We start from the raw sequence: 56,887 nt of genomic DNA, 5'->3' as shown, positions 1-56,887 counted from the left end.
CGGAGCTCGTTGGGCTCGAACGGGACGAGGTCCGGCGTTGGTACAACGGTTACAACTGGACCGGCGAGGCGGTCTATAACCCCTTCGACCTGCTGTTACTTTTTCTGGAGCGCGAATTCAGAACCTGGTGGTTCGAGACCGGCACCCCGACCTTTCTGGTCGAGCTCCTCATGGCGCGCGGCTATTTCACGCCCGCGCTGGGCCAGTTGCACGCATCCGAGGCGCTGCTGTCGACCTTCGATGTGGAGAACATCTCGTCCGAGGCCCTGCTCTGGCAGACCGGCTATCTCACCTTTGCCGGCTCGCGACGGGTCGGCGCCCGGCTCGAATACCGTTTGGGCTATCCCAACCTTGAGGTGGAGAGCGCCCTGAACGATGCCCTGCTCAAAGCGCTAATGGGCGATCCCATGCAGGCGGAGCGCGCCGTCGCCCGGCTCTATGACGTGCTGGTAGCGGCGGATTTCGCGGGCTTGCGCGCCCATCTCGACAGCCTGTTCGCGGCGATCCCGTATCAGTGGCACACCGGCAATCCGATTGCCCGCTATGAGGGCTATTACGCCAGCGTCTTTTACAGCCATCTGGCCGCGTTGGGACTGGACCTGACGGCCGAGGAGGCCAGCCGCCACGGCCGCATCGACCTGACGCTGAAGTTCAACGGCGGCGTCTGGCTGTTCGAGTTCAAGGTGGTCGAACTGGAGCCGGACGGCCGCGCACTGCAACAGATCAAGGATCGCGGCTATGCCGACCCCTACCGCGCGCTTGAGCAGCCGATCCATCTGATCGGGATCGAATTCAGCCGCGAGCGGCGCGGCGTCGTCGGCTTCGAGGTCGAGACACTGTAGATCGCTGGTCCGCACAGCGGACCCTACGGGCTGTCTCACGACCGCCTGTTACCCCCTTCAGCCAAACGGACTCGACCATCATCCGGTCGTCGGCGCTCGCGGCGCAGGGCGCCTGACACACGCGTGGCACCGCTGAAGCGGGGTCGCGAGAGGGAGGGGGCGTCGTCGCGCCGGACCTCAGCCGTCGCGCGGTTGGCGGGCCAAAAGCAGGCGACACAAAGCCCTTGGGTGTTATACTGTCAACCAGTCTTGACACCCCAAGAGTATACCTAAGTTGACAGTCGCGCCCGGTAAAGCCTCCCCGTCCACCTCCCACGGTCGCCAGCCCCATGCGGTCATCATCGGCAGCGGCTTCGGCGGCCTGGCCGCCGCGGTGCGGCTCGGCGCGCGGGGCTACCGGGTGACGGTGCTGGAGCGGCTCGACGCCCCCGGCGGGCGGGCCTATGTCCACCACCAGGACGGCTTCAGCTTCGACGCCGGCCCCACCATCATCACGGCCCCCTTCCTGCTCGATGAGCTGTGGGCGCTGTGCGGCAAGCGCTTTGCCGACGAGGTCGAGCTGCGGGCGATGGAGCCCTTTTATCGCATCCGCTTCGATAATGGCGAGCACTTCGACTACAGCGGCGACCCCGAGCGCAATCGCGCGGAGATCCTGCGCTTCGCCCCCGGGGAGCTGGACGGCTACCAGCGCTTCCTGAAAAAAAGCGAGGCGATCTTCCGGGTCGGCTTCGAGCAACTCGCCCACAAGCCCTTCAACACCGTCATGGACATGGTGCGGATCGTCCCGGCCATGATGAAGCTTCAGAGCTACCGCTCCGTATACAGCCTGGTGTCGTCCTATATCAAGGACGAGCGGATGCGGACCATCATGTCCTTCCACCCCCTGCTGATCGGGGGCAATCCGTTTACGGTGACCTCGATCTACGCCCTGATCTCCTTCCTGGAGCGCGAATGGGGGGTGCATTCGACCATCGGCGGGACCGGCGCCATCGTGACTGGCCTGGTCGGCCTGATCGAGGGCCAGGGCAACCAGGTCCGCTGCGGGGCGCAGGTGGCCGAGATCCTGACCGCCAACCGCACGGCCCGCGGGGTCCGCCTGGCGAACGGGGAGGAGATCGCGGCCGACATCGTCGTCTCCGATGTCGACCCGGCCACCACCTACAAGAACCTGATCCCCTCGGTGAAGCGCCACCACTGGCCGGACTGGCGGATCAAGCGCTCGCAATATTCCAATGGGCTCTTCGTCTGGTACTTCGGCACCAAGTGTCAACACCAGGACGTGCTACACCACACCATCCTGATGGGGCCGCGTTACAAAGAGCTCGTGCAAGACATCTTCAAACGCAAGATTCTGGCCAAGGACTTCAGCCTGTACCTGCATCGGCCCACCGCCACCGACCCGTCGGTGGCGCCGCCCGGCTGCGACACCTTCTACGCCCTGGCCCCGGTTCCGCACTTGGATAGCGGCACCGACTGGACGACGCAGGCCGAGCCCTTCCGTCAGGCGGTCTGCGCCTATCTGGAGCAGAGCCTGTTACCGGGGCTATCGGAGAATATCGTCACCTCCAAGGTGACTACCCCGCTCGATTTCCAAAACCGGCTCCTGTCCTTCAAGGGTGCCGGCTTCAGCCTGGAGCCCGTGCTCTGGCAAAGTGCCTGGTTCCGTCCACACAACGCCAGTGAGGAGGTGCGTCACCTCTATCTGGTGGGGGCGGGGACCCATCCCGGCGCCGGGGTACCCGGTGTCATTTCATCCGCCCGTGTACTCGATACGGTGGTGCCCGATGCGTCAACCTTCGCTTAATCTGCGATTCTCGACCCCCGCCGATCAGGTCGCCTGCCGCGACCTGCTCTGCGGGGGTTCCCGCTCCTTCTATGCTGCCTCCCTGTTGCTGCCGCGACGGGTCTACGAACCGGCCACGGCCCTCTATGCCTTCTGCCGGATCGCCGATGACGAGATCGATCTCGCCACCCGCCCCCATGACGCCGTGATCGCACTGCGTCAGCGGCTCGATGCCGTGTATGCCGGCCGTCCCATGCAGATTCCCGCTGACCGCGCCTTGGCCGATGTGGTCCACCAGTTCGCTGTTCCCCGTACTCTATTGGATGCGTTGATTGAAGGCTTTGCGTGGGATGCGGAGGGCCGGATTTACGAGGATATCTCCTCGGTCTATGCCTATTCCGCCCGCGTGGCCGCCGCCGTGGGGGCCATGATGACCCTCCTGATGGGGGTGCGTGACCCCACTCTGCTGGCGCGCGCCTGTGACCTGGGCGTGGCGATGCAACTGTCGAATATCGCCCGGGACGTGGGTGAGGATGCCGCCAACGGGCGACTCTATCTGCCCCGGCAGTGGCTGCGCGAAGAGGGTCTTGACCCGGACGCCTGGCTGGCCAACCCGGTCTGGAATCCGGCCCTGGGACGGGTGGTCGCCCGCCTGCTGGCGGCAGCGGAAGAACTCTACGCCCGTTCGGATGAGGGGATTTCCCGTCTGCCCCTGCGCTGCCGCGCCGGCATCGGTGCCGCCCGTCATCTCTATGCCGAGATTGGGCATGAGGTCGGTCGCCGTGGCATGGATTCGATCTGTAGCCGCGCCGTGGTCTCGCCGAGTCGCAAGGCCCAACTGCTGCCGCGGGTGCTGGCCGCCACCCTGCCCCGCCGGCTCGGCTCACTGCCGCCGCTGCCGGAGACCAGCTTCCTGATCGAGGCGATCAAGGCCCAGCCGCTGGGTCAGTCGATCAACGCCACATCGATCAAGCCCACATCGATCAAGCCCATGTCGATCAACCCCCAAGGCGTGCTGACACCGACCAGCCCCATCCAGATCGATCGCCCGCCGGCGACAGTTGCGAGTCGTGTCCTGTTCGTCGCGGACCTGTTCCAGCGGCTGGAGGAGCGTGACCGCGAGCGTCGTCAGCAATACAGCGGCATGCGTTCCCCCCTGGGGAGCTCGCTGTCTGCCGTGTCCGTTGACTGAGGAGGTCACGCGATGGGAGGACTGATCGAACTGCTGTTCATCGTCGCTCTATTGGGCTGGTTCTGGTCCTCCCAACGCGCCGCCCTGCGTAAAGACCCCGGCACAGACCGGGGCGCGGGGTCGGAGGCGGCGCCTCAGCCCACCCGAGGGGAGCCGCCGGCACCCTAGCCCGAATATCTCACGCCAAGACGCCAAGCTCGCCAAGGTGTTTGAGTAGGCTCGCTAACCCCTACCCCCGAACGCCGCAATGGCGGCGCTCAGTTCCGGATGGGTTTGTGCGTATTCGTCGATACTGACCCCCTGCGCAATCGCCTCCCACGCCTGGCGCAGGCTCGCCGCCCCGCCCGTGGGCCCCATTGGATGGCCGAATACGCCCCGCCCCGGGATGAAGCCGAAATCGACACTGCCGACCCGGCGGTAAACGCCCTCCAGGGTGCCGGCCCAATCGCTCCCTCCGGGAATGGGCAGGCTGGGTGCGAGTCCACCCATGGGGTCGACACAGGCCGCAACACTCTCCAGAACCTCCGCCTCATCCATCCCCATCCGCCCCCCAAAACCGGGCATGACGATGGCGTCGAGCCCGGCGAGTCGCTGGAGCTTGGTGATGACGCGGGTATGGATCCCGTAACCCGGCAACCGACTCAGGGCGGCGATCATGGGAAAGTGCCCGACCAGCGGGACCCGGGTGTGCCGGCTCAACATCCGCACGGCACTCAGCCCCACCGGCAGGGCGTTGATCAACAACATGTTGGCGCCATTGGCAACGGCCAGGTCGTGGAGTTCGATCAACCGATCGACCTCATCGGTGACATTGGCCATATAGCATTTGGTCACCCCAGTGACGGTCTCGGCGCGTCGGCGCGCTGCCCCGAGCTGGGCCGAGCGCTGCGCCAACGGGCACCATGGCGCATCCGCCAGCATCTCGTCGTCCTTGGCCACGTCGAGTCCGCCGAGCCAACCCTCATACGCGAGTTCGGCAAAAGGCTCCGGCGGGAGTCCGATGTTGGGCTTGATGACGCCGAAGAAGATCGGGCGGTCGTGAACACCGAGCAGGTCGCGAATACCGGCAATGCCGAAGCGCGGCCCGGGGAATGCGCTCAAAAAGCCGTCCGGCATCCGCAGGTCCAAGAGCTTGATGAGCGGGATACCAGGGACGAAGAATACGCCCTCGCCGACCACCGCAGAGAGCAGGTTGGGAATGCGCGGGCCGAAGTTACCATGGGGGTGGGCGATGGTCACCCGACAGACCGAGACCTCACCGGCGCCGGCACCCGTGGTCGCCCCGGTCGCATAGCTCGGCGCGGGGCGTCGGCCCTCGACCTGTAGATCCAACACCTTAGCACCAAAGCGGGGCCGGTAATCCTCGTCGATCCCGACCCGGTGCCATTGCGCGGTGGATTGCTCGCTGCACAGGTGGGCGGCGGCCAGGCGTGGATCGCCGTAGCACTCGAAGGCGTAGTCGAGCTCAATGAAGTCCGCCGCGTTCAGGTCTTCACGGCGGGCGAAAAAGCCGGGCAGGTCAGCGGGGGTCATCGGCCGAGCAACTGCACGTGAACCTGGCGTTGCGCACGCGGCCCATCGAGTTCGACGAAGAAGACCGATTGCCAGCCTCCCAGGAGCAGACGGCCATCGGCAAAGGGAATGGTCTCGGTGGCATTCATCGCGAGCCCCATCAGGTGGGCATGGGCGTTATCCCGGCCGTCGATCGGTTCGCGGTTATGACGGTAATCGCCGTCGCGCGGCACCAGGCGGGCCAGATAGTCCAGCATATCGAGCTGCAACTGCGGCTCACGCTCATTGAGATTGATGTGAGCAGTGGTGTGCGGGGAGTGCAGACTGAGCAAGCCGTCGCGCAGCCCGGCAGCGTCAAACACGTCCACTACCAGCGCGGTGATATCGATCAACTCAATCGGTTGCGTGGTTTCGAGCGTGAGCGTTCGAGAAACGATTTGCATTTGGCTTGTTCCTGGCCCAATGGTCGGGCGTCAGTCGGCGGACGCGGCGTCCAAGACGCGCTCGGCAATCAATTGAAACCAGGGGGTGAACAGGTGTGGGGATTTGACGAGGGTACGCCTGACTGCGCCGACCGAACTCCAGCGCCAAGCCCCCACCTCCGCGGGATCGGGGCGTGGATCGTCGTCATAGCGCCCCAGAAACACATGCAGATATTCATGCTCAATGAGCCCTGAGCACGCGTCTTCGGCGCGATAGACCAATTGCATCTGCTCGGTGAGCGCGGTCTGAAACCCGAGTTCTTCCCCCAAGCGTCGCACCGCCGCGGGCGCGGTCTGCTCACGCGGGCGGGGGTGGCCGCAACAACTGTTCGACCAGTGACCGGCGAAGTGATATTTGACCGCCGCGCGGCGCTGCAGCAAGACCTCGCCCTTGGCATTGAAAATAAAGATAGAAAAGGCCCGGTGGAGTTGCCCAAGCCGATGTACCTCCAACTTGTCGCCATCCCCCAAGGGGCGGTCATCGCCATCCACCAGAATGACGCGCTCGTCGGCGTCCTGCTGCCCGGCCGGCACGGCGCCCTCCGGGGGCTGTGGGACGATCGCTGCCTTCACGTTTTCATCTCCAAGGCGACAGAGAACCTACGCACTAAGCCAGGCGGCATAACTCTTCTGCAAAAAAAAACCGGAGGTCCAATCAGACGCTCCGGACGCAAATGGTCTGCGCCGAGACCCGCCGTCAGAGCGGACCGGCCCGGTCGTCGCCGAGCCTGGCCGGACCGCTGCGCAGATCTGGTATCTACTTCTTCAGCGCGGCCGGGGCCGGGTGCGAGATCGGCGCCTTGGCATAGGCGGTATCGAGCCAGTTGAAGTTGGCGGTGCTGAGCAGGATCAGGTGGATCAGCACGGCCAGCACACCGAGGAAGCCGAACAGGGCGATCAGGCTACGACGGGGATCGAAGATCTTCCAGATCTGGTACATGTTTTCAGCCATTGGTTTAACTCCTAATCAGTTGATGGAACGGTCGTGAACGTCCGGCTACTAGAGCCAGGGACGCCAGCCCCACGCCAGGACATGGGCGACCACCGCGACCCCGACGAAACCGCCGAAGCTCGACATGAAAACGGCGTGAAACTCCTTCGCCTCGTCGTCCGTCAGACCCGTCATGCTAGTGCTCTTGTTCTCAGCCATGGAATTACCCTCTCGTATCAAGATGGCCGTGAAGGCCGACTTTGCGCACGTTGCGCGATCTAAATTGCCGTGACCTCAGCGGTCACGACCGCATGAATCCGATCTCCGCCGCAGCAGCGCCAGCGGTCCCCCCCATGCACGGACCCGATCGGCCGATCCGCGCTCCTAAGACCTTGGCCCATTATAGACGCGGGGCGGTGCCGGGAGTACCCCCGGCGCCCCGCGTTGGCGTCGGCCTCGCCGATCCTTACATGACCGCTGACGCGGTTCCCGCCACCCCAGTCACCTTGGGCTCCAACGCCGGTACGGCCTCGACCTGAGCCGGTGGCGGCGCGGCCGCAGCAGGCGCTGCCGCCGGAGCAGGCGACGGTGCAGGCGGCGTCAGCAGGGCCGGGTAGTCCTTGGCCATCTCGGCACCGAACAGCGGCTTGTTGACACCCTGGTGACAGGTCTCGCAGGCCACCCGCATGGGATCGCCCAAGGGGCCCTTACGGGACGCCGGGAGAATATCGGTCAGCGGCATAATAAAGTTCTTATTCGCCTCCCGCACCATCCGGATCGCGTACCAGCCCTTCACACGCGCCGGCGAGCTCTGCGCCCAGTCGGCGAACTGCCGGCTGTTGTGGCAATGATTACACCCGACGCCAAGCGACTTGGAGATGTAGTTCATCAGCGCATAAGTCCCTTCCGCGTTTTTGGTATTCACCGTCTTGGGATCGATCGGCGACACCGCGGTCTTCGGGGTCAGGGCGACAACTTTCTCCTGGTCGAAGTACGTGGTCAGCGGGTCATAAGGTAACGACGCGAAGGCCGGCACCGGGGACAGCCGGTTTTGGTCGCCCACATAGCCGCTGGCCCGCGGCTTTTCACCCGGGTTCGTCGTCCAGACATACTGCGGGATCGCGTTGCCGCGATGACAGGTGTAGCAGGTGACGCCGGAGGGCGCCACATGCGCCTTCCAATCCACATTGGCACGCTTGGTCATCTTGATCATGGAGCGCGCGACCACCTTCTGGTACTTGGTGTCGGCCGCCATGTTATTCAGGTCATGACAATAGACACAACCCTGACCATTGACCCACTGATCCTTCGGCACCACCCACTCGGCGATGGCGGACATCTGGCGGGTAAACTCGGTGATCGGCACATCACCCAGCACCTGCAGGTTCTGATAGACAGAACCGGCGTTTACCGGGATCGGCACCGCCGGAGCCAGCGACTCGGGCGCAATGTTCGCCTCATGCAGGGCGGCCAGGGTGCGGGGATTCACGAAGGCGATCTGACCGACCCCCCGATAGCCCAGCTGGGTGCTCTGCGGTGGCGGACGCTCGCACCCCCCGGCCATCAGCAAGGCCACGCCGACCGCTGCCAGCGGCAGCGCCTTATGCTTTGCAAACAACGTGGTTCTCATTACAGTGCCCCCGGGAGTGAAGCTGGATCGGGAACCGGCACGCCCGTGACTGGGTACGGAGGAACCAGCCCGTGCTTGATGCCCCACAGATACCAGTTGTCGACCACAGTGCCCGTCAACAGGATGCCGATACCGCCAGTGATCACGACCAACACCGAGAACCAATAGGCCCAGCGATGGATGGATTCCATGGAGGCGTTAAAGCCCATGGTCCAGCGCCAGAACAGTGCAGCACGCTCGGCGGCGGTGCCACGATCCACGATCTGATCGATTTCGCGGTCTCCACCATACCGGGTGACCGACAGGATCGTCCCTGCATGCATGGCAAACAGGAGGGCCGATCCATACAGGAAGGCGATCGAGAGCATGTGGAACGGGTTGTAGTACAGGTTACCGTAAGCAATGGAGAACGCGGAGGTCCAATCCAGGTGCGGGAAGATCCCGAACGGCGGCGCCTCGGACCAGGAACCCATCAGCAGCGGGCGGAAGAAGCCAATCACCAGATACAGCCAGATGGCCGCGGCGAAGGCCCACGCCATATGCGTACCGGTCCGCAGGGCGACCGCCCGACGGTAGGTGCGCACCCACCACAGAAGGATCGACACGGTGAGGAAGAAGCCGGTAATCAGCCACCACCCGCCCTTCGCCAAGGGTGGGATATGCAGCCCATACTCGGCGCTCGGCGGCTCCAGTGCCAACCAGAAGAACTGCTGGAAGAACTTCATCGGACTAAAGCCGACCGAGGCCCCCATGTTAAAGCCGATGATAAACAGGGCAATAAAGCCGCAGAGCACCGACAACACACCGGAAACGCCGAGGTAGATAGGCCCGATCTGCGAATCGCCAATCTTACCTACCCAATAGTTGAAAAACGGCTTGCCGATCCGATCGCGCTGCCCCTCTTCGTGGGGAACCCCAGGATAGGCCGGCCCACGGATTTGTACCGTGGTAAAGATGTTTTGGTATTCAGCCATAGTGGTACTCCTGGATCAGCCGAAGATCGGAAGGTTAGGCCACCACAACCACCATTCCGGCCAGCCGCGGGTCCAGAAGGGACCGCTGATGACGATACACACGGCGCTCCAGAAGACGGCGGACAAGGCCAGAAACAAGCCCAGGCGATGGATAGCCAAGGCACCGATGGAGTAGCCGATATCGTCCCGGAAGAAGGTGTTCTCGTGCTCCGACGTCTTCACCTCTTCACCCTTCGGCGGATTGACCATCGACAGGATCAGGGACCCGTGCATGGACAGCGCCAGGGCATTGGTAAAGAAGAACGCAATCGCGAGCATGTGCGCCGGGTTGTAATGGAAGTGCAGGAACTGGTAACCCGTGTTCGACACCCAATCCAAATGACTGAGAATGCCGTACGGGAAGCCGTGTCCCCAAGCCCCCAACAGGATCGGGCGAATCACCACCAGGGTGATATAGGCGAAGATCGCAAAGGCGAACGCAAAGGGTACGTGGAACCCGATACCCAGTTTGCGACAGATCTCCACCTCGCGGAGCGCCCAAGACACGAATGCGCCGATCGCGCACATGGTGATGATCTGCCACAGACCGCCCTTTGCCATCGGGGCCATCCCGAGCCCGTAGCTCAGGTCCGGCGGCGCGATGCTAATCTGCCACAGATTCCAGGTCGGCCCCATGGCCGCCCCCCAAACAATCAATAGAGTACCCAGCACGGCGCAAAAAAACCCGGTGACGCCAAAGAAGCCGACATAGATCGGCCCCGCCCAGAAGTCAAAAAGGTCTCCGCCGATCAGCGTTCCCCCACGAACGCGATATTTTCTCTCAAAGCTCAGCATGGCCATGGTTCAACCCTCTAGTCGGGAGTTACCGTTGCGGTAACATCCCCACGGTGCCCAGTGGCGGACGGGAGCTATTGGAATAGGCTCCCGTCCGCTGCCCTTGGCGATGGACGCTTATTTCGCCGGGGCTGCTGCCGGCGCTGCGGGCTTCGCCGCTTCCGGGGCCTTCGCTGCGGCCGGGGCGGCCGGCTTCGCGGCGGCCGGGGCGGCCGCAGGCTTCGCGGCAGCCGGGGCGGCCGCAGGCTTCGCCGCAACCGGGGCTACAACCGGATGCGAGATCGGCGCCTTGGCATAGGCGGTATCGAGCCAGTTGAAGTTGGCGGTGCTGAGCAGGATCAGGTGGATCAGGACGGCGAGCACGCCGAGGAATCCGAAGAGCGCAATCAGCGCACGACGGGGGTCGAAGATCTTCCAAATCTTGTACATGTCAGCTTGAGCGGATGCCATTGGTGTAACTCCTAAATCAGTTGATGTGACGTTGCGGGCGTTGGACTACAGCCAGGGGCGCCAGCCCCAAGCCAGGACGTGGGCGACTACCGCGACCCCGACGAAGCCGGAGAAGCTCGACAGGAAGACGGCGTGGAACTCCTTCGCCTCGTCATCGGAGAGTCCAGTCAGACCCTTAGTGTTTTCGGCCATGAGATTTACCTCCAGATCATGAAAATGGCCTTACGGCCGTTAACGCGCGTCACCGCGCGAATCGGTTGAGACCCGTCACCAATGGACGCATCTCGCTTCTTGCCCGGTGTCCGCCAGGCGTTGACGTTCCGTCACAGGAAGGCGAACGGCAGGACCCGCTGGGTCACCGCGCGCGCCTCGGCGATTAAAGACAGGCGCGCGTCACCGACCGGTGGCCAGGGACGCAGGCGCAATGGCAACAGCCGCGCTAACGGGGCAATCACCAGAATGACCGCAAAGGTCAGAGCAAAAATCAGACGATACTGGCGGCGCTCCTGCGCCCACAGGGCGGAGGTCTGGGTCAACGTAGTCATCGCGGCGACTCCGGTGCGGCTTCGCACCGATAAACGAGTTCAAATACTTTGGTCGTTGCGGGCGGGCGGACGGCACCCAGGTGGGCGCCGACTGCGACGTCGCGGAAATCCGGTGTGAATTTGCTCATGCCGGTGCGGCCTCCGGCAACCGGCCTTGCACACGACGCAGCCGCTCCAGTGTTACGGTCGACTCACCGGCCTTGCGCGCCGCCTGCTCGGCCGCATCGCGCAACCGCTTGGCCGCGGAGATACGCACCAGCACCGGCTGGCTCTCCACCTCGGCATCCAAGGCGGCCTTGGCCTCATCGGTCCAGGCGAGTTCCTCATAGACACGCGCCGGGGTCGGGTCGGTGCGGTCCAGGTCAGTCCCTAACGGGATGATATGGAACAGGGCATCGAAGAGTGCATTGCAGACCTCCTGCACCAGATAGGCCGCCCCCGAGTAACCCATAAACGGCGTGCCGGTGTGGCGACGGATGATGGTCCCCGGGAACGACGCTGGGATATAGGCCGCCCGCGCCCCGATTTCGGCGAGGTACATCCGCTCGTTATAGCTGCCGAACAGGATCAGCGGGGTCCGCTCATGGACTTGGCGGCGCACCGCATCGTTGTCCGGCTTGACCCCCGGGCGGCGGGCGACGACGAAATTGCAGGGCAGGCCCAATTCGTCGGCCAGATAGTGGCGCAGGCCGCGGCTATAGGTCTCGCTGGCAACCACCGCGAAGCTCGCAGTGGCAAAGAAATCCTGGGTCACCGAGCGCCACAGGTCCCAGATCGGGGCCAGGGTCGTGCGCTTTTCCTCTGCGATAAAGGGTTCCGGATCGAGCCCCAGGGTCTCGCCGAGGGTGCGCAGAAAACGGGTGGTGCTGTGCAGCCCAATGGGGGCCTGAAGGTACGGCTGGTCCAACGCCTCGCACAACAGGCGACCGAATTCACGGTAGAGACAAACGCTGGCGTGCGCCTCGCGCAAGCGCGGGATTTCAGACAGGGTACAACCCAAGGGAAAGACCAGATTGACCTCGGCGCCAATCCCCTCGACCAGGCGTCGCACCTCGGCCAGATCGGACCACATATTGAAGGTACCGTACATGGCGCCGACGATATTGACCCGCGGCTTATCCCCGGGCTGGCGCGCCCCAATGGCAGCCTTGGACTTGGCAGCGGCCGGACGCCCGTACTGGTTCAACAGCCAGAACAGTGCGCGGTCGGCACACTGCCACTGATCCTCATCGATGGTCCGCGGCAGGAAGCGCTGAATGTTCTTGCCGTTGGGGATGACACCGCCGCCGATCATCTCGGCAATGGAGCCGGTCACCACGACCGCCGGCCGATTCGGGTCCAGGGTCGCATGGGCGCGACGCATCGCGGCCTCGGTCCCCGTCTGGCCCAATTCTTCTTCGCCCAATCCGGTCACGACGACCGGCAGGGCGTGCGGCGGCAGGCCATCCGTATAATGCAACACCGCGGTAACCGGAAGGTTTTCGCAGCCCACCGGGCCGTCGATGATCACCTGCAGCCCGTCGATGGCGGCAAAGGCATAGACCGCGCCCCAGTAGCCGCCAGCCCGATCCAGGTCTTGAATCAACATGCTGTCAGGCCCCCCTTCGCCGTGGTGGCGCGCACAGGCAAGGCCACAGGCAACCCGTGGGCCGCGCCGAAGAAGGCGTCCATGGCATCGAAACGGGGGCGGCTGGCCAAGGCGGCGTTGATGACCTGGGCCAGCGAACCGGCCCCGGCGGGTCCGATCAGCGGACGCGCCGAGATCAGATTGGTGAAATACAGTGCCGGGGTCCCGGCCTCCTTGGCCTCTTGCACCACCGGGGTGGTCCCGACCACCAGATCGGGCGCGAACTCGGCCATGGCCGCCAAATCCTGCTCGAGGGTCGCGCGGTACTGGACCTGCACACCCTTGGATTGGAGCCAGTCGCAATCCTCCTGGGACCAAGGGGTACGCCCACAGGCGGTACCCACGTAGCGTAGATCGGCGCCGCTCTCGACCAACAGGCGACCGACCAGGAGCTCCGAGCCTTCGTAGCCCGACAGCGTAATCCGGCCTTTGATCGGCGCCCCGGCGAGCGCATCCCGAGTGGCCGGCAGCCAGCGGTTCTTGGCCGCATCCAGGTTGGCGGCGCTGACACCGCAGGCGGCCGCGATCCCTTCCAACCAGGCGGCGGTGCCGTCGTAGCCGACCGGGGCCGAACCGACCACGGGCCGCCCGGCGACCGCAAACTCGTTGCAGACACCGGTATATTGAGGATGAATGGCGGCGGCGGCGACACCGGCCAGCGCACCATAGAGCTCACGCCACTCCCGCGTCGGGATCACCGGCCCGGCGGCCAACCCCAGGGGCTCGAGCAACATGCCGAGCGTCACCGGATCGACCGGGAACATCTCGCCGATCAGGGCGACGGTGGGCCGGGTCGAACGCCCGCCGCGGGGGGCCTGCACCGGACCAAGCTCCGCCTCCTGACGGGCGCGCCACAACATGGCGGCGGCCAGCACATCCTTGGCCTCGGCATGGGTCGGGACGCCGAATCCGGGGATATCGATCCCGATGATACGCACACCGTTAATCGACTCCGGCAGCAGCCGCAGCGGCACCCCGGAGGCGCTCGGGACACACAGATTGATGATGACCAAGGCGTCATAGCGCTCGGGGTCGGCGAGGGCATAAGCGGCCTCGCGCACGTCCTCGAAGAGTTTGCCGGTCACCAGCGTCTCCGAGTCGAAGGGGACATAACCGACGCTGCGCCGCGCACCATAAAAATGGGAGGTGAAGGTGAGTCCGTAGACACAGCAGGCCGAACCGACCAGGACACTGGCGGTGCGGCGCATCCGCAAGGCCACCCGCAAGGCGCCGAAGGCGGGGCACATGCTCTGGGGCTGGTCGTGGGCACCGGCGACCTGCACCTCGGGCTCCCCGCCGATCTTGGCGCCCAATGCCACCTGCCGCACGGCACCCAACCCGTCCGGTGCGCCGATGGGGCGATCGGAGTCGTTGGTACCGACGAACTTGGACAAGGTCTGGGTCATTGGGCTGGTGGGCTCTGCGCCTGGTGTTAGTGTTTGCTATCGGAACCTGGCCGGTGCGTCTCAGGCGTCGTCGTAAATGACTTCGAGTGAGGGCTTCGGTGCATAGGACTGGCCGCGCATGTCCTCAATGGTCGCCGGCTCCAAGACCACATGGCGGCCCACGTCATCGGACTTGAAGAGGTCCAAGAGCCCCTCGTTCGTCAGCGGCTTGGGACGCTGCGGCAGGGACTCGGCGACATTCAGCGCGAGCGCCTCGAACAGCGGCCCCCAGGTACTGCCAGGCTCGGCAACGATCTGGTAGCTGGCGCTCTTGCGGCGAATCTCTTCATTGGCGGGGATGCAGCCCAGCACCGGAATGCCGACGGCCTGGGCGAAGGCCTGCGCCTCGCCGGTCCCATCGTCCTTATTGATCACCATACCGGCCACGCCCACGTTACCGCCTAGGTTGCGGAAATAGTCGACGGCGTTGCACACGTTGTTGGCGACATAGAGCGATTGCAGGTCGTTGGAGCCGACCACGATGACCTTTTGGCACAGGTCACGGGCGATCGGCAGGCCGAAGCCGCCACAGACCACATCGCCTAGGAAATCGAGCAGGACATAGTCGAAGTCCCACTCGTGGAAGCCCAGGCTATCCAGGATCTCAAAGCCGTGGATGATGCCGCGCCCGCCGCAGCCACGGCCGACCTCAGGCCCGCCCAACTCCATGGCAAAGACCCCATCGCGCTTGAAGCAGACATCGCCGATGCGTACCGGCTCACCGGCCGCCTTCTTCGCGGCGGAGGTCTCGATGATGGTGGGGGTGGCCCGCCCACCGAACAGCAACGTGGTGGTATCGCTCTTGGGGTCGCAACCGATCAGCAGGACCTTCTTGCCTTGCTGGGCCATCATGTAGGACAGGTTGGCCAGGGTGAAGCTCTTGCCGATTCCGCCCTTGCCGTAGATCGCGATGATCTGGGTGGAGCGACCGGGTGTCTGCACGCTCACCGGCGCGCTGACGGGCCGGCCGGAACCACTGCGGCCATCGCCCTGCTCACGCTGGGCGAGCACGGGGTTGGTCTGGCCGGTCGGGATAGTCATGCGTCAGGCCTCCAGTCGAGAATCATCTTAAGGCAACTGGGATCGCCGAAGGCGGTCCCATAGGCCGCCGCGGCCTCCCGCGCCGGATGGCGATGGGTGATGAGACCGTCGAGCGACAACGCGCCCGATTCCGCAAGGCCCTTGGCCTCGCGCAGGTCGGGCTCCTTAAATTCGGCCGCCACCCGGATGCGCGGTTCGCGCTTGAAGGCCGGCGGAAACGCAAACGACAGCGGCTCATGGTAGAAGCCGGCGAGTACGATCTCGCCCTGCGGGGCCAGCCGGGCGATCAGGCGATCGAGCAGCGTGGAATCGCCGCTCACATCACAGATGGCGCCGTAGTCGTGGCGCGGATCGGCGTCCGGGTGAACCACCGTATAACCCTCAGCGCCATGCACCCGCTCGGCATTGGTTTCCCATACCACCGGGGGCTCACTGCCCTTCAATACACTCAAACGCGCGACCAACCGACCGAGCACCCCGTGCCCGACGATGAGCTGCGGCGCCTGCGCCGCTACCGCGTGGCAGGCGGTGGCCGCCAAGGCCAACAGCACGCCCCGCTCGGCCATCCCGGCGGCGATCGGCACCACCCGCGCCCCCGGCACCACGACACGCGCCGCGGCGCCACCGAACAACCCGCGCACCGAGGTGTAGCAACTGGCCCCCGGCACAAACACGGTCTCGCCCTCGTGCCGCCCGGATTGCGCGCCCGCCGCCGTCACCCGACCGACCGACTCGTAGCCCGGGACCAGCGGATAGCCCATCCCCGGGAAGCTGGGCATGCGCCCGGTCCAAAGCAGCCGCTCGGTGCCGGTGCTGATGCCGCTCCAGTCGATCTCAACCACCACGTCTCCCGGTCCGGGAGGGGTGAGCTCGAGCTGCTCCAGGCTCAATTGCCCGGGCTGCGCGAAGACCACGGCGGTGGTTGTGATAGTCACTGACAGATGCTCGATCGTTAGGAACGCGAGGGTGGCCAAGGGGAAGCCGCGAAACTGGTGTCAGTCTAGCCTGACTGCATAGAATGTCAACTAGTATTGACACCTACCTTTTCAGGTAGCGGGGATCGGCAGACCCATCGACAAGGGGGCGAACGTGAGAAGCCCCTCACCCCGCCCTCCCCCAAGGGGGGGGGTGGGAAAATTGGAGCGCGCTCCCGGCGCGACCTTCCCGGTAGCGCCGGAGCGCCCGGACGCGATCACGTGGCTTGAGCCAGCCGCGCTGCCGGCCCCACCGGCGCCCACCGGGAACCGTCAGGCGGCCAGCCGGGCAAGCTCTTCCGGCAGGATGCGCCGGGACTCGGCGGCGATCAGCGCCTGGAGCGCGGGCGCCCCCGGGCAAGCGGGAACGGCATCGGTGGCACTCGCGACCAAATCCTTGAGCCGGCGCACCGCCCCCTCGATCCCCAACTCCTGGACCGCATTGGGCCGCCCAAGCGAACTGTCGCGCCCCAGCGGCTTGCCCATCTCCCGACTGGAGGCCATCGCATCGCCCAGGTCGTCGGCCACCTGATAGGCCTCGCCCAGGCGCTCACCGACCAGGCGCCAGGCCTCGGTCGGCGCCCCCACGGATTCGGCCCCGGCGACGGTGGCGGCCACGAACAGCGACCCGGTCTTGGCGCGGTGATAATCCTCCAACACCACGTCGGACTCGCACTCCCACGCCTGACCGGCACAGATGCCGACCGGCGCACCGGTGCAGCGCGCGATCGTGGCCATCACCCGACTGACGTTGTGCGGCGCCGCGACGATCCGTCGCGCGACAATCTCAAAAGCGAGTACGATCAGTGCATCCCCGGCCAAGACCGCCAGGCGCTCCCCGTAAGCACAGTGGACCGATGGCCGGCCGCGCCGCAGGGTGGAGTCGTCGAAGCAGGGCAGATCGTCATGGACCAGCGAGGCGCAATGCAGCAGTTCGATGGCCGCGGCGGCGGCATCCGTGGTTTCCGGGTCGCTGTTGCCGCAGGCCCAGGCGACGGCCAGGCACAGGCGCGGGCGGATCCGGGCACCACCGGGGAACACCGCGTACCGCAAGGCCTGGGCAAAGCCGGGGGGGCAACCCGGCCCCTGGGCGGAGACAATGGCCGCATCCAGTGCCTGCTCAATACGCTGCGTGGGATCCATGGTTTATTAGCCCTCTATATCGACAAGGTTTAGAGTGATCTGTATTTGTTGGTTGACACTCGCGTGTGTCATGTAAAATAGACATTCCGTCCTACCCAGTCAATCCATTTCCCCCCAATTATGTTAGTTGCCAGGTCAAGAACACGGGCGATCGTCGTCGGCGCCGAAGTCCACGACGACCGGGGCGACTGGCCCGCCGGCACCCCGGTGGTCACCGCGACGCGCCGCCACCCCCCTACTTTTTCGATCGATAGCGCAACATCAACGCCATGAACCCCGGGCACTCAGACCCTCCGAACCACGGCGCCGCGACCGACGGGCGGGAGACCGACCGCTGGACGGTCGCGGACCTCATCGACCTGGAGTATTACCTCGGCGAGGACGAGGACGCACTGCGCACCGACCCGTCGGCCCGCAACGCGCTGACTGAGCGTGACCGCACACTTTATCTCGAGCGGATCGCCCCGGCCATCGGCACCACCGCGCCCCATACCACGGGCCACCGGCGCCTGAGCCTGCGGCGGTGGCTGCACGAGCGCCGTGCCGCGGAACCCCCGGAACAGCGGCTGCTGTTGCCCGGCAGCACCTTCACTCAAGCCCAGCGACTCACCATGCTGGGCCTGGCCGTCATCGGGGTCCTGATCGGCAGCGGCGCGGCCTCCGCCTTGTTGAGCTACGACGGCCAGCGCCCCATCAATGTGGCCTGGTATCTCTTCTTATTGGTCTTTGTGCAGTTCCTGCTGATCGGCGGGGCCACGCTCGGCTGGCTGGTCCGCCGCTCCCGACCGGTCGACCGCATGAGCCAGGACCTGACCCTGCTCGGGCGGCTGATCCGACCCCTGATCACCCGGGTCAGCCACTGGCTGTTGCGCCAACACCTCGCGGCCACACGCCAGGAGGTCACCGACCGGACGGCCAGCCAGGTCGGTCGTCTGCGGTCCCAATATGTACTCTATGGTCCGGTCGCCTTCCTGCCCATGCTGATCCCGGCTCAGGTGTTCGGGGTGGCCTTCAATGTCGGCGTGATCTTAACGACGATCGCCCTGGAGTCGTTCACGGACCTCGCCTTTGGCTGGGGCACCGCCTTGGACCTCACCCCGGCATTCATCCATGACTTGGCCCGCGCCATCGCCTGGCCCTGGCGCTGGCTGTTCGGCGAGGGGATCGGCTATCCGACCGTGGAGCAGGTCGCGGGCTCCCGCAGCCTCCTGAAGGACCCGCTGTTCGTGCTCAACGCCGCCCATCTGCGCTCGTGGCGCTGGTTCCTGATGCTCGCCGTGTTCACCTATGGCCTGTTGCCACGGCTCCTGCTGCTCGGCGCCTCGCTGCTGGCCCAGCGGCGTTTGCTGGCACGGCTGCCCTTCACCCAAGGCCGCACCCAGGCACTTTACGCCCGACTGCTCACCCCGAAGGTGGCCATCGCCACCCACGGGGGCGGACATGGACCGGAGATGCCGATCCCGGCGCCCGTGACCCACCATGGTCCCCTGGCACGGCCCATCGCGGGGTCCGCGACTCGGGCCGCGGCCGCACCAGTGCCGATGACACCACCGCCGAGCGAGGCCCGCGAGGTCGCACCCGAATCCGCTGCGGGGCCTGAGGCCGAAGCGATCGAGCATCCAGGCACGCCCCTGCCCGTGGCAGTCGCCATCCCCAGCGCAGCACCCCCGGCAGAACCGCCACCGCCGGCCCACGCGGTGATATCGGCGTATGACCTTGACCGTCACTCCGGCCGGGACGCCGGAATCCAGGCCACGGACGGCAATCTCTCAGCGGGTATGGACGCGCAGAATAGAGGGCAAGGCCGGGACGACGATCAAGGCCCGGCGCATGATCGCAGCGTTGAGCCGGTTACGGGAGACTGGGCGAAGCGGCCGCCCCAACCCCAAACCGCCGCGATCCCCGACCACGCCACTGGGCCGACCGTCGCACCAGAGCCCGAGCGGATACCGGCGCCCACACTCGAGCCAGCGCTGGAACCGGAACCCGAACCGGTGCCTGAGCCCGAACCGGAACCCGAACCGACGCCTGAGCCGGAACCTGAACCGGCGCCTGAGCCAGCGCCCGCACCGGAACCCTTGGCAATTGGCGGCGGCGAGGTACCCGGCGGCATCGCCGCCGCGGCCTGCCTGCTCCTGGTTCAGCTCGACGTGGACGAACTGATCGAGGCGGCCGACCGACCCCGCCTGGCGGAGTTGGTCCATGCGCTCACCGGCTGGCAGGTTGCCGCGTCCGCCTCCTTCGGCTCCGGCAGCGCCATGACCGCGGGCGTGGTGGACTGGGTGGAGGGCCAACGCTGGCAGGACCCACCGGCGCGGGTCGCGCTCATCATGGACGGGTCGCAACCGCCGATCACCGAGAACCTGCGCTTCTTGCGTGAACTGCGCGCGGCCGCCGGCACCCAGGCCCAGATCCTGCTGGCCCTGGTGGGCGACCCCCAGGACGACGACCCCCTGCCCCCGATCCGTGCCTTCGACTTCACCGATTGGCGGCGCAAGATCGACCAACTGGTCGATCCCTATCTGCGTCTGGAACCCTTGACCCCCGCAGACGGCGCAGGAGAGGCATGATGGCGCTTGAGATCGATATCCCCCGACTGGCGATCATGGGACACCCCAACGCCGGTAAGTCCTCGGTGGTCGCGACCCTCACCGAGAACGACCGCATCGCCATCGACAAGCGGGCCGGCACCACCACCGAGTCAGACTTTTACCCGGTGATCATCGACGGCCAGACGGTCATCGAGTTCATCGACACCCCGGGCTTTCAGAACCCCAGCGCGATCCTGGAGTGGTTTCAGGCGCATGGGGACCTGCCGGACCTGGCCGGGGCCTTCGTCCAGGCCCATCGCGACGACCCCTTGTTTGCCCACGACTGCGCCCTGCTCGCGCCGGTTGGCGCCGGGGCCGGGATCATCCTGGTGGTGGATGGATCAAAGCGCATCAAGGAGAAGGACCGGATCGAGATCGAGCTGCTGCGCCTCACCGCCCGCCCGCGCATGGCGATCCTGAACAACCTCACCAATCAGCCGCGCCACCTGCACCAATGGCAGGACGCACTCAACAAGGCGTTCAACTCGGTGCGCGAGTTCAATGCCCATCGCGCCACCTATGCCGAACGCATCAAGCTCCTGAGCGCACTGAAAAACATCGATCAGCGCTGGGAGCCCCGGCTGGAGCAGACGATCGACGCCTTCGCGCGCGACTGGGAGCGTCGCACCGACCAGGCCGCCACGACCATCCTGGAGCTCTTGCGGGAGAGCCTCGGTTACCGCTACAGCCAGTGCATCAAGAACAGCCTGTTGGTCTTCAAGAGCGGCCAGGCGCGGGCCAAGGCCCAGGTCATGCAGTCCTTCGGCGACGGTCTGCGCGCCTTGGAGGCGAAGGCCCAGGGACAAATCCGGGCCAACTTCCGCCACAATGTCTGGAACCTGGCGCCGGACTCGATCCTCGGCCAGGACCTGCTGTCGGAGGAGGTCAACAAGGCGCTGGGGATCTCCCGCAGTCAGCTTGCCCTGGCGGGAATCGCCGCGGGGGCCGCCTCCGGGGCCACCATCGATCTGGCCACCGCCGGGACTTCGCTCGGTGCAGCGGCCTTCCTCGGGGCCGCCGCCGGCGGCGCCTTGGGCTATATGGGCGGACGCGCCCTGGCCAAACTCGATATTGAAAAGGACGCCGGCACCCAGCGTTTCACCGTGGGCCCGGTGGCCAACCCCAAGTTCCCGTTTATACTGCTTGATCGGATCATCCTGTACAGTGCCCGGGCGATGAACTGGTCGCACGGACGCCAGGCGGCCGATGAGGATGCGCCGGATCGGGTAGCGGACAAGGAGATTACTGCCAAGGGCTTTACCGAGGCATTGAGTCTGCCGCAGCAGCGGGAATTGGCGCGCTTTTTCAGCGCCGCCCGGCGTGGCAAATTCTATGACCGGGAAGACAGTTGCCGGGAGCTCATCAAGGGGATACTGCGCGACGTGGCGGAGGCCCGCATCGACAGCCGCGCCAATCTGTGAACAATGTCGAGGCGCCAGCGGCGCCGACCTGATAATAAGAGGAATTTTCGATGAGATATGCCGCAAAGAGAACCTGGCCCGACCGTCCGAAGGCCTGGGAGCACCAGGGCGAGGCCGAGACCATCGAGGCCTTTGCACTCACCTTCGCCGCCGAGCACGGGCTCGGGGTGGGCAGCGAATTCGAGGTGCTCGACAAGGACTCGGACGACGCTGCATTGGTACCCTTCCGGGTCGTCTGCACCATCCCCTATACCCTGGGACCCGTCGAGTCACACGCCGATGCGCAAGCCGGAGCGCAAGCCGCCCCCCCGTCTGCTGCGCCGCCATTCGCGGGTGCCGCCATGTCATTCGGCTTTTACATGTTCAAGGTCACTGGGCTCACCGTGGCAGTCATGGTCGCCATCATCATTGTCCTCAAATATTTTGGCCTGACCGGCGAACCAGGCTAACCAACGCAGGCCCAATCTTCAAGAACCGCAGCGCCCGCCGCGACGCCGAACTCAGTCATGGTTTTCTGCGCCGTGCGGGCGGGGTTCGGCTCAACGCTCAGGCCGACCTCCCCGCGACACAGGGTGGGGTAGCCGTGAGTCGAGGTGGGCCGCCTCGGCAGTGCCCCGGTTGATCGCCACCAGCGGGCCAACGGCCTGGAAATCGACCCCAAGCATCTCACCCAGTGCGCTGCGTTCGGCCAACCAGGGAAGGGCCCGGGCCGCACCCGCCATCCCTCCCGCGATCAAACCCAGCGCCAACGCGCTCCAAGAACTCGGCCTCGCGCCCGACTCTCCCGACTCTATGGATACACCGCGGATACACCGCCACGGCGCACGAGGGTCAACCGGACTCACGCCAGCGACCGCACCCGCCAATACCATCCCGCTATACTATTGTTTTTTATGGCTTATATTCCGAATGGATCCCGCTGCCAGATTTTTTCGGGTTGAGGTGTATCTTCTGCTTGACAATCTTCTGTGTCAGGCTAGAATGACACCCATCGAACGGCACTGACGAAACGCCACCGGGCCAGACGCCAGGCAGCCAACCCAGATTCGCGGCATCTGCCACGATACCCCGCCGCCGAATAATCGGCAGCGGATGTTGCTAACCCCTACGGAGGTCTATTATGACGCCTGACCAAGCAAAAGAGTTTCATGAGCAGTTCAAGGTGACCTACAGCGCGTTCGTCGGCTTGGCCGCCGTTGCGCACCTGCTGGTCTTCGCCTCCAAGCCCTGGTTCTGAAGCCTAGCTTCAGGAACGCTCTGACTCTTACTTAGAGGTAAAACAAATGCAAACTCCTTTCCATCGCTCGCCTTGGGCATACGATGCGGCCGGTCAAGACTACCTGATTTGGCAGGTCATCAATCCCTCCACCTTCCTGATGCCGATGTTCATCGCCCTGACCATTCTGGCCATCGCGGTTCACACGGTTGCCTTCTCGATTCCTGGTCGCGCCTGGACCAACCACAAGGCCGCTCCGGTCGCCGTGGAAGCTCCTGCCGTCGCCGCCACTCCGGCTGGCTGAACGCGTCGGTAGCGGCGGTATCCGCCACGCCGAACGATAATGGCAAAGCGGCATAGTCCAGATAACCGACCAGAGGCAAAACCGATGGCGGAACCCAGAATGGCCGATCCACGCCCGGCTGCGCCAAAAATGGCAGCGCCCGCGCCGAAGCAGGCCGAAACGAAGGTGAGAGAAATGACTCCCGACCAAGCAAAAGAATTTCATGAGCAGTTCAAGGTGACCTACAGCGCATTCGTCGGCCTGGCCGCCGTTGCGCACCTGTTGGTGTTCGCCTCCAAGCCCTGGTTTTAAACTGAATTCTCTGAGGTAACTCAAATGGCCCAAAACATCGCAAAGCCGAAGAACCCCGATGACGATTGGAAGATTTGGCTGGTTGTCAATCCTTCCACGTGGTTGATGCCCTGGTTCCTGACCGTGCTCGTGGTCGCCATCGCGGTCCACCTGTTCGTGCTGTCGCTGCCTGGCTTCGCCTGGAAGTAATGCACCGCAGCGCGGTTGGCCATTAGGGATGATGGCCTCTGAGTTGGCGAAAAAGGACTGGTAATTTTACTTGTCGAAACGGATTCATTTTAATCCGTAACAGATAGTAAGCGCTGGCTCAATGTCGGCCCGTCTAATGTCTCAACGGTGATCTATTAAGGTCCCGGTGAGTTCACTAGACGGGCCGATGTCATTTCTGGGTATCCGCGGATTCATCCGCTCATCCGCATGCCCTGCCAGCTCTCAGCGGCTTCGGCGAGTCATTCAACTCCTCCCGGGAATTGCTCACGCCAAGGCGCCAAGAAATACAATCGGGTAGAGTCACTATCCAATCACCCTCCGGGGAACTGGCGCAATACTGATAACGCACTGAAAAGCCTTGGCGAGCTTGGCGCCTTGGCGTGACAACTACTCTTTAGGCTAAGGCCATGCCAGCAAGATCAGGCACCTCCCCGGCCTGACTTTCACGCGCCACATAAGCCAAATCAGTTTGGACGCAACGCTGTGCCAGCGACCGATGCGGCGCGCTACCCCGTGCCCGCATAACACAGGGCTCTAGCTGAACGCGATCCAGAGTAACTAAAACCGTCGCGGCCGGGGGCCGCTCCTACGGCGTAGGAGCGGCCCCCGCCGCGACGCGAGCCTGAGAATGGTGTCATCCCCGCAGCGGCGCCCAGCTCACGCCTGATCGACTCTCCAAAAGATCAGGACGCAATCTATCACGGCATCTGATCGAGACGAATGCGGACATCGCCCATGGCAGGACGCGCCGTCGCACGCAGGGCCAGCGGCAGGATCACCGGTAGTGAAACGAGTAGCAGAAGGATCTCGGTGCTATACACGAAGCCATAACCGATGGACGACGCACCGATCGCCAAACCGAATGAATCGTGGTGGGCAGCCAATCCAGCGACCACATCCTTGAGCGCACCGCCCACCGCGATCGCCGCGCCGGACGCCGTCGCCTGCACCGCACCCCAGGCGCCCAGCGCCAGCCCTCGGTGCTCACGTTCGGCCAGGGCCATCGCCGCAATCAGGGTGCCGACCGAGAACAGCCCCCCACCGAAGCCGATCAGTCCGGCCCCGGTTCGGAACACCCAGGCCGAATCCAAGGCGGCCGCGGCAATGACTGCGGCAAAGGCGAAGAGCCCTGCCAACACGCCTAACGAGGCCACACGGTAAGGGTCGCCGCCGCGTCCCAGGAAACGCCCGGCCAGACCAAAGGCCAGGAGTGTTCCGCCGGCCATGATGGCCGTAAGGGCCGTAGTATTGGCCACGCTCAGGTGCAGCACCTGACCGCCAAAGGGCTCCAACAGAATATCCTGCATACTGAATCCAGCGGTCCCCAGGCCCACTACGATGAGTAGCCGACCCGACTGCCCGCCTTGGATGAAGTCGCGCCAGGCCTCGCCGAAGGGCGGACGTTCCTCGGCTTGCGCCGCGCGCTTGAGATCCACGGCCTCCTGCTTCCACAGGGCGATCAGATTGAAGACGATGGTGGCGACTGCCGCGCCCTGCACCACCGAGATTAATTTGCCTTGGTCGAAATCCTCCAGCAACCGACCAAAGAGTAGCGCGCTCACCACCATACCGACCAACAGCGTGACATACAGCAGCGCGACCACGCGCGGCCGGGCGTCTTCCGGCGCCAGGTCGGTGGCCAGGGCCAGCCCGGCAGTCTGGGTGGTGTGCAGCCCGGCACCCACCAGCAGGAAGGCCAAGGCACTGAATATTTGACCCAACACATGCAGCTTGTTGACGTCGTCCGACAACAAGACCAGGGCAAAGGGCATGATGGCAAAGCCGCCGAACTGGAGCAGGCTACCCATCCAGAGATAGGGCACCCGCCGCAAACCGAAGGCCGAGTGGTGGTAATCCGAGCGATGCCCGATCAGCGCGCGCAGCGGCGCAAAGACCAGCGGTAAGGATACCATCAGGGCGACCAGCCAGGCCGAGACGCCCATTTCGACCACTAACACCCGGTTGAGGGTGCCATTGAGCAGGACGATCGCCATGCCCACTGAGACCTGAAAGAGTGAAAGCCGCAGCAGGCGCTTGAGCGGCAGGTCGGCGCTCGCCACATCGGCGAACGGGAGAAAGCGCGTCAGGAGTTCGTTCCAGGCGCGGGCGTAAGCGTCTCTTTGATTCATGAAGGAATGATCGTGGTAGGACAGTTGCCAACAGGGGTTCCGCATCCCTGAGCACCGGGGCTGGTTCGGCGCTACGGGTGTGGTTCGGCGCTACGGGTGTGGTCAGCGGGTCGCGATGGGCGCCAAAGCACCGAGGGAGCGGGGCCGAAAGACGCCAGGTCCCGGTATGGCTCCGGTCACCTAACGATGAATGCCTATTGTACGACGATCCATCGGCTGGGGCGCGGTCGTTGTCGCGGTTGACGGCCCCCCACGACCGTGGCATCGCCACCCTACCCCACCCGCGCACAAATTCCGCGGGCGGCCGGGAGACGCTGACCGAGCAGCGTCACCCCCGACCGCTTTAGTCCAACGAACCCGCTTAGAGCAGGCTCATCCTGGAGTTGACATTGTCATTCGCAACGCGCCCATGCACATAGACCCCGGCGAGATGGAGCAGGACCAGCGCCAAGACCAGCAAACCGATCTGGCTGTGATACTGGAACAGCGTCGTGGCCCACGGCTCATGCGTGCCCAAGAGGCTCGTGCCCGGCAGGTTCCAGTTGAAGAACTGCACCGGCTTCCCGGCGAACGACGTTGCCAGCACGCCGAGGATCGGCATGACGATCAGCGCCACGAGCGTGAGCCAATGAACGATCTTGCCCAAGAACCGCACCAGCAAGGGCTGCTGCGGATCGTAAGGCGGAACCCCGTCACGCCGACGCATGCGCAGGATCAAGATCGCCCCAATCAGGACGACGAGGCCGAAACTCTTGTGGTACTTAAGGAGCATGCCGGTCGTGTCTTCCCCGAACCACTTTTGAGTACCGTCAACACCAAGGAAAAAGAACAGCATACCGACAGCCAGCAGGCCCAGGGTGGACAGGGCCACGACCCAATGCAAGATGCGGCGGAGAAAGCCATAGCGATTAGTCTGCATAAAATACCCCCAGAATATGGTGAACCGCGGGTCTGAAATCGACCCTTGATAAGGCTAGCACGACTTGCAGTCCCGTTGCAGCTCCGTTTGACGAACCGCGCCTGGATCTGTTTCACTTGCCGGGTTGCGTGCGGCCCACAAGAGGTCTCGTAACCGTCCACGGGTCGGGCATTGGCAGGCTCCCAGAGCGATAGCCCGCCGCTGGCGCTTGGCTGTTTTCCCGAGCCGACGCAGGCACCAGTAGTGCCACAATCCTACTATCCAGGGCGCCGCCGCATAACCTAGGTTGGCGCTATGTTATGCGAGATCCGGCCGCCCTTGCGCCGCCGCCCCGATGGACTCCCCCGGCGATGCGTCGATGGTGCTATTCAATCGCCTTCATTGATCCGCGGCTATGCGATGGCGCCGCCGCGAGGCAATGAACGCGCCAGGACGCACGGCACGACCCGCTCAGTGCTCCCCTTTGGTGCGCAGGAGTCCCGCCAGGCGGTTGCCCTGCTTCTGGGGTCCCCCGCGCGGAAACAGACGATGCAGCGACGCGCTCTCCCCTGCCCCAGCCGTCCAGACCCGCCGGAAATGCTTGATCATCTCCCGCACCGAGGCCTGGGTGCCGGTGCGGGTGAAATGCGCGCGCAGATACCGCACCACGTCCCAATGGGCGTCGGTCAGGGGCAGGCCCTCGGCGGCGGCCTGGGCCCGGACGAAGGACTCGGACCAATCGGCCGGATTGACCAGGTAGCCCTCACTGTCGGTCTCTACCTCCCGGCCATCGACCCGCAGGCGGCGCCGCTGCATTCCCGGGTAGGCATTGCTGCCAACGGGGAGGCGACCGGCCGCGCCTTGGGCGTCGTCGCTGGACTGGGTGATGGACCAAAGTTCGATGGGGATCTCACCGACCAACGGCCCCTGGTAACGCTCTCGACCATCCACCAGGACCGTGCCGCTGGCAGGTGGTAGATCGAAGTGCGCGCACCCCGACCGGTCGGTGAGGACGGGCGGGGTGGCCTGATCCGCCGCGTCCAGGCGCAGGGCGACCGGCATACGTTTCACGGGCGAACGATCGAGTTTCATTGTGACTTTAACGGTAAGCATTTTGGCCTCCGGTATCGGTGGGCGCAGCGACCGACGGCGGCGCACACACGTCAAGCCCTTGCAGTTGACTCCACCGCACCAAGCCACTCCTTGATCCGGGTCAAGCGCGTCCGGTGCTCGGCGCCGTTCGGTCATCGCTGGCGACTCACGGGCGAGGTATGCGCCCCGCCCGGAACCTTATGAGGTTGCCACTCAAGGCACGGGGACCAGGCGCGCATCCGTCGGCAAGGTCCGCACGATCGGCCCGCGGGCGCGCAGGCCGGCAGGCAACCGAGCCCGTGCCGCCAGCGCCTGCGCGCGCGTCGGATAACGGCCCAAGAGTGCCGGATACCAGCCGCCGGACGCCGACTCCAGGGTACTCACCTGTCCCTCAATGCCAAAGCGGCGGGCGAAGGGCGCCAGCCGCGCCGGGTCGCGAACGCTGACGAGTTGGATGACGTAGCGTCCCTGGTCGGGGACCACCGAGGACGGCGCCGGAGCCTCGGCAGGCGTGTCGGTCGGCGCTAGCCGTCGCTCATCCGCCCTCCCCTGCGCAGCGGCCACCGATGCCGGAACGGGCCGCGCCTCATCAACCACTGCGGTGGCCGGGCGGTCGGCCGGAGCATGAACCGCTATCGGCGCCGGTACCGGAACCGACTCCCCGCCCGGCCACCGCAGTGCGCCATGATCCGCGATCTGGTGCAGGATGACCAAGGCCGCCAGGATCAACCCGGCCAATGCGAGGCGCCAACCGAGCCGGCTCAGGGCCACTGGCGGCCGCTCCCCTTGGGCCAGCAGTTGGCTGTAAATAGGCTGGCCGCCCAGGCACTCGGCGGTAAAGGTGGCACTGATGCAGGTCAGGATGATCGGCAGCCCCAGGGGTAGGGCACCGGTCAACTCGATCACCAGGACGATGCCGGTCAGGGGGGCGCGCACCGTCGCCGCAAAGAGTGCCCCCATCGCGGCCACCGCAAAGACCCCAGGCGCCAGCGCGTACCCTGGCACCAAGATCCCCGCCAGGCGATCGAAGGCCGCCCCGGCAATCGTGCCCAAGGCCAGGAGGGGGGCGAAGATCCCGCCCGGCAGCCCCGCCCCATAGCTGCCCACCGTGGTCAGCAGGCGTATCGCCAGCAGCAACACCAGGGACCAGGGCCCCACGGGGCTCTGGAGCAGCGACTCGACCAGGGTTTCCCCACCGCCGACCGCTTGCGGCATCCACCAGAGCAAGGCGCCCAGGGCCAGCCCCAGCGCAGCGGCCACCAGGTAGGCATGGTCCAGTTGCAGAAGCCGAAAGCGCCGCAGCGAACCCAGGAGCAGCCGGTTGAAGAGCACCCCCAGGGCGCCGATCAGCAAGCCCAATACCACGAACGCCGGGAGTGCCGCCAGTGGCGCAGGGTCCAGGTCTTGAATCGGCAGGGCCGGACCCTGCCCCAGGAGCGAACCGCTGACAATCACCGCCAAGCAGCAGGCCAGGATGACCGCCTGAATGGAGGCGAAACTGTATGCGAAGTGCTCGCGCAGTTCTTCCGTGACAAAAACTATAGCCGCCAACGGGGCATTGAAGGCGGTGGCCAGCCCGGCCGCGGCCCCGACAGCGATCAGTGTCCGACCTTGCGCGGCGCTGAAGCGCCCTGCAACGGCGACGAGTTTCCCCAGTGCGCCGCCCAGGTGAACGGTAGGCCCCTCACGCCCCAGCACCAGCCCGGAGCCGACCGCCAACACCCCGGCAATGAACTTGGTCGGCAGTACGCGCTGCCAGCGCAGGTCGCGCCGACCGTCCAGGATCGCTTCCACCTCTTGGATACCACTGCCGGCGGCCTCCGGGGCAAAGCGTCGAACCATCCACATGGCGAGCGTCAGCACCATGGCGCCCAGGGCCATCAGGACCAGCCAGCCGGGCAGCGGGCCATCCGCCAGGACCGCGTGGAGCAGGTCCCGGCCCCGCTGGGCCTCGTCCAGCAAGGCGTGGAAGGCCGCGCCGACTAAACCGGCGAATGCACCGACCAGGGCCGCGGCCACAAGAAAGCGCCCCAAGGCCCCCTGCCGCACCACACAGTCAGGACTCACGGGACGCGGGGACGGCGGATCGTCCATGTTCAGCCGCCCCCGGATCGCCCGGCTGCCCCGACCTAACCGAACTTGCGCTTGTAGACGACCCAAATGGCCAGTAAGGCGAGCGGTACGATCACCAGGTAAACCGTCAACTGCTCCAATTCTTGCAGAGCAACCGCAACGGCGGCGAGGATGCCGCCCAGCAGCATGAAGGTCCAATTGAAATGGACCCCGGCGAGGAAGACGCTCAGGGCGAGGACCAGCAGGGTGTAGTCCGCGGCCGGACCACGATCCGTCATGCCACTGCTCTCGAACAGGAGGACGATCTGGATCGCAACCAGGGCGCCCAGCCAATGGAAGACCTGGGACCGGACCATGGGCCATACAGGCCCGCCCTGATCTTTGGCCTGGAACCAACTCCGCGCGACGCTGACCAGGCCATAGACCAGGACCAGGGCCAGCCAATAGAGACGGCCGCCGCTGTCCTCCGCTTGGGAGACGGCAGCGCCGCCGATGGCAAGGACTAACAGACCGACAAAGATCCAAAAATCGGCGTGCGGGACCTCAGCACCGAGGCGTGCCAAGGTTGAGGCCCCGGGGTGGCCCCCCGCGCCCGACCGCGTTGTGTTCTCCGACATGGGTATGCCCTCAGTTGGATGACTTGGTGGTCGCCCGCCGCGGCGGACGCCGGTCGCTCAGTCGATCAGTCGGCGGCCCGCAGGGCAAGGAGACCTAGATCGGGTTAGCCCGACCAAGACGCCCGCTCGATTGGATGACTGGGTGCAAGGCGATTGTAGGACGGAGCGCAGGTGCAATGGAAAAGAAATCGAGCACAGCTGCAGGGTGTAACGGGTGGTGCTGGAGACCAAATGCTCCAAGAGGGAAACCGACGGAGGCCGAGCAGGATGGTCTTGATGCCCTACCTCCCCTTTCTGCCTGATATTGCCACGACTTGCCACGCCCTGAACCGCGGTCGGGCGGCCGCCCTACTACGAACCAACAAGGCCTTTCGGCTATGATTGCCACGTGGCAAACTTAGGGGCACGAGAATCGGATGATCGGCGAAACAAGAGTTGATATTGAGCATCGGGCTCAGGGCGGCGGTGGCGGTGATCGTCCTGACCAAGACCCGCTTGACTGGGCGGAGGTGGCGCTGCGGCAAATCGAGGACGAGCGCGGTCGCAATCCCGGCTACACACAACGCGATGTCGCGCAGAGATTGGGCGTGAATTACACGACCTTGTCGCACGGCTTACGTATGGTCAGGCGGCTGCGCGCGCCAGCCCGTGAGGCATTGCGGCGGGGGGACCTGACGCTCGGGCATGGCAAGGCGTTAGCGGCTATTGCCGGGGCCGAGCAAGACGCAATGGTCGAGCTGCTCGTACAGCGGGGTGCGTCAGTGCGCACAGCCGAGGAGGTCGCCGCAAGCCGGAACGGGCGGGGAGGCCGGGTTCTGGGGTTTGATCCGATGCGACTGGAAGAGCGGATTAGCGCAGTGGTCGGGGCGCCGGCGTTGATCGAGTGCAGACAGAACCAGCAGCGGGGACGGATTATCCTGACCTTTGCCGACCGGAATGCGCTTGAGGCGATACTCGGACGCCTTGGGATAGAACGGAGCTGAGACCTGCCCAGGGAAACACCCTGGGCAGGGATAGCGCACCCTTTCCGGGCGACCGCGAAGGGGCAGTGCAGAGGGGCAACAGCATGACTTTCCGTCTGCTGTCCGGCCCTTCGCAGAAGGTCGCAATTTTCAAAATAACTTCATATTTTCCAATATGTTGCATAACAATTGTCAGTTGACAATTGGCCTCCGCAAACAGGCCAAGCTACTTGGACGGCGCATAGTGACGTTCGACGATTGCAGTCAACGCGGCCACCACCTCCGCCGCGTCCGCCCCGCTCTTGGCGTCCACCTGGATCACCAACCCCCCTCGGCCATGCCGACGAACCACGGCACACACCTTACCGGTATCCTTTGCCGACACCGTCTCCAGGGTCGCCGTGGCCCTGATACCTTTCGGTTCTGCTGCCGCGCTGGTCAGTATCCGCACGAGGTCGGGCGCACTGGGTTTCTCCGGCCAAGCCGCAAGTTCCTGCGCCTTTTCGATCACCGCCGCGCGCGTTTTGCCACCCAGCAGCGGCTTGATCACCCGCGCCTGATTGACCGTGATTTCTCGCACGTCGCGTACAGCCGCCACCACTGCGGACTCCAGTCGCGCCAGGTCCAGATAGCGGCTCAACCAACCTTCCGAGCGTTCAAGATTCATCGCCATCTGCTTCTGGCTGCCTTCGTAATACAGGTCCAGCGCATGCAGATAATCCATCGCCCGCTCAAAATCGCTGAGGTCTAACCGATGTCGGTTCTCGATATCCGACAGCCGAAAGGCCTCCAGGTCAGTCAGTTCCCGCTCCTCGATCAGGAAGTCATATTTCAGGAACCGCGCCGTCCAATGCCGGCGCGCCCCGGAGATCACCTCGTATTCATGCCCACCGCCACCGACGATCCGCCGCACGATCGCCGGAAACTCCTGGCCGCCTTGCTGTCTGAAGCCCTCGATCAGGTCCCCACAGGATTCGGGTGACAGCAGATCGTAGCGACGGTTGTGACGCGCCCAGATACGGCAGCGATCGGGGTCCACGCGCCGCACCACCCGCGTAATCTTCTTCCCCGATGACACCTCCCAAATCGCCCCTTCACGCCCGGCCAGAATCCCAACGCTCGGTGCCGAGACCTGCCGTTGCGGCACGTCCGGCGACATCATCGGCGCCATTTCACTCGCCTTCACGGGGCCGCCCGCGAGCGCCTTGAACATTTCACCAGTAGAACCTTTAGCTGCCATGTACTTCCCCAGACCGAATTGATTACATGAGCCCTTGGGCGCGCAGCGCCTTGTGGTGGCTCGGCCAGGTCGCCCGCACGAGATTCAGGACCTCGGCATTCACCAGGTCAAACAGCATCGTCGCCCGGTTCAGGGTCTTTCTGTTTGCCGACGTCTTTTCCAGCTCGTAGACCGTTCTCATCATGACGCCCGCGTTGTCCACCGCGGCCGAGTCGTGCATCCGTGCCTGCATCAAATAACTGCCGAAGCTCGCCTGGAGATGATCCGCCAGTTGGATATGCACAGGTTTGCCTTCGTTCATCCGCGTCATCAGCACCTTGACGAACTTGGAGCGCACGATCCCCACCCGACGCTCGATCACATCCAGCGTCTCATTGAGCATCTGGATGAACGACACGGTGCTGTAAAAGTCCAGGAGCCCAAGCGACATCGGGATGATCAGCGCGTTGCTGGCGTACAAGGCGTTCAGGCTGATCATGCCGAGCGAGGGCGGTGGGTCGATCACCACCACGTCAAAGTTCACCGCAATCGTGTCGATCCCATCTTTCAGGCGGTCCAGCTTGGCGGTTCCCGCGGCCAGTGTGTATTCGGAGCGATACAGATGCAGATTGGCCGGCACCAGATAGACCCCATCAAAGTAGGTCGGACGCACCGCGTAGGCGAGATCGGTTCGATCCCCCTCCAGGTACGGCAGGAGCGTCTCGTCCGGCCCCACGTCCGCCTCCGGGACATAACCGAAGATCGCCGTCGCGGACGCCTGCGGATCACAATCCACCAGCAACACCCGCAGCCCCTGCCGCGCCAGGTATTGAGTCAGGTGAACCGCCGTCGTCGTCTTGCCCGACCCACCCTTGAAGGATTGGCACCCGATGACCACCGTTTCCTCATCCTCCGCGCGCCGCAGACGGGTGCCAAGCACATCACGCGCCGAGTTGATCTGGGCCAGGGTGTAGCCGACCCGTTTGCCGTTACGCCCGATCTCCGGGGTCGGGAGTCGTCCCTCCGCCTCCGCATCACGGATGGTCTGATCGCTGCGGCCAATCAACTCCGCCGCCTCACGCATCGCATAAAGGCGGGTATCGCGCTTCACATGGTCTGGCGCCAGGTTGTAATCCTTGAGTTGATCCCGCACCCCTTGGATACGACCCAGGAGGTCTTCGATCGATCGCTTCGCACGCATCAGCTTCGGCTCCCAAAAAATGGATTTGGCCTAATTAGAGCACTATCTTCACATTTGGCCAATCACGACTTGACGAAACCGGGTTCAGGTGTCTATCTTATGGGCTGAAATTTCACGTTTTTCCCAACATCCCATGCATGATGACTCACCCGACGGAGGCACCAGGGACCTGCAGCGCACCCTGGCACGTCTGGAGCGCCAGGCGCGGGAACGCACCGCCAAAAAGGAACCTGACGCACCCGCACCCCCGGCCGCCAACCCCCGCGGTCGGTCGGCGCGCCCCACCAGCAGCGGCGCCCCCGGACCGAAGGTCATCGCCGAGGCCAATGCCCGGCTGGAGCGTTTTCTGCGCGAGCGGGGGGTCGAACAGTTTGAACTCTTTCCCTCCGCCGAGTACCCGACGCCCTTGACCCGCCTGCCCCTCTTTCCCCCGATCCAACGCAGTACCGCCCGCGAGCTGGCCGCGGCGTCGGACTGGATTACCTTGGAGTCACGCTGGGACGGGGGAGGGGTGTTCAAGGCCGGACCAGCGCTGACGGTCTACGACGAAGACACCCTGTTCGGCCTGATGAACATGCGCCAGCAGGGCATGACCGGGCCCGCCGATCGCCTACCCATCGCCGCCCCACCGAGCATCGCCACCAGCGGACTGGCCCCGAGCAATCCGGTGCGCGTGCATGCGCTGTACTGCCTGATATCCCAACTCGAATCCGTGATTCAGGGCTACACGCCACCCCGCGGTTGGGGGGGGAGGGCGATCGCCAAGCGCCGCGAGAGCATGGACAACCTGGCCGCGATCACGCTCAAGTTTCAGAAGCCGAAGGGTGACAACGCCTTCCACGGCAAACCGGTTCAGCTGATCTTTATCGAGTATGTCGTGACCGCCGAGGACGCCTGTTACTACGTCCAGTTTCACCCCTTGATCTCGCAGTGGCTGGAGGAGTACCGCACCTTCCTGGACTTCGACATCCGCCGCCAGCTTTCCCCGTTGGGCAAGGCTATGCACCGCTCACTCGCCAGCCAACGCAGCAATCGGACCTTCTCCATTCCGCTCATCGAATTCTTCGCCAGCATCGGCGCCTTCGGCGAGCCGCGCGACCGCAAGCGCGAGGCCATCCAGCAGCTTGAGCGACTCAAGACACTTCAGTTCCTGGAACAATTTGCGATTACTGGAACCGGTCGCCGGACGCCTTGGGTATTGGAAGTCACCTTCCTGCACCAAACATAAGCCCCGTGGATCAGCCGTTGCGTCGCCCCTTTTCCCACGAAAGGCGCATGTTCCGACACCGGGTCAGCCCTGACCGCTCGCGACTCACGTCGCCACCGCCCATCTCTGCCAGGGGAATGACGCACCGTCTTCTTTCCCACGCTAGCGAGTGTGCGGACAGGCACTGAGCACCCAGACCTGCGTCTGCCCCCTGGAAAGGCCCTACGACCGTCCTCTTTCCCACGAATTTCCCCGCATCTTCTGTACAGTCTTTGTGCGGATGATCCGACGCGGACTGATAACCCACAAGATAGTTACGCTTTACCAGCCATCACTTTGTTTTTCCGGTTGCATTTTCCAGCCCACGTAGCACCCACCCCGCCGACATCAGCCCACGCGCCCGGCCAAGACATACGCCCCCGCCCTTCTCTTTCGCCCCCTGCCCCCATCCTGTTTTCCCCTCCCCACTGCCGCTTTTGCTGCCCACGCAGCCGTTGAGCGCACCCCCGACCAACGTCCCCACCACCTCAATCCTCTGCCCGCGAACCGATCAGGCCGTCATTGCTCGCCCCGCTCGCCACCCAGACCCGGCCCCTCGACCGCGGTTGAACGCCGCCCTCTTTCCCACAGTCATCGCCAAAACGGACGCCCCGATCAGCCCAATCTCAGTCAATCGTTCATCCCAAGCACCGACGAGCGCGGACTCTTCCCTCACCGCCTAGCACCGTCCCTTTTCCCACCAAACAGAAGCATTTATATATTTGACAATGCCTTATGGACGCGTCTTCCACGCCAAAGATCACGGGCTTCCCGCCGCGTCGGGCGCACCATCGAGCCTCGTAACCGCCCATGATCGCAACGAGAACCCAAGCAATCGGGGAATCCAGTCAATCGAGAAGGGCAGATTCCACCGTCCCTTTTCCCACGCAGCAGTGGCCGATACACCCACTTATCCACAGAGGCACCGCCCACCTTCCCACGGAGCACCGTCCTCTTTCCCCGTTAGACTCGTCCTTCTTCCCACGCTCTTCCGTCCTCCTTCCCACGAAACTCCGTCTCTTTTCCCACGGACCAAAAAAAAATAGCGCCGTAAGCTTCTGCTTTTTCGTTATTTTTTTCGCGCGCCGAGCCGCCTAGTATTTCTTAGTACTCTTTAGTACTTAATTAGTACTGCGGCAGTGGCCGCGCCAATCTTTTTTCAAATTTTTTCTAATCCCCGGAGACTGCTTGCGTGGCACCTAAAGTCGACCCCGAAAACAGGATAGTAATTTAAGCCAGCGCGGAATCGGTAAGTGTCAAGGCGGTTGTCGCATCGGTCCTATCGTCTTTGCTTCGGCCCGTTGGCCACCAAGAGAACGGGGTATGGACGCGCGAGCGCCTTTGGTCTCCCGTGGCGGGCGAGTTGGTTGGCTGCGTGCAGGACGCGGTAGAAGGTGGAGTCCGAGGCCAGGTCGCGACCTTGATCGGACACCAGGACCGGGACGCTCTGGTGGGGACAGCGGTCCGCGAACGCAGGCCAATTGGCCACGACCAGGAGCATGTCTCGCTCGACGGGGGAGAGGCAGTTTGCTGGGGTGCTCCCGACCCCGTGCCTCGGCGGTCATGGCGCCCGCCTGGCGCCCCCGCTGGATGGGTGAGTGGGGGTAAGTGGGGTCAGCCCGACGGCGGCGCAGGCGGGCGCCGGACGCGCCCTCACAGCGTACGCAGATATCACCGCTCTGGTTGCGCGCCCCGAGGCGCGTTTCGTCCTGGTGGGCGATGGCCCTGCGTTCGCGCGGTCTCGAGAGTTTGCGTCAAATGGGGCAAGTGGCCACGAAGACGGCCGAGTACATCCGTTGGGCCGGATGTGTTGTGTACGCACGAGGACCGTCTTGCCGAGGTGCTGCGTCGTCGACCTCCAGCAGCGGCGGGTCAGCGCCGCCCCGGCCTTCCTTCAGTCCCGTGCCCGCCGCGGTATCCGGAACGGTAGCAGCGTTTGCACCCAGCGCGTGCTGAAACGGTCGAGGCACACGCTCTCGTGCATCGCGGTAACCGACTCGCCGAGCAGATGCGTCGCCAGTACGGAGCGCGTGTAAAACGGCGTGTTCTCCAGCGTCTTGGTCACGCGTGCCGTCTGTTGCGGGTCCACCCGCGTGCCGCGCTTCATCCGCCAGGCGGTGGTCGGCAGTTTCGCGTGCGGCGGAATCTCGATCCGTGCCACGCCGCCAGCCGGATCGAAGTGCAGGCCCAACTCGGTGCGGTGCCCATCGCGCCGTGCCGCGTCATAGAGGACTGCGGTACCGCCATCCCTCAGCTCGGCGCGCGACCACTCCCAGTAGCGGAACGCCTTCTCCAGCGGCTCGTTGCCCCAGTTGGAATCGAGATAGCCGTGGCCCGACCAGCGCAAGGCCGGCCGGTCGAGCTGCACCTCGACGCGTGCGCCCGGAGCGATCGGTGCCCAGCAATGGTGCCCCGCACCATCGAGGAAATACGGCTGGCCGGCCACCGTGCGCGGATACAGCTTGACCGTGCCGCGAATACGCTTGGGCACCGGCACCGTCACCTCGTCGATCTGGATGGTCAGGCAGGTGCCGTCCCAGGACAGTGCGCTCGGCCCGATCTCCAGCCGGGAGGCATCGCGCCGCAGCGCCGAGCGGCCCCGCTCGGTCATGCTCCAGCCCTTGACCTCCCCGTAAAGCGCAACATTCAGCGAGTTATGGTTCAGCGGATCACTGTCGCCGCGCCGCCGCGCCCGGGCGTAATAGGGGGAGAAGCAACTGCCGACCTGCGCGATCAGCGTAATCCCATGGCGTCCGTCGTCGCTGAGTCCATCCACATACCACCAAAGATAGCCACCGGGCGCCACCGGCGCGTCGAAGAGCGGGCCGCAACCAGGCGCGGTGCCGCCAGCCAACCCGATCTCGTCGCTATGGCCCGCCCCGGCCCCGGGTGGCAGACCGTCTATTCCTCGCATAACGCCATCTCCGATGCAGTAAAAGAGTGTACCGATAGTGCTTTCAACAGCATCTCGCCAAGCGGTCTTGCGCCTCGTGTCACCAGTAATGCATCGGCTTGGCCACCATCCAATACAGGCCAGCCAGCAAGGGTACCGTCGACAGCAGGCCCCAGACCAGCCAGGTGCGGCTGTCTTTCCGATACGCCGCCGGCACCTCGCCGATGATCGCAAAATCCTGCGCCCAGCGTGCCTGCCTGATCTGAATCGGCACGAGAATGCCCAGCCACACGGCCCCCGCCACCGCCAACATGAGTTGCCCGAGGACGAGCCAGGGGGTTGTGAACAACGCCAAGTGACCGACGTAGGCAGCGCCGTAGCCGCCTACAACCATTAAAAAACCGCCGGATAGGGTAAATGAAAAGTCGGTCACAGTCACCAGCCACTGGGCGAACGCCATGATTTGTGTCTTGCTCGTGCGATCGGCAAACACCTTCCAGAGGGCGGTCACCGTGACATTTCCGGCCATTAACACAAAGCCTAAAATATGAATGGATTTAAAAAATGCATACATGGTTGACGTTCACCGTGTGGCTAGAGGACAGAAGCGTGCCGCTCCCAAGGGCGCTGACCTAGGCAGCGTGGTCCGGAACATGCGTCGGCCTCGACCTGAACACGTAACCTTGGGGTGGGCAAAAACTGGACTGCGAGTCGACCATTGTAGCGACGCCTATGCGCGCGGGATAGGTATTTTCACTCGCTGTAATTCATCACGCGCAATGGAATCGATCACGCGTCCGCCGTCGCAAAATTGGGCGGCGCTCGGGTGCGTTGTGCTAAAGTCGCGCACCGCGAAGATCCGCTTGCGCCGACGCGGGCCAGTTGGGATCTGCTTCGGCGATGCGCGGAGCGGTCTTGGGTCCTGCACCTCGGCCAGACATCAGGAGGCTTATTTTGAAAGTCGTTGTTTTCGGCGCGACCGGCAAGGCCGGGCGCGCGGTGGCGTTGACCCTGCTGGCCGCGGGACATCAGGTGACCGCCTTTGGACGCGAACGCGCGAAACTCCCCGCGTACAATGGGATTTCCGTGATCGTGGGCGATGCCCTGAACGCCGCCGATGTGGCGTCCGCCGTGGCCGGTCAGGACGCGGTCGTGGTCAGCCTGGGTGATTCACTCAACCCCGTCGTGCTGAAGCTGGGGGCGAAGCTGGGAGTCAAACGAAACACCCCGCCCAACATCTGTGAGGTCGGCACGGCCAACGTGATTGCCGCGATGGCGACCGCCTCGGTCTCGCGCTTGATCTGCATCACGTCCTACGGCGTTGGCGATACGCGCGAGCGGTTGTCGCCAGTGTTCAGGCTGTGGTTCCGCGTGCTGCAGCTGGGCGAGCAGTTGGCCGACAAGGAGCGGCAGGAGAAGCTGGTCAAGGACAGTGGCCTGGACTGGACGCTGATCCAGCCGGTTGGCTTGACCGACGGTGCCGCCACCGGGCGCTGGGTGGCCAGCACGTCGGGCGATCGGCGCAAGCGAACCGTCAGCCGGGTCGATCTGGCTGACTTCATTGCCCAAGTCTTAAGCGCTGGCCGCTACCTGCGCGAGACGGTCGTTTTGTCACAACTTACTATATCAGAAAGAGATTTTGTGACAGATAGCGCTTCGGCACAGGCCGCTTAACGGCCAAGGCGCCCGCATCATCCCGAATGATGAATGTGGCGGGCGCCTTGGCCGTTCCCCTACCCCCGCCATCCCCTAATAGGAGGGGGAGATTTGGAGCGCGCTCCCGGCGCGAATTTCACGGTACTCGGTCGCCCGAGCTCATGCGTTCGCGCGTGGGGCACGGACGATTGCGTCGGACCCGACGCCCCTCACGCGAAGCTCACCCCGGCCAGTCGTTCCGATGTCTCCCAGAGACCGGCCGCGGCTGAGTCGTCCAATGCCCGGGCCGGCATCGTGGCCGTTCCGGTTGGACCCTTGAGCTCGCGCCACCCCGTCGGTCCGTAAAACTCGCCGCCTTGCGCATCCGGCGAGGTCGCGGCGAACAGGATCGGCAATACGGCTAGCTCGGCCGGCGGGCTGAACGGAAGTAAGAACGGCTTCGTGATGCGCCATAGCGCCCCGCGTATGCCGCGCGCGGCGGGTCCGTTGCCGATGATGTCAGTGCGGGCATAGCCTGGATGGGCTGCCATGGCATCAATTTCCCAGCCTGCGGCCTCGCTGCGGCGCTGCAATTCCAATGCGAACATTACCAGCGCCAGCTTGGTCATGCCATAGGTCTGGAACGGGACATAGCTTCGCTCCGACTGGAGGTCGGTGAGATCGATCGAATCCAAGTTCGCCGCCAGGCTGCTGACGTTGACCACGCGCGCGCCGGGGACGCGCCGCAGCAGCGGTAGCAACTGGGCGGTCAGGGCAAAATGGCCGAGATAGTTGGTGGCGAACTGTAGCTCAAAGCCGTCGACCGTCAATTGCCGTTGCGTCGGCGCCATGATCCCGGCATTGTTGACGAGCAGGTCGATACCCTGTCCCGCGGCGAGCAGCCTCTGCGCACAGGCGGCGACCGAGTCGAGCGAGGCCAGGTCGAGTTGCTCGAAGCGCACTGTTGCACCAGGATGGGCCGCGCGCAGGCGTGCCAGCGCGTCAGCGCCCTTGTGCTCGTTGCGGCCCGCCAGTACGACCTCGGCACCCGCCGCCGCCAGCGCGAGTGCCTCCTCATAACCCAGCCCGCCGGTGGCTCCGGTGACGACGGCGAGCCGCCCGCTTTGCGACGGGATGTTGACAGTGGTCCAGGCCATCACCAATTGATCTCCAACGAATCGATTGCTTCAGGGGCCGGCGCGGCGCCCCCGGCGGCCGAGAAAAGCTAGTTTCCTTGCACACCTTTGGCCGCGTCGTGACGCGCCTCACGTAGCCACCGTTGCCGCAGATCGACCAAGTGGATGGCGAGCGCAACCAGGAACAGGGATGAGATCCAAACCCAGCCGGCGCCATTGATGACTGCGAGCGAGGCCAGCAACAGACAGGTGCCGGGGGCGAGAATCATCAGGGTTGCGGCCGGCGACAAGGGGCACCGGCGCATCCGCCACAGCACCATGAGCACGATCGCCTCAAGGACAATCAGGAACAGGACCAATTCGATGCTGTGCCCGCTTGCAAAGAATTCAGCCATGGTCCGCCCCTTCTGTCTTGTCAGTGATCATGTTGCCGAGACGATACCGGGCAGGTGCCCTAGGCTCTTGTTCCTGTAGGTATCCCAGGTGAGTGGTTGGACGTCCGGGTCGGCGCAGCGAAAAACCGCTGAACGCCGTCCCCACCACTGCGCTGGTCGTCTCGCCGTGGGGCAAGACCCTGCCGCCGACGTCCCGCGAGATTTTGCCCTGAACGTCTAGGAAATTCAACTCTCAACCTTGCTGAAAGGCACATCTGAGGAGCGCTCTGTCCGTCATCCAAGGCCGGTCACGTCCCGCCCTGCCGGTTGGCGGCATTGGCCTGGAATGCCACGACCTGCTCGATCAGCCAGTCCCAGGCGTCTTGCTCCCGTGGCCCGGCGGTCTTGTCCACGGCGATGCGCAAGTAGTCGATCACCCGCAGGACTTGCTCCATTGGTAGCCGGTCCAGTCGGCTCACGAGGATCGCCAGCTCCAGCACCGAGGCCTGGGCGCGGTTGAAGCCCATAAATGGGCTGTGGGTCTGCGAGAAGACCGGGCGACAGATCAGGCGGGGACGCTCCGGGTTCTCTTTGACCGTCTCCAGTTCCACCTCGGTATGTGCCAGGCACTCCGCCAAGCGGGAGACCGGGACGTGCTGTGCGTCCACCAGCGGCCAATCCCTGCGCCCGCTGAGGCAGCCGGCGAAGACGCGCACGTCGTCCGTGTAATTCACGACCGCCGCGCGCCCCGCCAGCAGATTGTCCAGGGTGGTCGAGGGCCGGAAGGGGGCGATGACGATGTGTCGCCCCGTGTGGCGGACCCCCATGGGCGCCATGTGCGGGCGGCCGTCGGGGTGGCGGGTGGTGATGATGACTTCTTGTATCATGAAAAGATTCTGGCGTTGGTATCAGTGCTTGTGTGATCGCTTCTGGCGGGTCGTCCCCGCCGAGTGGTCCTGGCTCAAATCAGTCGCAGCGGACGACACGACGCAGCCCCAGCGCAGCGGTTGGTTCTGGACATAGCGCTTGCCGAGTTGCTGGGCGATCTGGGCGCGGGCGAGTTCGACACCTAGATAAAATGCGTGTCCGGCGTCCTGCTCTACCCCCAGATGCGGGTAGAGCGCAAAGGGATCGTCGCTGGTATGGAATCCGTCCCGGTTGAAACAGTGGATGCCCTCGGCGCTGACCTGGATGCGGTAATTGGGGTCGCGGATGGCGGCGGCCAGCGCGCGGATGTCTGCGAGCTCGGCAGGGTAGGGCGCCCGCTCGTGGATCGCGCTGAGGCCGCCGTCGATCTGTCTAGGTAGGCTACACTCCTGCCGCGCCCAATGCATGATACGGCGTGCCCGGTCGGCCTCGCGGATCGCACTGCGACAATGAGGGCTCACCTGGGTGGTGAGGATGTTACCGATTCGCAGCTCCGAGACCAGGCCCATCAGGATGGCGTTGATCCCGGTGGTGTCGGCCTCGGTGAGTTCGGTGAGATTGCCGACCCCCATCAGCATCGGCGCCGTTGGGTGCGACTGCCGCAGCCGGTGGTAGCGCATGATCGAGTCGGCGAAACCGAAATGGATCGGATCCAGGATGGGATCGGCCAGGTAGGGCCGACCGTTCGCCTCCAGCCGCGCCATGGCCCGTTCCAGCGAGGGCAGGTCGCCGGGTCGTTTGGGGACCAACACCGGGCAAGCCGCCACCCGATCCGCAATCCAGAGGTTGTCTTCGTGGAGGCTCAACAGAAAATCCGCCCCGGCGCGCCCGCCGGCCAGCAGTTCCTGGGGCTGCATCGAGTCCACGCTGACCAGGACGCCCGTGGCCTTCAGTGCCCGTACGCTGGCATCCAGGTGCTCGAACGGCGTATCCGGCAGACACCCCAGGTCGATCACGTCGGCCCCGTCCGCGCGGAAGGCGGCGGCCTGCTCCAGAATCGCCTCGACACTGAGCCGCGGGGCCTCGACGATCTCGGCAAAGATGCGCACGTCATAGGCACTCAGGTCCGGCACCCGCCCGGCCAGGCCGAAGTAACGCGGCAGGTCCATCAGCTCGTCCGGTCCGCGCTCGACCGGGCAACCAAAGTGCCGGCTTAGTGCCTCCAGGTCGCCGCGGCAGCGCCCGGGGATGATGATCCGATCCGCCCCCGCGGTGTCGGTGAGCCGTCGCCGGATCAGGTCCGCGGTCATCAGGGCGGCCACCTTGACCCCGAGTGGGCGCACGGACCAGGTCGTCGCTCCCAAGTCCAGGCCATCCATGACGCGGCGCAGCGCACCCTCGGCGAGTTGACCGGTGAGTAACAGGAGATGCTCGCTCACCTGTGGTTCCTCATGGGGGCGTCGCCAGGGCGGCCACCAGGGCCGCGATGCTGTCCACCACGGTCGTGTACTCGTAGCCGCGCAGGCGCTCCACGTTCGCCAGGTCGATCCGGCGCGGATAGACCATGACCGGGCCGCCGGGGGCGGCGGTCTCCAAGGCCGGTGCGGTATCGCAGGCGAAGACGATACTCGGGACCCGGCACTTGCCGGCCTGGGCGTAGAGGTTGGTCACCAGGGTGTCCGAGACCCCGCAAACCATCTTGGCGACGGTGTTGGCGGTGGCCGGCGCGATCACCAACCGGGAGTAGACGCCCTGATAGAGGCGGCCGACCGCGGGGGCGCTGGCGGCGGTGTCGTGGTAGCAGGGGAGGCGTTTGCCCAATCGCTTCAGGTCGACGCCGTACATGGCGAGTACCTCGACGGCGGCACGGCTGAGAAACAGGTCCACATCGGGGTGTGACTCCAGTATTCCTATGCATTCCTGAAGATAATGGCCTGAACCGGTCAGTGCCCATGCGAACCGCATGGGATAATGGTGTTTCATGGTGCGGCCTTGGCTCTGCGATGGAGGTGGCGTTGGGGGCCCGATGTCCGGCGGGACCCCCGGTCCAGACGCCTTCGCACCTTCCTTGTCCCACACAGTCTAGCAAATGTCTGATAGTGTGCCCGCCGCAGCGCTGGCCGTCCCTGATGACGCCTGGCCGCGCATTTGCGTTCATTCCTGGGCGTCACGCTGATCAATGAGGCACCAAGCAACCCATGGACATCCACACCCGCATCGACCCCCAACTCCTCTGATTACGCTAGCGGCGAGTGCGGTGCTCCTGTTGGGGTCGGTGGTCGGGCCACTGGGCTGAACGCCAGCGGCGCGTCATTGCGGAGGCGGTGCGTCGCCCGGCCCGGTGCCAAACCATCGCTCCGCAGGTGCGGGCCACCGGCCACACGATGGTCGAGGTTCCAGACGCGCGGGTCGCGACAGTGGCAGAATAGGCGACTTGGTCTTGCCCGCGCCTGCCGCGGGCCCGCCCCCAGGGAGCGGATGCCGCTCGCCACGGCGCCTCCCCGCGGGCCGTTTCAGTCATCAGCCAGGGGCGCGCCGCCCTTGAGTCCGGGGTTTGCTCCATGAAGTCCATCGTTTCGCGCGGGATCGCGCTCTTGATCGGCATTGCCCTGGTGGGCGGTTGCGACAAGCCGGCCGGGTCGAGCCCGGCCGCCGGTCCGGGGGCCGGCAAGCCCCCCCCGGAGGTGTCGGTGGTGGTGGCCCATGCCCAATCCGTACCGCTCACCCGGCAGTTGGTGGGCCGCCTGGCCGCGACCCGCGTGGCGCAGGTCAGGGCGCGGGTCGCGGGGGTCCTGTTGGAGCGGGTCTACACCGAGGGCACCGACGTCAAGCCGGGCCAAGTCCTGTTTCGCATCGACCCGGCCCGCTTGCAGGCCCAGGTCAATGCGCAGGACGCGGCCCTGGTCCGGGCCGAGGCGGATGCCACCAACGCCGCGCTGATCGCCAAGCGTTATGTGGAGTTGCGGGAAAAGAAGACGACCTCGCAACAAGACCTCGACAACGCCCTGGCGACTGAGCGTACCACCGCCGCCGCGGTCAAGCAGGCGCGCGCCAACCTGGAGACTTCCCGACTGGATCTGGGCTATGCGACGGTCACCGCCCCCATTGCCGGTCGTGCCGGTCGCGCACTGGTGACCGAGGGCACCTTGGTGGGGCAGGGCGAGGCGACCCTGCTGACCACGATCGAGCGGATCGACCCGCTCTATGTCAACTTCAGCCAGTCGCTTGCCGAACTCGCGGACCTGCGTAAGGCCGCAGCGCCCGGGTCCAAGGGCGGTAGCGAGCCCCAAGTCGAGGTAATGTTGCCGGACGGCACCCCTTATGCCCGCACCGGGACCCTGGACTTCTCCGACCTGGCGGTGGACCCGAACACCGGCGCGGTGTCGCTCCGCGCCACCCTGCCCAATCCAGACAAGGTCCTATTGCCCGGGATGTTCGTCACCCTGCGCCTCACCGTGGGCACAGTGGATCAGGCCTTCCTGCTGCCCCAGCCGGCCCTGGCCCGGGACACCCAGGGGGCCTATCTAATGGTGGTGGACGGCACCGGTAAGGTTGCCCAGCGCCGGGTCGTCAGTCGCGGTATGACCCCCAAGGAGTGGATCCTCACCGGTGACATCAAGGATGGCGAGCAGGTGATCGTCGCCGGGCTCCAGAAGGTCAAGCCGGGGGACCAGGCGCGGATCGCGGCGGGGCCTGCTGGAGTCCCGGTGGCCGGTTCCGACAAGCCCAAGGCCGACGCCGCAGCGCCGGCCGCGCAGGGATCGAAATAGCTCATGCCACGTTTTTTCATCGACCGACCCATTTTCGCCTGGGTCATTGCCATCCTGATCACCCTGGCCGGCGGTGTCGCCGCGCTCAACCTGCCGGTATCGGCCTATCCGCCGATCGCCCCGCCACAGATCAGCATCACCGCCTCCTATCCGGGGGCGAGCGCCGAGGTCATGGAGAAGACCGTCACCTCGGTCATCGAGCAGCAATTGACCGGCGTGGACAATCTGCTCTATTTCGAATCGGTCTCCCGCGGTGTCGGCCAGGCCCAGGTGACGCTGACCTTCCAGACCGGCACCAACCCGGATATCGCCCAGGTCCAGGTCCAGAATCGTCTGAGCATCGCCGAGCCGCGCCTGCCCCGGGAGGTGGTGCAAAACGGGATGGTGGTGGCCAAGGCCAACGCCGACTTCCTGATGGTGGTGGCCCTGCGCTCCAGCGACCCAGCCATCGACAGCAACGCACTCGACAACCTGATCGCCGCCCAGGTCTTGGACCCCATCCGCCGCCTGCCCGGGGTGGGCGGGGCGACCCAGTTCGGTTCCGGCTATGCTATGCGTATCTGGCTCGACCCTGACAAACTTCGTGGTTTTGGGCTCAGCGCCGCCGAGACCCTGGCGGCGGTGCGCGCCCAGAATATCCAGGTGGCTGCCGGTGCCATCGGCTCCATGCCGGCGCTGCCCGGTCAGGGCTTCACCGCCTCGGTGGCCGCCGCCAGCCGCTTCACGAGTACGGATGAGTTCGGCGATATCATCCTGCGCGCCAACCCGGACGGCAGTCATGTGCAATTAAAGGATGTTGCGCGGATCGCCCTGGGGGCCGAGTCATTCGGCCGCGACGTTCACTTAGGTCAAGACCCGGTGGCCGGCTTTGCCATCCAGCTCGCCCCGGAGGCCAATGCACTGGAGGTGGCCGCGGCGGTGCAGTCCAAGATGGACGAGCTGATGCGCTACCTGCCCGCCGGTGTGTCCTGGATCAGCCCCTATGACAGCACCCAGTTTGTGCGCATCTCTATCCAGGAGGTGGTCAAGACCTTGGGCGAGGCGGTGGTCCTGGTCTTCTTTGTCATCCTGCTGTTCCTGCAAAACCTGCGCGCCACCCTCATTCCGACCCTGGTGGTGCCGGTTGCACTCACCGGCGCCTTCGCCGGGATGTTCCTGTTTGGCTTCTCGATTAATGTGTTGAGCCTGTTCGCACTGGTGTTGGCCATTGGCCTGGTGGTGGACGATGCCATCGTGGTGGTGGAGAACGTGGAGCGCCTCATGACCGAGGAGGGGCTCTCGCCGAAAGAGGCAGCGCGCAAGGGTATGGACCAGATCACCGGGGCGGTCATCGCCATGACCCTGGTACTGGCGGCGGTCTTCATCCCCATGGCCCTGGTAGGCGGCAGCGTCGGGGTCATCTACCGCCAATTCTCACTCACCATCGTCATTTCCATGGCGATCTCCGCGCTCATGGCACTGACTTTCACCCCGGCCCTCTGCGCCACCTTGCTGCGGCCGGTCCATGAGCCGAACTGGTTCCTGCGTGGCTTCAACCGGGGCTACAACGCGCTCGCCGGGGCCTATCTGCGGCGGATCGCCCAGGCCGTCCGGCACACGCCTCGCTGGATGGTCGCTTTCTTCGCCTTGCTGGCACTGGCCGGTTTCCTCTTCACCCAACTACCCTCGAGCTTTCTGCCGGAGGAGGACCAGGGCTATGCCTTCGCGATCATCCAGTTGCCCCCGGGGGCGACCATGCAGCGCACCAGTGCCGTGTTGCAGGAGATGGAGGCGATTCTCCAAAAGAATCCGGCGGTGGACCGGGTACTGATGGTGGCTGGATTCAGCTTTGTGGGTCAGGGCGAAAATGTCGGACTGGGCTTTATCCGACTCAAGGATTGGGGGTTGCGCACCAAGCCGGCCGAGCAGATCAAGGCCTTCATCCCGGCCGCCAATGGTGCGCTCCAGTCGATTAAGGGGGCGCGCATCTTCGTGGTCAACATGCCCACGGTGCGCGGTCTCGGCCGCTTTGGCGGTTTCGACTTCCGGCTGCAGGACCGCGCCGGTCTGGGTCATGAGCAGTTGTTGCAGGCCCGCAATGCCCTACTGGGGGCGGCGGCCAAGAGTCCGGATTTGGCAGGCGTTCGTCCCAATCAACTGGAGGACGGCCCCGAGCTCCAATTCACCGTCGACCGGCTCCATGCGCAGGCCATGGGGCTCGATCTTGGGGACATCTATGCCGCCATCCAGCTCATGCTGGCCCCGGTCTATGCCAATGACTTCAACTATCAAGGGCGGGTGCTCAAGGTCATGCTACAGGCGGATGCTCAGTTTCGCAGCCGTCCGGAGGACCTGAGCCATTACTTCATCCCCAGCCGGCAGGGCGGGTTGGATGCCATGGTACCCCTGAGCGCGGTGGTCAGGCCGAACTGGACCTTGGCCCCGCCGGCCATCGACCACTATAACGGGTTCGAGGCGATCCAGATCAACGGCGGTCCGGCCCCGGGTCACAGCTCCGGCCAGGCCATGATGGCGATGCAGCAGATCGTGAAGGAGAACCTGCCCGCCGGTATCGGCTATGAATGGTCCGGTTCTTCACTCCAAGAGATCATCTCGGGCAAGCAGGCCCCCATCCTGTTCGCGCTGTCGTTGTTGGTGGTCTTCCTCGCACTGGCCGCCCTCTATGAGAGCTGGTCCATCCCGGCGGCGGTGATGTTGGTGGTGCCGCTGGGGGTATTGGGGGCCTTGAGCTTCACCTGGTTGCGGGGGCTGGAGAATGACGTCTATTTCAAGGTCGGCTTGATCGCGGTCATCGGACTCTCGGCCAAGAATGCCATCCTGATCATCGAATTTGCCAACACCATGCACCAGTCCGGGCGCACCGTGCTGGAGTCCGTCATGGAGGCCGCCCGGCTGCGCCTGCGCCCTATCGTCATGACCTCGATCGCATTCATCCTGGGCGTGACCCCGCTGGTCATTTCCAGCGGTGCCGGTGCCAACAGCCGCCACGCCATCGGCAGCGGCGTCATGGGCGGGATGCTCGGCGCCACCCTGCTCGGGGTGCTGTTCGTGCCGGTCTTCTATGTGGTGGTGCAGCGACTACTGGGCGACCGGTTGGAGGGGCCGAAGGAGTAAAGGCGGTGGCACCAGAGGCCACCCGCAAGGTCATTGAACCACCAAGCCAGGTTAGGTTTGACAGCCTCCCCGCGGCTTGCTAGCGTTGCTGGGCAACATCAACCGCGAGGGGGATCAAAAATAATGGCACGCATCGTGATACTCGGCGCCGGCCTGTCCGGACACACCACGGCCCGCTATCTGAGCCTCTGGCTCGGCAAGAAGCATCGGGTGACGGTGGTCTCGCCCAAGCCCATGTGGAACTGGATCCCGTCCAATATATGGGTCGGCTGCGGTCAGATGACCGTGGACCAGGTGACCTTTCCGCTCGCGCCGATTTACCATAAAGCCGGCGTTGAATTTCTGCAGGCGCGGGCGCTCTCCACCCACCCGGAAGGGGATGCCAGCCAAGAGCGCCCCTTTGTGCGGATCGAGTTCACGGATCCGGCCCGCAGCGGCCAAACCGAGGACGTGGACTACGACTTCCTGGTCAATGCCACCGGCCCCAAGCTCAACTTTGCCGGTACCCCGGGCCTGGGCCCAGAGGGCGGCTACACCGTTTCGGTCTGTACCCCCGAACACGCACTCGAGGCCAACGCCCAATTACAGGCGTGTATCCAGGCGATGAAGAAGGGCGAGCGGCGCCGTTTCGTGGTCGGCACCGGCCATGGGATGTGTACCTGTCAGGGGGCGGCCTTCGAGTATCTCTATAACATCGATCATGAGCTGCGTCAGGCGGGTGTCCGTCAGCTGGGCGATCTCACCTGGATCAGCAATGAATACGAGTTGGGCGATTTCGGGATGGGCGGGGTGCATATCACCCGTGGCGGCTATATCACCAGCGGTAAGGTGTTTGGCGAGTCACTGATGGCGGAGCGCGGTATTGGCTGGGTCACCCGCGCGGCGGTCAATAAGATCGAGCCCGGCAAGATGCATTATGAGACCCTGGACGGGACCTATCACGAGCTGGACTTCGACTTCGCCATGCTGATCCCGCCGTTCGCCGGGGTGGGCCTCAAGGCATTCGATAAGGCCGGGGCCGATATCACCAGCGAGGTGTTTGCCCCCAACGGTTTCATGAAGGTGGACGCGGACTACAAACCCAAGCCCTATGAGGACTGGAGCAAGCACGACTGGCCGCGGACCTATCAGACACCCAAGTATAAGAACGTCTTCGCGGTCGGTATCGCCTTCGCCCCGCCGCACCCGATCAGTAAGGTGATGTTGAGCCCGAATGGCACTCAGATCAGCCCGACGCCGCCGCGTACCGGGATGCCGTCGGCCGCCATCGGTAAGGCGGTTGCGGCCAATATTCGCGATCTGGTGAAGGGCAAGATCAAGGAGCCGGTCTACACCGCCTCCATGGGCGAGATGGGCGCCGCCTGCGTCGCCTCGACCGGTTCCGACATCTTCAATGGGACCGCGGCGACCATGACCGTATTTCCGGTGGTGCCGGACTATGAGACCTATCCCGAATACGGTCGCGACATGAACCTGACCTTTGGCGAGATCGGTCTGGCCGGGCATTGGATGAAGTGGATTCTGCACTACGTCTTCATGTATCAGGCCAAGCTCAAGCCCGGTTGGTCGATACTGCCCGACTGATGACCGACGCTTGGACCCATTCAATCCCGGCGATCCGCCAACCCCTTAAGTTCGTTGCAGCCCGTGGAGGTATGCCATGACCGACAAGAAGATCGTAAAGAACCGCGAGCCCTATCAACAGGCCTATTATCCGCCGATGCCGACCCGCTTCGTCAGGTATATGCGCACCTCGGTGGTCTGGCAGTTTGTTCGCTTCTGGATCATTAATTATAAGATCTTCAAGCTATTGGTGAAGTCCGCTCACTGATCCTGAGATACCGTCGGATGATTCGCCGGCGCGTCGCGGCCGGGGCCGCTCCTACCCGCTAGGAGCGGCCCCGGCCGCGACGCATCGCGTTATGAAATGGCCGGGGTTTGCCGCACAAAGCGGTCGTCGGTGAGTTGTTGAAGCACGAATTGCGCGACGTCTGCCCGCGAGACGCGCCGGGCCTGGATGCTCTTCTCTACCCCCGCGCTATAGGTGCCGGTGCGTGGGCCGTCGGTCAGACCGCCCGGTCGCACGATGGTCCAGTCGAGCGTGCTGGCGCGGATCAGTTGCTCCTGCTCCTCCTTGGCCGCCATCACCTTTTTCAGGGTGATCTTCATGAAGACCTTAAAGATGAACGGCATCTGATCGGCGCTGTCACCGACCCCCATGGAGGTAACTGCGATCAACCGCCGCACCCCAGCGGCCGACATGGCAGCGAGTATCGTGCGGGTGCCGTCCGCCTCGATCGGTCGGCCCCCAGTGCGGGTGCCCAGGATACAGATGACTGCATCGGTCCCTTGGACGCAGTCATTGACCGCGGCCTGGTCCAGGCAATCACCGACGATCACCGTGACGCCATGACGGTCGGCTGGCAGCTTTGCTGGATCGCGGACCAGGACTTGGACGCGGTGTCCTTGCTCCAGGGCCTGCCGCAGGACGTGGCCGCCGGTGCCGCCGGTGGCGCCGAATAGGGCAATATTCATGGTTCTCAATGCTCCTTCTTGGTTGAGCCCCGGGGGGCGGTTTAAGATGAATCGATCGCAAATACGCAATTAGGGGCCGGTGGGTGGTAGCGGCCCGATGAGGTCCGACACCGCCGTCACCGTGGCCGCGACGATCGTCCGACGGCGGGCCGCCGAGCCCTGGTCCACACCGGTGCAGAGCGACTCACACAGCCAATCCGTGGGCGACTCGAAGTCGCAGTGACTGGCCCAGGGGATGGGCGTGACGCTGGCCCGCGGGGCGACGGCGAAGACCTTGAGTCCATTGTTGTACGCATTGCACGCGGCCGGCGCCCCAGCAAGACCGACCAGCGGCCGGTCGAGGGCGCGCGCCATGCCGACCCCGAGGCCCTGCGCGTCCACCAGATCGAGGGCGACGACGCCCACGGCGTGTCGGTCCAACCGGCCGGCAATCAGGGCGGCCAGTCCCCCGGCCGAGAAACCGGCATACACCACCGCGGTTGCCCCCAGTCGGCGGCCGACCGCCATCATGTCCAGCGCGTTGCGGATCGGGCGGCCGTCCCAGGCGCTGGTATTGCAAAAGGTTAGTGTCACCACTGGAATGCCGCGTCCCGCCAGGGCCAGCGCGAGCCCTGCCAACTGGCGCTGGTCGCGCAGAAAGCCCGGGGCCAGGATCGCCAGGTCGCTGGTACGCGGCCGCCGGGGCTGAAAGCGCGTGGTGTCGAGCAAACAGCCAGTCGCCGATCGGAAAACGCCGCGTTCGATCATGACGCCGGACCAACGCGGCACCGCGGCCCCGTCGCGCGCCAGTCCGGAGCAACCGACGAGGGCGAAGGCGAGCAGCGGGGCGTGCAGTCGGGCGTTCATCGTGAATCCAAGATGGGGGCGGTCGGGGCTTTTCACGGCCACCACTGGCTGGGTGTCCCCGCGTTCGCCATGTCGCGCGTCCGGGGCCGCGACGCTCGCCGAACGAGGTTGCTATACTCTCCTGTCGGGATGACGCCCGAAGGTGCCATCCCGACCGGACACTCTTTCCTTCATCGCGCCATCGCGACAGGTCGCTCATGAACCTCAGCACTGATCGAACAACGAATTTTCCAGGTGCCAGCGGCGCCACGCGCCGTGTCGCCCTGCCCGAGGCCCTGGATGCACAACGCGCCCGTATCCGGGTCCCGGATTTCGGGCAATTGAGTTACTACAGCACCGGACCCGGCCAGGGCCGCCCGCTGGTGTTGGTGCATAGCATCAACGCCGCGCCCAGCGCCTATGAGATGAAGCCGCTATTTGAGCGCTATCGCGCCGAGCGGCCGGTCTTGGTGCCGGACCTGCCGGGCTTCGGGTTCACCGACCGGCCGGACATCCACTATACACCGGACGTCTATGTCAAGGCCCTGATCGAGTTTATGCGCCGGGTGGCGGTGCAGCCCGCGGACGTGGTGGCGCTGTCGCTGGGCGGCGAATTCGCCGCCCGAGTGGCGGTCGAGGCGCCGGAGTTGGTCAATTCACTGACGCTGCTTTCACCCACTGGCTTTAGTACCCGCACCATCCCCGGCGGTGAGAAGGGGATGCGCACCCATCGCGTGATCAGCGTGCCGGCCCTGGGGCAGAGCGCCTACAGCCTGCTGACCACCAAGTTCAGCATCCGCTTCTTCCTGCGGCGGTCGTTTTTCGGTTCGGTGCCGCCGGCGATGGTCGATTATGCCTATGCGACCACCCACCAACCCGGTGCCCGTTTCGCCCCGCTCTATTTCCTGGCGGGTCAGCTATTCACCGAGGATGCGGTTAACCGGATCTATGCGAAGGTGAAACAGCCCACCCTGGTCCTCTATGACCGGGACCCGAACATCAATGTCGACCTCCTGGCCCCCTTCCTCCCCGGCCGGGCCAACTGGCAGGTGCAGCGGATCAGTCCGACGCTGGGGCTTCCCCATTGGGAGAAACTCCCCGAGACCATGGCCGCGTTGGATCAGTTCTGGGCCGCCCAGGCCTGACGGATACCGGGCACCGGGCGGCGGCCCCGTGACCTTGCCATTACGGTTGCTGTCAAACGCTGGGGGCGCCGCCGCGTCAGCGCCCCCAGCGCCCCGCTAATTCGGGTTGTCGACCACGCAGTAATTCACCACGGCGCCCTGATAACAGGGCTGATAATAGATGTCGTCGGCGACGTAGTAGCGTTGATCGGCGATATAGATCGGCTCCGCGTCAACCGGCAGTGAGCTCACCATGGCGCCGACCGCCAGTCTGGCCACGGCCCCCGCCGCCACCGCGCCGCCCCAGCCATCGCCGTAATAGCCACCCCAGCCGCGGCTCGACCCGCCTGCCACCATCCCGCCGTCGGGACCCCGCGCGACATAATCGCCACCCGGTCCGCGTGCGGCGAATGAGCCATCGGGCCCGCGCACGGCCGCGGCGCTGTCCCCGTAACGGTTGACATCGACGCTGGTAAAACGATCGTCGTTGAAACCGCCGTCATCGAAGGTTGCGCTGTTATCGCGGAAACTGCCGCCGCTGAACCCGTCGTCGCGAAAACCGCCGCCGTCATGGAATCCGCCACCGAAGCCTCCCCCGCCAAAGCCGCGCGCCAGGGCGAGCGGCCCGGCCCCGACCATACCGACCACCGCGGTGACCAGCACGGCCCCGCGCAGCATCTTCAATTGGCGTGTCGTCATGGCCTTGCTCCGGTCGCTTCAGGGGTCGCGGCGGGGGTCGTGTCAGGGGTCGCCGCAGGGGGCGCGGCGGGGGGCTTGGCCGGCGCGGGCGGCGGTGCGAACGCGATCTTCTGTACCCCCGCCGGGGGGCTAAAGACAAAGACGCCAGGTTTGATTTTATGGTTCGTCTTCCAGTCACTTAAGGTCGCGCTCCACTGTGGGGCGGCCGGCAGCGTTTTCTGGTTGATCACGATCTTGAGCGGCAGCGGTTGCTTGCCGGTGGCCACCCAGAGCTGAAATTGCATGTCCGGACGGTCGAAGGCCAGGTGGTCAGTCGCCACCCCGCCCACCTTGCTCGGTCCGACATAGAGCGCGTGGCTCTGCCCCTTACCCATGTGTTCGCACAGCTTGGGGCTGCTCAGGTCGCCGAGCGGGACCCGGAACCGCAGTTGCCGGTCCGCCTTCTCCAGCGCCCCCTCAATGTCCCCGGCGACCGTGGCGGTGGCGTAGACCTTGTCTCCCGCGTCGAACAGGGTCAGGGACTTGCCGTCGAAAAAGAACTGTTTATCGAACAGATCGCCGACGGCATTCACCCTCAGCTTATCCGGACGCTGCACGAAGTTCTCGGTGGTGAAGGCGAATTGCAGTTTCTTGCCCCCGGTATACACCTGATCGTCAGTCACCTCGGCGCGGTAGGAGAACTGCTCGAGCGATTTCAGATAGGCGCACATCTGCGCTACGATCTGGTTCGGGTCGGGCGGCGCGGCCTGCGCGGGGGGCGCGCCGGCCAGCACCGGACCACTCAACAGCGCCACGCACCCCAGGGCCGCCCGGCCGGTCGTGTTCAGTCGCATGAAATTCCTCCTCAATCGGCAATGTCTTGACGGTAGCGCGCGAGGGCCGAACAACGTCTGGATCGCCCGATCGGCGCCGCCGCTCGTTGCTAAACCGGCTCTCAGCCGCAGATCGGGGCTCGCGCGCAGCGAAGCAACCCGGTGGCGCTCGGGCGGGCAAGGGATCGGCAACCCCACGCTGGCATGGACGTGGCCGCACTTCCCCTGTATCCTTATTTGCCGGTTGGGGCTGCTCGCACTGTCGATGCCGCCTCGCTTTGACCCGCGAGGTCCTTACACAAGGGCCCAAACCGCTTTTTAAGCGCCCGTAGCTCAGCTGGATAGAGTACAGCCCTCCGAAGGCTGGGGTCACAGGTTCGAATCCTGTCGGGCGCGCCATACAATCATATGCTTACGGTTTTTTATCTCCTTTGCGCGGCTGCCGTTTCGCACAGTGTGCGAAAATTCAGCCGACCACGGCCAGGCGTGGCGCCGGTCGACGGAACAAGACGACCTGGTGAAAGCCATCGCCAAACTGGGCGGCATCGGCCGCGCGGAGGCCAGGTCCCAAGGCATCGACCCCGCCGCATTCAAGCAGCAAGGCTTCGGCGGCGTCTTCACCAAAGACGGCGACAGCTTCGACGGCCTGGCCGGACGCCTCGACCAGTACGGTTACCCGGTGCGCAATGCCGAGGGCCGCTATGACTCCAGTGTCCTGCTGGACGCGGTACAAGCGGCCATGCGCGGCGAGCGGATCATTTCGCACCATGGCGCGGAAGCGCAAGGCGCGCGCTTGGAGGCCGAGCGCGTCGCGCAGGAGGCCGCCGCTGCCGCCCCCGCCATCCGTGCCGCCTGGAACGCCATGCAGGCCCCGCAGCGCCAAGCCTGGGCCAAGCGCGCCGGACTGCGCGGCGGCACCCATCGGCGCCCCGGTGAGGCCTTGCGCGCGCATGAGCTGGAGCGGTTGCATACCGCGCCAGACCAAGCCCCCGTAGCCGCCGCACCGACGCAGCAGAGCACCGCAGAGCAGATCGCCGCCGCGACCGACGCACTGGCCCAGAGTGTCGCCGCGGGAGCGAATCGCCGGGTGGCGGAACATCTCGCGGCAGGTCGATCAGTGACCTACACCAAACCGGAGGCCGTCGCCGCCGCGCGCGCCAATCGCGATTATTACGTCCTCGACCATCCTGACGGCTCGGTCTCGGTGCTCGGTGTCCGCCACCCCGACACCGGGCAATGGGTCGGGGCTCATCCGCCCTCCCAAGGAGAAGACTTTACCCTTACCCCAGAAACCCTCGCCGACCTGGCCCGCATGGAACAGGAGCGCCGCGCGGCCGACCGAGCCGAACGCCAGGCCAAGGCCCGCGACGCGACCGACGCGCAGCAGGGCGACTTCAACCTGACCGGATCGGACCGCCCGGCCGACGAGCTGGCTGCGCGGGGGCGGCAGTCGCTGTTCGATGCGCAGAGTCCGGACGGAAAGGAGCAAGCGAGCAAGAGCGAAGATGACGTTGAATTAGACCGGCGCGGCCAAACCGTCGCCAAATATGCCGGTGCCGTGCTCAGCGGTGCCGCCGTTCCGCCCAAATTGTTGATGGGGCGCATCGGAAAGGATGCGGCAGAGCAGCTATCCCGCAAGACTGGATTGACAATTGATCGGGCGATTGAAGTGGTCGTCGCCAGCAATATTGTTCATGCACAGAAAGGCCATCCAGATATGACGTCCAACGATTGGGCGCGTTTACCTTTTGTGACGAATCGTTTTGATGACGCGGCACCAGGGCGAGTGGAAGGCGACCCGCGGACGCCACGGATCATCGTGCGGCGGATGGAGTCGAATGGAACAGGTTATGGGGCGGTGTTGGCCTTCGCGAGCGGAAGCCGGGGGGAACGTCTAAACGTCGTGACCTACTTCAAGGGCACGGCCAAGGGGCTTGATGCGTGGTGGGAAGCGAACAAGGGCCTTGCCCGTGCTGGTGTCCCGGATTCCACGGGACCTGCATCAAGTGCCGCCAGCAACCAAACAAAGCCCTCTGAACAGAGTGTAGACCATGAAGGGAGGCAGGGCAAGGACACCGGGCGCGTTGCGCACGGCAAATCCGTTCTAGCCCGCCGTGGCTGGCCGTCCCCGCCGACGGCGGGAATTTTCGGTCATGCCCAGGTAGTCGAACACCAGGCGGACGTTGCGTGCCAGGCGCTGGATGGTGGCGGCGACGGTGTCGCGGGAT

At 64.8% G+C, this 56,887-nt stretch carries 54 protein-coding genes and 1 tRNA gene (1 of these 55 cut by a window edge); 21 read left to right on the top strand and 34 right to left on the bottom strand.

The window, feature by feature from the left end:
• The 4 genes from QZX93_RS26905 to QZX93_RS26890 form a co-directional block, all read left to right on the top strand.
• Positions 1–842, top strand: partial view of an ATP-binding protein gene (locus tag QZX93_RS26905; RefSeq protein WP_295389047.1) — the 3' portion only. 703 nt of this gene lie to the left of the window's left edge; only the last 842 of its 1,545 coding nucleotides appear in the window; the start codon falls outside the window, past its left edge; it ends in the stop codon at positions 840–842.
• Between the two features lie 274 nt (positions 843–1,116).
• On the top strand, positions 1,117–2,646 hold the full coding sequence (locus tag QZX93_RS26900) for a phytoene desaturase (RefSeq protein WP_295389048.1): 1,530 nt from the start codon (positions 1,117–1,119) through the stop codon (positions 2,644–2,646).
• A complete protein-coding gene (locus tag QZX93_RS26895; protein WP_295389049.1) occupies positions 2,627–3,817 on the top strand; it encodes a phytoene/squalene synthase family protein in 1,191 nt (396 codons plus the stop codon). Before QZX93_RS26900 ends, QZX93_RS26895 begins: the two co-directional genes overlap by 20 nt.
• A gap of 12 nt (positions 3,818–3,829) precedes the next feature.
• Positions 3,830–3,985, top strand: a complete 156-nt coding sequence (locus QZX93_RS26890) for a hypothetical protein (RefSeq protein WP_295389050.1) — start codon at positions 3,830–3,832, stop codon at positions 3,983–3,985.
• Between the two features lie 54 nt (positions 3,986–4,039).
• Here the strand turns inward: QZX93_RS26890 and QZX93_RS26885 are convergent, their stop codons facing one another.
• The 16 genes from QZX93_RS26885 to QZX93_RS26810 form a co-directional block, all read right to left on the bottom strand.
• Positions 4,040–5,350, bottom strand: coding sequence for a RuBisCO large subunit C-terminal-like domain-containing protein (locus tag QZX93_RS26885; RefSeq protein WP_295389051.1), 1,311 nt, complete (start codon positions 5,348–5,350; stop codon positions 4,040–4,042).
• Positions 5,347–5,772, bottom strand: coding sequence for a secondary thiamine-phosphate synthase enzyme YjbQ (locus QZX93_RS26880; RefSeq protein WP_295389052.1), 426 nt, complete (start codon positions 5,770–5,772; stop codon positions 5,347–5,349). Before QZX93_RS26880 ends, QZX93_RS26885 begins: the two co-directional genes overlap by 4 nt.
• Before the next feature lie 30 nt (positions 5,773–5,802).
• Positions 5,803–6,384 carry an isopentenyl-diphosphate Delta-isomerase gene (idi, locus tag QZX93_RS26875; protein ID WP_295389053.1) on the bottom strand — a complete coding sequence of 194 codons (582 nt, stop codon included), beginning with the start codon at positions 6,382–6,384 and terminating at the stop codon, positions 5,803–5,805.
• Between the two features lie 184 nt (positions 6,385–6,568).
• A complete protein-coding gene (gene pufA, locus QZX93_RS26870; RefSeq protein ID WP_295389054.1) occupies positions 6,569–6,763 on the bottom strand; it encodes a light-harvesting antenna LH1, alpha subunit in 195 nt (64 codons plus the stop codon).
• 48 nt (positions 6,764–6,811) lie between these two features.
• Entirely contained in the window at positions 6,812–6,961 is a 150-nt protein-coding gene (gene pufB / locus QZX93_RS26865) for a light-harvesting antenna LH1, beta subunit (RefSeq protein WP_295389055.1), read from the bottom strand.
• Between the two features lie 247 nt (positions 6,962–7,208).
• Positions 7,209–8,360: a photosynthetic reaction center cytochrome PufC gene (pufC, locus tag QZX93_RS26860; RefSeq protein WP_295389056.1), complete on the bottom strand. Its 1,152-nt coding sequence runs from the start codon at positions 8,358–8,360 to the stop codon at positions 7,209–7,211.
• 11 nt (positions 8,361–8,371) lie between these two features.
• On the bottom strand, positions 8,372–9,346 hold the full coding sequence (gene pufM / locus QZX93_RS26855) for a photosynthetic reaction center subunit M (protein WP_295389057.1): 975 nt from the start codon (positions 9,344–9,346) through the stop codon (positions 8,372–8,374).
• A gap of 15 nt (positions 9,347–9,361) precedes the next feature.
• A complete protein-coding gene (gene pufL, locus QZX93_RS26850) occupies positions 9,362–10,186 on the bottom strand; it encodes a photosynthetic reaction center subunit L (RefSeq protein WP_295389058.1) in 825 nt (274 codons plus the stop codon).
• A gap of 111 nt (positions 10,187–10,297) precedes the next feature.
• A complete protein-coding gene (gene pufA / locus QZX93_RS27555; protein ID WP_366761322.1) occupies positions 10,298–10,630 on the bottom strand; it encodes a light-harvesting antenna LH1, alpha subunit in 333 nt (110 codons plus the stop codon).
• A 45-nt stretch (positions 10,631–10,675) separates the two neighbouring features.
• Positions 10,676–10,822: a light-harvesting antenna LH1, beta subunit gene (pufB, locus tag QZX93_RS26840; RefSeq protein ID WP_295389059.1), complete on the bottom strand. Its 147-nt coding sequence runs from the start codon at positions 10,820–10,822 to the stop codon at positions 10,676–10,678.
• A 131-nt stretch (positions 10,823–10,953) separates the two neighbouring features.
• Positions 10,954–11,175 (bottom strand): hypothetical protein, encoded by a 222-nt coding sequence (locus QZX93_RS26835; protein ID WP_295389060.1) that lies wholly within the window; start codon positions 11,173–11,175, stop codon positions 10,954–10,956.
• A gap of 124 nt (positions 11,176–11,299) precedes the next feature.
• Positions 11,300–12,763, bottom strand: a complete 1,464-nt coding sequence (gene bchZ / locus QZX93_RS26830) for a chlorophyllide a reductase subunit Z (RefSeq protein WP_295389061.1) — start codon at positions 12,761–12,763, stop codon at positions 11,300–11,302.
• Complete coding sequence (gene bchY, locus QZX93_RS26825) at positions 12,757–14,208, bottom strand: chlorophyllide a reductase subunit Y (RefSeq protein ID WP_295389062.1); 1,452 nt, start codon at positions 14,206–14,208, stop codon at positions 12,757–12,759. Before bchY ends, bchZ begins: the two co-directional genes overlap by 7 nt.
• 60 nt (positions 14,209–14,268) lie before the next feature.
• Positions 14,269–15,288 carry a chlorophyllide a reductase iron protein subunit X gene (locus QZX93_RS26820; RefSeq protein ID WP_295389063.1) on the bottom strand — a complete coding sequence of 340 codons (1,020 nt, stop codon included), beginning with the start codon at positions 15,286–15,288 and terminating at the stop codon, positions 14,269–14,271.
• On the bottom strand, positions 15,285–16,223 hold the full coding sequence (gene bchC / locus QZX93_RS26815; RefSeq protein WP_295389064.1) for a chlorophyll synthesis pathway protein BchC: 939 nt from the start codon (positions 16,221–16,223) through the stop codon (positions 15,285–15,287). The genes QZX93_RS26820 and bchC overlap by 4 nt, the downstream gene beginning before the upstream one ends.
• Before the next feature lie 312 nt (positions 16,224–16,535).
• On the bottom strand, positions 16,536–17,405 hold the full coding sequence (locus tag QZX93_RS26810; RefSeq protein ID WP_295389065.1) for a polyprenyl synthetase family protein: 870 nt from the start codon (positions 17,403–17,405) through the stop codon (positions 16,536–16,538).
• Positions 17,406–17,674: 269 nt separating this feature from the next.
• Here QZX93_RS26810 and QZX93_RS26805 point away from each other — a divergent pair, with 269 nt between their 5' ends.
• The 7 genes from QZX93_RS26805 to pufA (QZX93_RS26775) all read left to right on the top strand — a co-directional run bounded on the left by QZX93_RS26805 (position 17,675) and on the right by pufA (QZX93_RS26775) (position 23,417).
• Positions 17,675–19,975 carry a DUF2868 domain-containing protein gene (locus QZX93_RS26805; RefSeq protein ID WP_295389066.1) on the top strand — a complete coding sequence of 767 codons (2,301 nt, stop codon included), beginning with the start codon at positions 17,675–17,677 and terminating at the stop codon, positions 19,973–19,975.
• Entirely contained in the window at positions 19,975–21,417 is a 1,443-nt protein-coding gene (locus QZX93_RS26800; RefSeq protein ID WP_295389098.1) for a GTPase/DUF3482 domain-containing protein, read from the top strand. Before QZX93_RS26805 ends, QZX93_RS26800 begins: the two co-directional genes overlap by 1 nt.
• A 50-nt stretch (positions 21,418–21,467) precedes the next feature.
• Positions 21,468–21,866 carry a hypothetical protein gene (locus QZX93_RS26795; RefSeq protein ID WP_295389067.1) on the top strand — a complete coding sequence of 133 codons (399 nt, stop codon included), beginning with the start codon at positions 21,468–21,470 and terminating at the stop codon, positions 21,864–21,866.
• 671 nt (positions 21,867–22,537) lie between these two features.
• Positions 22,538–22,654 carry a light-harvesting antenna LH1, beta subunit gene (gene pufB / locus QZX93_RS26790; RefSeq protein ID WP_295389068.1) on the top strand — a complete coding sequence of 39 codons (117 nt, stop codon included), beginning with the start codon at positions 22,538–22,540 and terminating at the stop codon, positions 22,652–22,654.
• 46 nt (positions 22,655–22,700) lie between these two features.
• Entirely contained in the window at positions 22,701–22,937 is a 237-nt protein-coding gene (gene pufA / locus QZX93_RS26785) for a light-harvesting antenna LH1, alpha subunit (RefSeq protein WP_295389069.1), read from the top strand.
• 174 nt (positions 22,938–23,111) lie between these two features.
• Positions 23,112–23,228, top strand: a complete 117-nt coding sequence (pufB, locus tag QZX93_RS26780) for a light-harvesting antenna LH1, beta subunit (protein ID WP_295389068.1) — start codon at positions 23,112–23,114, stop codon at positions 23,226–23,228.
• A 24-nt stretch (positions 23,229–23,252) separates the two neighbouring features.
• Complete coding sequence (gene pufA, locus QZX93_RS26775) at positions 23,253–23,417, top strand: light-harvesting antenna LH1, alpha subunit (RefSeq protein ID WP_295389070.1); 165 nt, start codon at positions 23,253–23,255, stop codon at positions 23,415–23,417.
• 719 nt (positions 23,418–24,136) lie between these two features.
• Here the strand turns inward: pufA (QZX93_RS26775) and QZX93_RS26770 are convergent.
• The 5 genes from QZX93_RS26770 to QZX93_RS26750 all read right to left on the bottom strand — a co-directional run bounded on the left by QZX93_RS26770 (position 24,137) and on the right by QZX93_RS26750 (position 30,247).
• A complete protein-coding gene (locus QZX93_RS26770) occupies positions 24,137–25,567 on the bottom strand; it encodes a BCD family MFS transporter (protein WP_295389071.1) in 1,431 nt (476 codons plus the stop codon).
• A gap of 361 nt (positions 25,568–25,928) precedes the next feature.
• On the bottom strand, positions 25,929–26,486 hold the full coding sequence (locus QZX93_RS26765) for a cytochrome b/b6 domain-containing protein (RefSeq protein ID WP_295389072.1): 558 nt from the start codon (positions 26,484–26,486) through the stop codon (positions 25,929–25,931).
• A gap of 450 nt (positions 26,487–26,936) precedes the next feature.
• Positions 26,937–27,578, bottom strand: a complete 642-nt coding sequence (locus QZX93_RS26760) for a TusE/DsrC/DsvC family sulfur relay protein (protein ID WP_295389073.1) — start codon at positions 27,576–27,578, stop codon at positions 26,937–26,939.
• 192 nt (positions 27,579–27,770) lie between these two features.
• A complete protein-coding gene (clcA, locus tag QZX93_RS26755; protein ID WP_295389074.1) occupies positions 27,771–29,651 on the bottom strand; it encodes a H(+)/Cl(-) exchange transporter ClcA in 1,881 nt (626 codons plus the stop codon).
• A gap of 35 nt (positions 29,652–29,686) precedes the next feature.
• The gene (locus QZX93_RS26750) at positions 29,687–30,247 is read right to left on the bottom strand and encodes a DUF5368 family protein (protein ID WP_295389075.1); all 561 of its coding nucleotides are present in this window, start codon (positions 30,245–30,247) and stop codon (positions 29,687–29,689) included.
• A 416-nt stretch (positions 30,248–30,663) separates the two neighbouring features.
• Between QZX93_RS26750 and QZX93_RS26745 the strand changes: the two genes are divergently transcribed.
• Entirely contained in the window at positions 30,664–31,230 is a 567-nt protein-coding gene (locus tag QZX93_RS26745) for a hypothetical protein (protein ID WP_295389076.1), read from the top strand.
• 205 nt (positions 31,231–31,435) lie between these two features.
• Here the strand turns inward: QZX93_RS26745 and QZX93_RS26740 are convergent, their stop codons facing one another.
• On the bottom strand, positions 31,436–32,422 hold the full coding sequence (locus QZX93_RS26740; RefSeq protein ID WP_295389077.1) for a ParB/RepB/Spo0J family partition protein: 987 nt from the start codon (positions 32,420–32,422) through the stop codon (positions 31,436–31,438).
• Between the two features lie 49 nt (positions 32,423–32,471).
• Complete coding sequence (locus QZX93_RS26735; RefSeq protein ID WP_295389078.1) at positions 32,472–33,629, bottom strand: AAA family ATPase; 1,158 nt, start codon at positions 33,627–33,629, stop codon at positions 32,472–32,474.
• Between the two features lie 133 nt (positions 33,630–33,762).
• Between QZX93_RS26735 and QZX93_RS26730 the strand changes: the two genes are divergently transcribed.
• A complete protein-coding gene (locus QZX93_RS26730; RefSeq protein WP_295389079.1) occupies positions 33,763–34,857 on the top strand; it encodes a hypothetical protein in 1,095 nt (364 codons plus the stop codon).
• 1,912 nt (positions 34,858–36,769) lie between these two features.
• On the opposite strand, the gene QZX93_RS26725 is transcribed toward QZX93_RS26730, so the two are convergent.
• Both QZX93_RS26725 and QZX93_RS26720 read right to left on the bottom strand, forming a co-directional pair.
• On the bottom strand, positions 36,770–37,789 hold the full coding sequence (locus QZX93_RS26725) for a carotenoid 1,2-hydratase (protein WP_295389080.1): 1,020 nt from the start codon (positions 37,787–37,789) through the stop codon (positions 36,770–36,772).
• 79 nt (positions 37,790–37,868) lie between these two features.
• Positions 37,869–38,342: a DUF2269 family protein gene (locus tag QZX93_RS26720; RefSeq protein WP_295389081.1), complete on the bottom strand. Its 474-nt coding sequence runs from the start codon at positions 38,340–38,342 to the stop codon at positions 37,869–37,871.
• Positions 38,343–38,722: 380 nt separating this feature from the next.
• On the opposite strand from QZX93_RS26720, the gene QZX93_RS26715 reads away from it, so the two are divergent.
• A complete protein-coding gene (locus QZX93_RS26715; protein WP_295389082.1) occupies positions 38,723–39,442 on the top strand; it encodes an NAD(P)-binding oxidoreductase in 720 nt (239 codons plus the stop codon).
• 191 nt (positions 39,443–39,633) lie between these two features.
• On the opposite strand, the gene QZX93_RS26710 is transcribed toward QZX93_RS26715, so the two are convergent.
• From QZX93_RS26710 to QZX93_RS26690, 5 genes are all read right to left on the bottom strand, one after another.
• Positions 39,634–40,560 (bottom strand): SDR family oxidoreductase, encoded by a 927-nt coding sequence (locus tag QZX93_RS26710; RefSeq protein WP_295389083.1) that lies wholly within the window; start codon positions 40,558–40,560, stop codon positions 39,634–39,636.
• A 68-nt stretch (positions 40,561–40,628) separates the two neighbouring features.
• Complete coding sequence (locus tag QZX93_RS26705) at positions 40,629–40,934, bottom strand: hypothetical protein (RefSeq protein WP_295389084.1); 306 nt, start codon at positions 40,932–40,934, stop codon at positions 40,629–40,631.
• 287 nt (positions 40,935–41,221) lie between these two features.
• The gene (locus tag QZX93_RS26700; RefSeq protein WP_295389085.1) at positions 41,222–41,800 is read right to left on the bottom strand and encodes a DUF447 domain-containing protein; all 579 of its coding nucleotides are present in this window, start codon (positions 41,798–41,800) and stop codon (positions 41,222–41,224) included.
• A gap of 21 nt (positions 41,801–41,821) precedes the next feature.
• Positions 41,822–43,219: a DUF6513 domain-containing protein gene (locus QZX93_RS26695; RefSeq protein WP_295389086.1), complete on the bottom strand. Its 1,398-nt coding sequence runs from the start codon at positions 43,217–43,219 to the stop codon at positions 41,822–41,824.
• 10 nt (positions 43,220–43,229) lie between these two features.
• Complete coding sequence (locus QZX93_RS26690) at positions 43,230–43,763, bottom strand: flavoprotein (RefSeq protein ID WP_295395032.1); 534 nt, start codon at positions 43,761–43,763, stop codon at positions 43,230–43,232.
• Between the two features lie 578 nt (positions 43,764–44,341).
• Here QZX93_RS26690 and QZX93_RS26685 point away from each other — a divergent pair.
• The 4 genes from QZX93_RS26685 to QZX93_RS26670 all read left to right on the top strand — a co-directional run bounded on the left by QZX93_RS26685 (position 44,342) and on the right by QZX93_RS26670 (position 50,495).
• On the top strand, positions 44,342–45,550 hold the full coding sequence (locus QZX93_RS26685) for an efflux RND transporter periplasmic adaptor subunit (protein ID WP_295389088.1): 1,209 nt from the start codon (positions 44,342–44,344) through the stop codon (positions 45,548–45,550).
• Positions 45,551–45,553: 3 nt separating this feature from the next.
• Entirely contained in the window at positions 45,554–48,664 is a 3,111-nt protein-coding gene (locus tag QZX93_RS26680) for an efflux RND transporter permease subunit (protein ID WP_295389089.1), read from the top strand.
• Positions 48,665–48,787: 123 nt separating this feature from the next.
• Positions 48,788–50,248, top strand: a complete 1,461-nt coding sequence (locus QZX93_RS26675; RefSeq protein WP_295389090.1) for an FAD-dependent oxidoreductase — start codon at positions 48,788–48,790, stop codon at positions 50,246–50,248.
• A 76-nt stretch (positions 50,249–50,324) separates the two neighbouring features.
• Positions 50,325–50,495: a hypothetical protein gene (locus tag QZX93_RS26670; RefSeq protein ID WP_295389091.1), complete on the top strand. Its 171-nt coding sequence runs from the start codon at positions 50,325–50,327 to the stop codon at positions 50,493–50,495.
• An 89-nt stretch (positions 50,496–50,584) separates the two neighbouring features.
• Here QZX93_RS26670 and QZX93_RS26665 read toward each other — a convergent pair whose 3' ends face one another.
• Positions 50,585–51,199 carry an NAD(P)-dependent oxidoreductase gene (locus QZX93_RS26665; RefSeq protein WP_295389092.1) on the bottom strand — a complete coding sequence of 205 codons (615 nt, stop codon included), beginning with the start codon at positions 51,197–51,199 and terminating at the stop codon, positions 50,585–50,587.
• A gap of 69 nt (positions 51,200–51,268) precedes the next feature.
• Complete coding sequence (locus QZX93_RS26660) at positions 51,269–52,045, bottom strand: alpha/beta hydrolase (protein ID WP_295389093.1); 777 nt, start codon at positions 52,043–52,045, stop codon at positions 51,269–51,271.
• Positions 52,046–52,242: 197 nt separating this feature from the next.
• Here QZX93_RS26660 and QZX93_RS26655 point away from each other — a divergent pair, with 197 nt between their 5' ends.
• On the top strand, positions 52,243–53,169 hold the full coding sequence (locus tag QZX93_RS26655) for an alpha/beta fold hydrolase (RefSeq protein ID WP_295389094.1): 927 nt from the start codon (positions 52,243–52,245) through the stop codon (positions 53,167–53,169).
• Positions 53,170–53,265: 96 nt separating this feature from the next.
• On the opposite strand, the gene QZX93_RS26650 is transcribed toward QZX93_RS26655, so the two are convergent.
• The gene (locus QZX93_RS26650) at positions 53,266–53,847 is read right to left on the bottom strand and encodes a DUF6515 family protein (RefSeq protein ID WP_295389095.1); all 582 of its coding nucleotides are present in this window, start codon (positions 53,845–53,847) and stop codon (positions 53,266–53,268) included.
• On the bottom strand, positions 53,844–54,680 hold the full coding sequence (locus QZX93_RS26645) for a DUF2092 domain-containing protein (RefSeq protein ID WP_295389096.1): 837 nt from the start codon (positions 54,678–54,680) through the stop codon (positions 53,844–53,846). The genes QZX93_RS26650 and QZX93_RS26645 overlap by 4 nt, the downstream gene beginning before the upstream one ends.
• A 301-nt stretch (positions 54,681–54,981) precedes the next feature.
• On the opposite strand from QZX93_RS26645, the gene QZX93_RS26640 reads away from it, so the two are divergent.
• A tRNA-Arg gene (locus QZX93_RS26640) sits at positions 54,982–55,058 on the top strand.
• A gap of 118 nt (positions 55,059–55,176) precedes the next feature.
• Positions 55,177–56,887: hypothetical protein (locus QZX93_RS26635; RefSeq protein WP_295389097.1), on the top strand; the 1,711-nt coding region annotated here is incomplete at its 3' end.

The sequence above is a fragment of the uncultured Thiodictyon sp. genome (genome assembly GCF_903946935.1).
Lineage (GTDB): Bacteria > Pseudomonadota > Gammaproteobacteria > Chromatiales > Chromatiaceae > Thiodictyon.
Note: the sequence above shows the minus strand (reverse complement) of the source record. Positions and strands in the feature narration are given on the sequence as shown.

Bases quoted from the DNA above. Each gene is read 5' to 3' on its own strand.
- QZX93_RS26835 (WP_295389060.1), bottom strand. From the start codon at position 11,175: ATGACTACGTTGACCCAGACCTCCGCCCTGTGGGCGCAGGAGCGCCGC.
- QZX93_RS26660 (WP_295389093.1), bottom strand. From the start codon at position 52,045: ATGAACGCCCGACTGCACGCCCCGCTGCTCGCCTTCGCCCTCGTCGGT.
- QZX93_RS26805 (WP_295389066.1), top strand. From the start codon at position 17,675: ATGAACCCCGGGCACTCAGACCCTCCGAACCACGGCGCCGCGACCGAC.
- pufA (WP_366761322.1), bottom strand. From the start codon at position 10,630: ATGGCATCCGCTCAAGCTGACATGTACAAGATTTGGAAGATCTTCGAC.
- QZX93_RS26655 (WP_295389094.1), top strand. From the start codon at position 52,243: ATGAACCTCAGCACTGATCGAACAACGAATTTTCCAGGTGCCAGCGGC.
- bchZ (WP_295389061.1), bottom strand. From the start codon at position 12,763: ATGTTGATTCAAGACCTGGATCGGGCTGGCGGCTACTGGGGCGCGGTC.
- QZX93_RS26770 (WP_295389071.1), bottom strand. From the start codon at position 25,567: ATGAATCAAAGAGACGCTTACGCCCGCGCCTGGAACGAACTCCTGACG.
- QZX93_RS26710 (WP_295389083.1), bottom strand. From the start codon at position 40,560: ATGGCCTGGACCACTGTCAACATCCCGTCGCAAAGCGGGCGGCTCGCC.
- pufB (WP_295389059.1), bottom strand. From the start codon at position 10,822: ATGGCCGAAAACACTAAGGGTCTGACTGGACTCTCCGATGACGAGGCG.
- QZX93_RS26880 (WP_295389052.1), bottom strand. From the start codon at position 5,772: ATGCAAATCGTTTCTCGAACGCTCACGCTCGAAACCACGCAACCGATT.
- pufB (WP_295389068.1), top strand. From the start codon at position 23,112: ATGACTCCCGACCAAGCAAAAGAATTTCATGAGCAGTTCAAGGTGACC.
- pufA (WP_295389054.1), bottom strand. From the start codon at position 6,763: ATGGCTGAAAACATGTACCAGATCTGGAAGATCTTCGATCCCCGTCGT.
- QZX93_RS26735 (WP_295389078.1), bottom strand. From the start codon at position 33,629: ATGCGTGCGAAGCGATCGATCGAAGACCTCCTGGGTCGTATCCAAGGG.
- QZX93_RS26895 (WP_295389049.1), top strand. From the start codon at position 2,627: ATGCGTCAACCTTCGCTTAATCTGCGATTCTCGACCCCCGCCGATCAG.
- QZX93_RS26645 (WP_295389096.1), bottom strand. From the start codon at position 54,680: ATGCGACTGAACACGACCGGCCGGGCGGCCCTGGGGTGCGTGGCGCTG.
- QZX93_RS26720 (WP_295389081.1), bottom strand. From the start codon at position 38,342: ATGTATGCATTTTTTAAATCCATTCATATTTTAGGCTTTGTGTTAATG.
- QZX93_RS26765 (WP_295389072.1), bottom strand. From the start codon at position 26,486: ATGCAGACTAATCGCTATGGCTTTCTCCGCCGCATCTTGCATTGGGTC.
- QZX93_RS26705 (WP_295389084.1), bottom strand. From the start codon at position 40,934: ATGGCTGAATTCTTTGCAAGCGGGCACAGCATCGAATTGGTCCTGTTC.
- QZX93_RS26725 (WP_295389080.1), bottom strand. From the start codon at position 37,789: ATGCGAGGAATAGACGGTCTGCCACCCGGGGCCGGGGCGGGCCATAGC.
- QZX93_RS26800 (WP_295389098.1), top strand. From the start codon at position 19,975: ATGGCGCTTGAGATCGATATCCCCCGACTGGCGATCATGGGACACCCC.
- QZX93_RS26820 (WP_295389063.1), bottom strand. From the start codon at position 15,288: ATGACTATCCCGACCGGCCAGACCAACCCCGTGCTCGCCCAGCGTGAG.
- QZX93_RS26795 (WP_295389067.1), top strand. From the start codon at position 21,468: ATGAGATATGCCGCAAAGAGAACCTGGCCCGACCGTCCGAAGGCCTGG.
- bchY (WP_295389062.1), bottom strand. From the start codon at position 14,208: ATGACCCAGACCTTGTCCAAGTTCGTCGGTACCAACGACTCCGATCGC.
- pufA (WP_295389070.1), top strand. From the start codon at position 23,253: ATGGCCCAAAACATCGCAAAGCCGAAGAACCCCGATGACGATTGGAAG.
- clcA (WP_295389074.1), bottom strand. From the start codon at position 29,651: ATGGACGATCCGCCGTCCCCGCGTCCCGTGAGTCCTGACTGTGTGGTG.
- QZX93_RS26690 (WP_295395032.1), bottom strand. From the start codon at position 43,763: ATGAAACACCATTATCCCATGCGGTTCGCATGGGCACTGACCGGTTCA.
- pufL (WP_295389058.1), bottom strand. From the start codon at position 10,186: ATGGCCATGCTGAGCTTTGAGAGAAAATATCGCGTTCGTGGGGGAACG.
- QZX93_RS26670 (WP_295389091.1), top strand. From the start codon at position 50,325: ATGACCGACAAGAAGATCGTAAAGAACCGCGAGCCCTATCAACAGGCC.
- pufM (WP_295389057.1), bottom strand. From the start codon at position 9,346: ATGGCTGAATACCAAAACATCTTTACCACGGTACAAATCCGTGGGCCG.
- QZX93_RS26675 (WP_295389090.1), top strand. From the start codon at position 48,788: ATGGCACGCATCGTGATACTCGGCGCCGGCCTGTCCGGACACACCACG.
- pufB (WP_295389055.1), bottom strand. From the start codon at position 6,961: ATGGCTGAGAACAAGAGCACTAGCATGACGGGTCTGACGGACGACGAG.
- pufA (WP_295389069.1), top strand. From the start codon at position 22,701: ATGCAAACTCCTTTCCATCGCTCGCCTTGGGCATACGATGCGGCCGGT.
- QZX93_RS26740 (WP_295389077.1), bottom strand. From the start codon at position 32,422: ATGTTCAAGGCGCTCGCGGGCGGCCCCGTGAAGGCGAGTGAAATGGCG.
- QZX93_RS26760 (WP_295389073.1), bottom strand. From the start codon at position 27,578: ATGCTTACCGTTAAAGTCACAATGAAACTCGATCGTTCGCCCGTGAAA.
- QZX93_RS26650 (WP_295389095.1), bottom strand. From the start codon at position 53,847: ATGACGACACGCCAATTGAAGATGCTGCGCGGGGCCGTGCTGGTCACC.
- QZX93_RS26700 (WP_295389085.1), bottom strand. From the start codon at position 41,800: ATGATACAAGAAGTCATCATCACCACCCGCCACCCCGACGGCCGCCCG.
- QZX93_RS26745 (WP_295389076.1), top strand. From the start codon at position 30,664: ATGATCGGCGAAACAAGAGTTGATATTGAGCATCGGGCTCAGGGCGGC.
- pufB (WP_295389068.1), top strand. From the start codon at position 22,538: ATGACGCCTGACCAAGCAAAAGAGTTTCATGAGCAGTTCAAGGTGACC.
- QZX93_RS26685 (WP_295389088.1), top strand. From the start codon at position 44,342: ATGAAGTCCATCGTTTCGCGCGGGATCGCGCTCTTGATCGGCATTGCC.
- QZX93_RS26885 (WP_295389051.1), bottom strand. From the start codon at position 5,350: ATGACCCCCGCTGACCTGCCCGGCTTTTTCGCCCGCCGTGAAGACCTG.
- QZX93_RS26665 (WP_295389092.1), bottom strand. From the start codon at position 51,199: ATGAATATTGCCCTATTCGGCGCCACCGGCGGCACCGGCGGCCACGTC.
- QZX93_RS26810 (WP_295389065.1), bottom strand. From the start codon at position 17,405: ATGGATCCCACGCAGCGTATTGAGCAGGCACTGGATGCGGCCATTGTC.
- QZX93_RS26890 (WP_295389050.1), top strand. From the start codon at position 3,830: ATGGGAGGACTGATCGAACTGCTGTTCATCGTCGCTCTATTGGGCTGG.
- QZX93_RS26750 (WP_295389075.1), bottom strand. From the start codon at position 30,247: ATGTCGGAGAACACAACGCGGTCGGGCGCGGGGGGCCACCCCGGGGCC.
- QZX93_RS26730 (WP_295389079.1), top strand. From the start codon at position 33,763: ATGCATGATGACTCACCCGACGGAGGCACCAGGGACCTGCAGCGCACC.
- QZX93_RS26680 (WP_295389089.1), top strand. From the start codon at position 45,554: ATGCCACGTTTTTTCATCGACCGACCCATTTTCGCCTGGGTCATTGCC.